Source organism: Rhizobium sp. Root1212 (assembly GCF_001424985.1).
Taxonomy (GTDB): Bacteria; Pseudomonadota; Alphaproteobacteria; order Rhizobiales; family Rhizobiaceae; genus Pararhizobium.
The window spans coordinates 1-54,567 of the sequence record NZ_LMDA01000008.1 but is presented as its reverse complement, the minus strand read 5'-3'; the positions used below and the strand labels follow the sequence as shown (position 1 = coordinate 54,567).

Genomic DNA, 54,567 nt, shown 5'->3' with positions numbered 1-54,567 from the left:
CTTGTCGTATGCCATTGTTTCACCCGAGATAGATGATGGGAAAGACGACCAGCCAGACAATGTCGATGACGTGCCAGAGGGTCGCAACCATCGCCACGTTCGACCTTTCCGCCCGTCGCGCCACCAGCAGCATGACAAAGCCGAGAAAGATCACATGGGCGAGATGAAAGCCGGTGATGATGAAATAAAGCTCGAAAAACGAATTGAACGTGGCATCGCCCGCGAAACGGATTTCCCCCGCATATTCGACGAGCTTGATTGCGACGAAGGCAAAACCCAGGCAAGCCGCCGCGATAAGGGCAACCCTGCGTCCCCGAACCGACGCGGCGCGATCCGCCTCCGCCGCCAACCAGCCGCTGACGATCAGAACCACGGTGTTGATGCTGGCGAGCCGGCCGTTCAGATGCAGCTTGGCGATGGAATAGCTTTCCGGATGCAGGAAGGACATGACCAGGAATGCCCCGATCAGCATCCCGAAAGCGATCAGCTCGCTCCAGACCAGAATCCACAGGATAAGATCGCCGTCCGATCGCTCGTCGGCGCCACTCTCCACGATAGCCGTCATAACGCAGTTTCCTTTTCCCCCTTCCTATTCCGAATGGCGGTGCGGCTTCTTTGCTCCAGCGCAAGGACAGTGCATGCCGATCGGAAGAGAAGGGGACAAAGGAGACAGACCATGACAGATGCTCAACTCGGCCTCGTTGTCACCACGCCGATCATCATCGGCTTTTCCATCGCGCTGAACCGCATGGGTGTCCTGCAGGCCTATAGCACCGCGATCGCGGTGGTGACGTCCTGCATGATTGCGGCGGTTCTGTTCCTGCAGCAGTAGCGACCGACACCGATCCTATCGCAACGTTTCAATCTCTCCGGTGAGATCACCGTTCCGTCCTACCGGAACGACGTTCGGTGGATCGTTACCACGCAATCCGACGCTGCGGGTATCAGCCGCCCGCCGGTCTCGCCCGAATGACCCCTGTCTCCAGGATGATCATATCCATCGGGATATCGTGCAGTTGCGGATAGATCGTAGCAAGCTTCGCAGCCGCCCAACCGACGCCAATGACGAAGGGACAGGGCCGCAGGGCGGCAAGCGTGCGGTCGAAGAAGCCGCCGCCATAGCCAAGACGATAGCCGGCTTGGTCGAAACCGACGACCGGGGCGATGACGATAGCCGGCCTGCAGGGCCGATGGACAGCCGGGACGGGTATGTTCCAGACACCGCGGGCAAGCGGCTCGCCCGCCTGCCAGAGATGGAATTCCAGCGGGCGCCCCTTCTCCACGACGACCGGCAGCGCCGTCCGTCCGCCACGCGCGCAGATCGCCTGCAGGAGCGGGCGAAGATCCGGCTCGCCGCGAAAAGGCCAGTAGCCACTGACAATTCGCCCCGCCACATCGCCGATTTCATCGAGCAAGCGGGTAGCAATGGCCTCGTCCCCGGCGAGGCGCAGCGCAGCCGGCATCGCAAGACGTTCCGCGATGAGCCGCTCCCGCTCGGCCTTTCGCCAGCGGTGAACATCTTTCCAGGTCTGCAGGTCGAGCGGCCCCGGCAGGCCGGCATAGGCAGGGTCGATTTCGTGCATGAAGCACGCGGGCGAGGCGAAGGTGGCGGGAATGTCGTCGTCTACCATGGCACCCCTCCCCTTAGGTCAGCAGGCCGAGAGCCCTCGGTCGAGCCCGGCTAAAAGATCGTCGATATGCTCGAGCCCGACGGAAAGCCGCAGCAGCCCGTCGCCGATACCCGCTTCGGCGCGCGCTTGCGCACCCATGTCCACATGGGTCATGGTGGCGGGATGCGCCACGAGGCTTTCGACGCCGCCGAGAGATTCGGCCAGCGTAAAGCCCCCGACATTGCGCACGAAACGCTGCACGGCCGAGACGCCGCCAGCAAGCTCGAAACTCATCATGGCCCCGAACCCCCGCTGCTGTCTGCTGGCAAGCGCATGGTCAGGATGATAGGTAAGACCGGGATAGTGCACGCGGGAAACGGCGGCATGGCCGCTCAACCGCTCGGCAATCGCCATGGCGTTCTTCTCCTGCCCCGCCATCCGGGCAAAGAGGGTTCTGAGACCGCGCAGCGTCAGCCAGCAATCAAAGGGGGCCGCGATGGCGCCCGTCACGTTGGCCCAGCGTTTCAGCGCCTGCGCCTCCTCCGCGTCGGCGGCGACGACCGCACCGGCGATCACATCGGAATGACCGTTCAGGAATTTCGTAGTCGAATGCAGCACGAAATCGGCGCCAAGGGACAAAGGTTGCTGTAGGGCGGGAGAAAGGAAGGTGTTGTCGACGACAACACGCGCGCCGGCAGCTTTTGCAAGGGTCGCGAGCGCGGCAATATCCACGACCCGCATCAGGGGATTGCTTGGCGTTTCGATCAGCACCAGCGCCGGCCGGGCTCGGAGCATCCCCTTGAACGCCTCCAAATCCGACTGATCCACCAGTTGGAGCCCTATCTGGCCGAGTGCCACGCGCGCCTTCAGCAGGCGCATGGTGCCACCGTAGCAATCATGCGGGGCAAGAACAGTGCTGCCGGCCGGCAGTCTGTTGATGAGAAGATCGACCGCAGCCATGCCGCTCGGCGTCAGCACCGCGCCCGCACCGCCCTCCAGCCGGGCGATCGCCTCACCCAGCACGTCGCGCGTCGGATTGCCGACACGGCCGTAGTCATAGGCGCGCGGCGTATCGAAATCGGCGAATTGATAGGTGCTGGAAAGATAAAGCGGCGGCACCACCGCGCCAAACGCGCTGTCACTGGCCACGCCATGCGCAGCGGCTACGGTTTCCGGTTGCACATTAATCGCCATTCGTTCGGGGCCACTCCCTTTTAAGACCAAGAAAATGAATGGCTTGTCAGTCGCTGACAAATGAAATTTATTGCCGTTTTCCAGCAAAAATCTTGCGGTTATTTTGGAAACCGGAGGCTCCCATGGACATCGCGATTGCCCGCACCTTTCTCGAAGTGGTGAAGACCGGCAGCTTCGTTGCGGCGGCGGAAAGCCTCAATATCTCGCAGACGGCCGTCAGCGCGCGCATCCGCAGTCTGGAAGAACAACTCGATCGTCCCATCTTTGTGCGCAACAAGGCAGGTGCCCGGATGACGCCGGCCGGCGAGCGCTTCTATCGTTTCGCCGCAACGCTGGTGCAGGTGTGGGAGACGGCCCGTGACACCGTGGCGCTTCCGATCGGGCGTGAGGCGCTGGTGACGCTCGGTGCAGAACTCAGCCTCTGGAACCCGCTTCTGAAGCATTGGTTGCTCTGGATGCGACGGGAACGCCCCAATATCGCGGTGCGCACATCCATCGAAACGGCAGAGCGACTAGTGACATTGGTAGAGGAGGGAACGCTCGATGCCGCCGTGCTCTACGGCGCGCAACGCCGGCCGGGTCTTATCGCCGAACTGCTCTTCGAGGAGCGCCTTGTGCTGGCCCGCACAACAACCCTGAACGGACAGGGAGAGCCAATCGGCATCGATTGGGGCGAGGATTTCGCAGCCAGCATTCGCGCGGCCTTCCCCGACGGACCGAACCCGGCGGTGTCCGTCAGCTACGGCCCGCTCGCCCTCGACTACATCCTGGCGGCCGGGGGAAAGGGCTATTTTCGCGAGGGATTTATTCGCCCGTATCTGGACGACGGACGACTGGAGATCGTCTCGAACAGTCCCGCTTTCGCCTACCCCGCCTATCTTGTCTCCTCGGAAAAGACCGATCCCGCCATGCTACCGCACTTTCGAGAGGGTCTTCGCATCGCCGCCGCAGAGCCGTTTTAGGGTTTCGCTAGAACCTGGGCAGGCATAATCGCCCGGTCGATCTCGGTGCTGCGCGAGCCGTAAGGCAAGGTAGCGATACCACCACCTTCTGGGCGGTCTATTTCGTCAACCTCGGAAGGCGGCGCAATGTCCCTCATCATCCAGCGAAGGCAGGATTTCCCTTGGAAAGGGGCGCATCCAAATCCAAGATTTGTCAAATAAGATATGTGCATTTTCAACGCATAAAACCCGCAAAAACGCACATCGGATTATCACAGAATAATGACTGATAAGATTGCCTTATCGGTCATTCCTCGCCTTATATAGAAAAAGCCGGAAATCATCGGTCAAAACGGTGAATTTCATGCCACATGCAGCTCTGCGCCGCTGCAAGGCACGGCGGCCGCTGACGGCATTTCCGTCGCCGTCGCGCGGCAGCTTCAATGCCCCCTCCCCTCCTCGGCCACCTACAGGACCTCAAAGAGAGCGCCTGCGCCCAGCGACGAGGCCGCCAGCGCCACCAACACACACACACACACGCTACGCGTCCGACTGAAAGCAATTTGCCCGCCTGGGCGCTCAGTTCGGCAAGAACGCGGCGGCAGAACGCCGGGCGATCTGTCCGAGACCGAACAGGCACAAGAATTTGTGGAACCACACCCCATGCCTTGGCCTCGCCTCCTCGACCGAGGTCGACGAAGGGTATCCCAAAAGCAGCACGGTCGCAGCAGCGCTACGATGACCCGCCGCGGCCGGCGGTGCCGCGCCCCTGCAGGATCAATCTGACCAAAGCTGCCGGCCTGTAGAAGTCCGTCTAGTTTGGGGCCGCAAGTGGAGATCTGTCGTGCTCAGACCCCTACGGCTAGATGAGATCGAGCCCCGTCTTCTCTAGATCGTTGAATTTACGCGTTGCGACTTGCCATCGCATTGGGAGGTATCTCCCTCTTTTTTCGCAATGGTGGTATGAGGAAGCGATGTGGAGCGCACGACGGAGATGGGACAGAAGGACACTTGCCCTGCTGGCTGCCGGAGGGCTGCTCTCCAGCATGCCGACGGATGCGGTGATCGCCCAGAGCGAATGGAGCGCGCCGCCCTGTGCTTACTCGATAGTCTCCAGGACCGGAACGCTCTGCGTCCGGGCGGCCAGCTTCAATCGCGACATATGTGGCGCGTTAGCCCGTTTCGCCGGCGAGAACGATCTACAGCCAGATTTCTTTGCCCGGCTGATTTGGTCGGAAAGCCGGTTCCGTCCTGATGCGGTCAGCCCGAAGGGCGCTGAAGGAATAGCGCAGTTCATTCCCTCCACCGCAAGAATGCGCGGCCTATCGAACAGTTACGATGCTCTGGAGGCATTGAAAAAATCAGCCGAGTATCTCGATGATCTGCGCGATCGGTTCGGCAACATCGGTCTGGCTGCCGCAGCCTACAATGCCGGCGAAGGCGGACTTCGGACGTTTCTGAGAACCGGAAGCCTGCCGCAGGAGACCCGAAATTACGTGATTGATATCACGTCCCATCCGGTCGAGGACTGGCGCGACAACCCGCCTACAGCCACCGATCTGCGGCTCGACGGGCAGAAGTCCTTCGAAGACGCCTGCATCGCGCTTGCTGACAAGCGGCGCCTCAAGCCCTTGGAATTTGAAGCGGAGGGCGCCTGGGCGCCGTGGGGCGCCCAACTGGCGGGGCATTTTCAGAAGCCGGTGGCAGTCAGATTGTTCCTGTCGACCGTCCGGTCCCTGCCTGCGCCGCTGAATGCGGAAAAACCGCTGATCCAGAAGGAACGCAATCGTGCCTTTGGGGCAAGGCTGCGATATACGGCCCGTATCGGCCGCCCGACCCGGCAGGAAGCCGAGGCAGTATGTCTCGAAGTCCGCAAGAGCGGCGGTGCCTGCGTCGTCTTCAGGAACTGACCGAGACCAGCGGTTCTAATGTTGCAAACCGTCATACCGCTACCTTCGCTGTCTTGGATTGTCGCGGTAGCCGCAGGATGTTCAGCGCTGCCTGCTGGGTTGGCAGGCAATCGAATGCACCCAGCGTTGCGCCGATGGCGTGATCAAGCAGACCGTCTTCCTGATCTCCGCTACCGCGAGCGTCCCCTGCTCTTCGGTGCCCTCTTTGCGCGCCCGTCTTGCCATCCTCCGCCGAGATGGCCGGTGCGACCGCTTTCCGCACCATCCTTAGCAAGCTCTCTAGGTCTTGATCGGGGCACGGCCAGCCGAGTCTTTCGACGTTTCCTGCCCTCCCCTTCCCTGCTGTCAGGCCGTGGCTTTCGGCAGCGTGTCCTCAAACCGCTCGTGCTGTGGACCGTCGAGGACAACTGCGTCTATGTTCTCGCAGGATGTGATTTGAAGTCGGAGCGGGATGTTGTTGCCCGGCTCGATCTGGTTCATGAGCCAGCCGACACAGTGGGCTTCTTGTCCCGGTGGGTCTTCGTGGGCAGCCATGGCGCGGCCGGTGCCCAGCAGCGATCCGGGTTCCGCGATGGTGCTGTCTAGAGAGCGATGCGGTTCCTCGCTGTAGCCGTCCGGGATATCGTGCGGGCTCGTTGAGACCTTCCAGGGACATTTCTCGCACTGCCTGACCCGCTTCAGCTTCCCATCATCCCGAATTCTACCTCTAGCATAGGCTCGATTTAAAGCCAGACGTTAGCTCGTCTAGGTAAATTTAATCGCGGAAGGATATCATTCGCCCCTCCCCGTTCCGGCGCGTAAGTGTGGAGCCCACTAAGCCTCAGAATTCCCACGGAGACGTGAGTTCGAGCCCTGTCATCTCAAAGTCCTTGAGATTACGCGTCGCAAGGCGCCCACCATTCACCCGAGCGATTGCCGCGATCATTCCCTCTGGTGCTGACATGCCCCATCCCTTTCGAGCCGCGAAACGATGGCGCCATTCATGCAGCCCCTGTTCCAATCGGTCGGCGCGCTGATCCGGTCGGATTTTCTGTATACCGAAAGATATCTCGGCGATCGTCACTGTGGGCAGCGCCAATTCTGCGTCGAACCGTACCAGCCAGGCTATGACTGCTTCGCTTGGTTCTTTCTTCAAGGTCTCCGAAACGACGTTGGTCTCGAGAAATATCAAAAGGTCGATACCCTTATGAGGATGACGATTTTCGCGAAAAACGGCTTCCAGATCGATATCCGTGCCGGCAGTTGTACTCAACGAGAATAAAAGCTCGACGCAGGTTCGCGTCCCGCCTCGCGGACCTCATAGGCTTCAAGCGCACGCTCAACGACCTCGGCGATCGACTTGTTCTCACGGCGAGCGAGCCTGTGCGCCAAATCTCGGGCCTTGGAGCATCGGACAGAAAGTTGTGGTGCGGCCATGACGATCTCCTTTCCGGCCGAATATAGGCTCCAATCACAATGCCATCAAAATGGCACAAGATGGTAAGCCATTTACACGAGCCGTCTCCAGCCATTATAACAAATCTCAAGGTCTGTAGCGGCTCTCGCTAATGTCGGTCATCCGGACGGCATCGATTTCGACCTTTATACCTCCGATTCCTATCGCGGCATGATGCTGCTTGCCCAGGTGTATGCCCGGATGGCGGCCGAGGCCGGCATCCGGGTCAATGTCATCACTTCGCCGGCTGAAGGCTATTGGGACACGATCTGGCTGAAGAAGCCAGCCATCGTCTCCTACACCAGCGACGCCCGCCGGCCGAGGCCCTGACACTATCGCTGAACAGCAAGTCGGAATGAAACGAGACGCACTGGAAACGCGACGACTTCGATGCCCTCTTCGTCAAGGCCGGCCAGACCGCCGACAAAGAGCAGCGCAACGAGCTCTACCGCGACGCCCAGCGCGTGATCGCCGAGGAGGGCGCCATGATCCTGCCGGTCTTCACCCCGGTCGTTGCCGGCCTACGCAAGGATTGCAGCGGTTACAAGCCGCATGTCGACGTAAACCGCATCGACTATACCGAACTGAGCTGAGCCGAATAAAACCCATCCGTCCTCCCGGGACAGTTCACATCCACGGGGCGCATCCGCCCCGTGGAAGAGGATAACTGCATGACCATGTCTGCCCTGAAGCCCTTTATCGGCTGTTTCGCCGCGGCGCTGGTCTGCGATATGCGAGATGTCTCGCAGTCCCACCCCGCCCGCATGCCGCCTTGCGGAGAAACTGCCGCCGCTCAACGACGTTCAACCGGAACGCGTGCCGATCCAGACCGCCTGTGAAGTCGAGCTCGCCTCCCCCCGATGCGCTCGCCGATCTGCTGCCTGCCCTTCACATCACCCGCAGCTAGGCCCTTCCCTTTGGCGGACAGGCTATGACGGCTGGGCTCAGAAAGGTAGCGACGCCGTCATCCACCATGCGCCGTGGCTACTGCATGCCACCCTCTCCGCGGACCGACCTCTCGTGCTTCTCTACATCTGGGAGGGCGATCTCGATACCGACGCCGCCTTCATTCCCGATCCGATGATGGCGGACACCGCCCTATTGCCGGTGGGTGCGACATGAGTATTTTCCTTCTTCTCGTCAGTCGGGTGCTGTTTTCGGCCTTGACGCTTTTTCTGGTTTCGGTCCTGATCTTCCTCATCCTCGAGGCACTGCCGGGTAACGTCGCCACCCGCATCCTCGGTCGCGAGGCGACCGCCAAGGCGCTGGAGGTGCTGCGCAGCCAGCTTCATCTCGATCAGCCGGCGCTGGCGCGCTATTTCGAATGCTTGGCGAATTCCTGCGGCCCGCGCATCGCCAACACGCTGCTGCTCTCGCTCTTCGCCTTCGCGATCTATCTCGTACTGGCGCTGGTTCCCGCGATCATACCGGCCGTGCAAGACGATCGACAACATCATCTCGGTCATCACCCTCGTTCTGCTGTCTCTGCCCGATTTCCTGGTGGCGACGATCCTGCTCTTCGTCTTTGCCGTTGCCGTGCCGGTGCTGCCGGCGCTCGCCAACATTTCGGAAAACAGCAGCTGGCAGGAGATGTTGCGCGCCACGGTCCTGCCGGCCGTGAAGCTGGCGAACATGATGGCTGTCTATGCCATCCGCGTCTTGCGCGACAGCCTGATCGAGGTGCTGCGTTCGGACTATGTCAGGCTTGCCGAACTCAAGGGACTTGGCCCCGCGCCGCGCTTTTCCGCCACGCGCTTCCCAATGCCATCGTGCCGGCGCTGAATGTCACCGCGCTGAACCTCGGCTCCCTGACGGGCGGCGGCGTCATTGTCGAGCGCGTCTTCTCCTATCCCGGTTTCGGCACACTGCTGATCGATGCACTGCAGCTGCGCGATATTCCGCTGATCAAGGCCACCGTCATGATCAGTGCCGCCGTCTATGTCACCGCCAATCTGATCGCCGACGTTCTCGCCGTCCTGCTCCAACCGCGTCTAAGGACCAGTCGATGACCATGATGATGTGCAATCCGTCACGGCGTTCGGCCCGGCTCGACCGTTGGCACGCGACGCCCGGCCGCTTTAAGGTCGGCGCCGTCATCCTCGCCGCCCATGTGCTCTTTGCCAACCTCGGCGCAACTGGACGCCTTGCGGCTTTGCCGAAATGGGGGCAGGGCTGCCGCTCTCCGGCATGTCCCTTCAGCATCCGATGGGCCTCGACCAGATCGGCCACGACGTCTTCAGCCGCTTCATGCACCGAGCGCATGTGCTTCTCCTGTCCTTCAGCGGCACGATCCTCGGTTTGCTCTGCGGCTATATCGGCGGCTGGTTCGACGAGATCACCCAGCGCGTCGTCGAGGCTATGATCAGCACTCCCTTCCTGGCACTGGCGCTGGTGCCGGTGCTCATCGTCTTCGTCTTTGGCCTCGTCTATGCACCGCGCATCACCCGCATCGCCCGTGCCGCAGAACTCGACGACCTCGCTCAGCCCCGGCATGCGGGTTGGCGCGCAGCTTCGCGAGATGATCGCCACCCATCGCGCACTGCCGCAGGGCATGACGATGAAGCGTCGCATTGTCGAGCTTTTCGCCCTCGTCGGCCTGCCAGATGTCTGCCACCGCTATCCATACGAGCTTTCCGGCGGACAGCTGCAGCGCGTGACCATTGCGATGGCCGTCGCGTGCAATCCCGATCTTCTGGTGCTTGGCGAGCCCACCACCGGCCTCGATGTCACCACCCAGCGCCAGATCATCCAGCTTCTAGGCGATCTGCGCACGCGCATTGGCATGGCGACGCTGTATGTTACCCACGATCTCGCTTTGCTCGCCCAGATCGCCTATCACATCGGCGCCATGTATGCCGGCCAGCTCGTCGAGGTCGCGCCCTGCGAGCAGGTGCTCTCAACGCCGTCGCATCCCTATTCCCGCGGCCTCATCGCCTCGATCCCGACCATGGATGGCGCGGCGCGGGCGGGGCCTGCGCAGCGTGCTGCGCCCGACCAGCTGTCGTGCGGCTGCAAGTTCGACCCGCGCTGCGATTTCGCAACCCCCACCTAGTTTGCCACCCCGTGTGGCCGCTCTCTACCGCGGCGAGCTGATGCAGCTTGCGGATACCGCGACGCTCTTGGCCTTGCCTCTCCACTCCTGTGGCTAAATGCTCCTGGAGGCAGCAACTGCGCTTAGCAAGGACCACTATGTCTCGCGCCCGCCGGCGATACCGTCATCGAGGCCCGTGCCTGACGTCGGCTGCTGTCCTCTCCAGGCTTCGTACTCTGCCACGTTCCGACCGAAAGGCTGGAGCCCCGGAGCGGATCACCGCGCGCGATGCCGGGGAGACTTGGCGCCACCGGTGCATGACGGATCGGGCGCGGGGAGTTTCCTTACTCGTATTCTCTTCCATTCCTCCCGTGTAAGGCAATGCCCGGAATGGATGACGATGACATCACTGACAGGTGCCCGTCGCTTCGTCGCACGACAAGGCGGCCGACGAGGTCATGCTTGTGGCCTCTTGTCCCTGCCCCGCCCATATGCGCGATGCCGCCCCACCGCGCCCCAATAGTAATCTGTCCCTGCCTTTGCCAAGCAACCAAAGACAAGATGTGAAGAAGCCTTCCCCCACTTGGCAACCTGGTTTTCGGCCTCTCATTTCGGCTATCGAAAGTATCGATGCGCTTTGGACAAAAGTTTCCCGCCGGAAACTCATGACATTATTCCTTTTATTTCAGTGGGTTAGCTCTAAAAATTAGCCAAATTCGTCCTTCTATGCCGACACTTTCGATGGAACTGCGTTCGCCCGTAGCTGAGCGAAAAGCATAGGACCCAGAGAAAATTCACCTCGCCGCGCCTTCGCGGTCAGATCCCGAAGATAGCCCCCGGCCGAGTTGATGTGGCCCGCTCGCTCCAAAATGCAGGCGATGGCGATTGCAGCGCCTGCCGGCCCCATAGCTTCGCACGCCTCCTCGTAAGCCGACGGGCTGACACCCAGCATTGACCGGACCGTGACCGAGGCAGACATCATTTCGCGCCAAGTCGCGATAGATCCGCCCGGACCGAAAGTACCGATTTCCGGGCAGGCGCGCAGTACCATCGACAACGGGAATAGCTCCGGTTCGTCTTTCCGCTCTGCCTGCTTCTCTGGCCCGGATTTTTCTCCCTGCTTCTTTTCGAAGCGAGGTTCAAGTTCATTGCAAGATTCGGTATTTGAATTCTGTATGTGGCATCGGTTTACGATGGCATTGCCATCGGATTTTGCGATTTCCTCGTTTGTTTCCAACATCCTGGAGACTTCCTCGTGCAGAAGGCTCATCTCGTCGAGGCTCGATTCCACATCTCGCAAGGTCGGGCGGCGGGCGAACCGGCCTACAATGTCGATGAAGCATGCTTCCGCGGCGGCCCAATCACCAGGAACATTCTCTTCCATCCCGACAGTGATCAGCTTGCGGACGTCGCGGCGCACAATCGTGAGGCGGTCCTTCGTGATGCGAAAGCGACGTTGTTCCGCAGCTACGTCCTGAGAAAGAGCAGCAAACTCGCTGGCGCGTGCAACCAAGGGCGCGAGGCTGAAGCCGTACGCATCCTCGATGTCGCCTTCCTCGCCTTTTCGTGCGTAACGCTTCCCGTTTGGGCTATCCTTACGGATAATGATGCCGGCCTCCACAAGCGCGCCGAGGCATTTTCGAAGGGTCGTCCCGGCAATTCCATTTGCCCGAGCCGAAAGCTGCGCATTCGAAGGAAAGACGATGAGGTTCTTCTCACTGCTGAGCTCCACAGCAGGGAAAAACGATACTAGCGCATTCAAGATCGCCAAGGCCCGATCCTGGAGGCCGAGGCGCGAACGGGCATCGCTGATGTCGCGAAACACACGCCACTTGTCTACGGAGCCGTCTCCAACGGCTTCCTCAGTCTTAACCTGATGCTTCACCAAGGCGAGCGTCATCGGCCGCCGCCCAAAAGGCGTCGTTATATATCCCGTTTCCATATCCTTCACCTCTCACAAGGCAAAGAAAAGGCTACGCCGGTGCGGCGTTAACTCTTGACTGTGATTCCGGGAAATGCGATTCTCTAAGCGACCAAACTGAGAGAGGCCTTCTGGAACACCGTTTCGGAGGGCTTTTTCTTTGCTCTACGGATCCTTTCCTGTGCTCGAATTATCTAACGCTTCGTTTTCTTGAACGAGGCATAGATATCGGGGAGAACCGACATGAGGTATTCCCCGAATTCAGGGGCGGCCTTCTTGTCGATCACCAATGTTAGCTTTCGCTTGTCTTGGGAGAAAGTCGCTGCCTTGACGCCATCGTCGGCGTGCCAGACCTCCACTTCAACTTTCCCTTTCTTCGTTTTTTTCGGGGCTGCAGCATCAAAGACGCGAACAAAACGCTCATCGGAGGGGAGGGCCTTTACCTCCGCGTCGGACAATACCTGCCGCGCCACGTCGACCGCGGTTTCCTTGCCTAGCCGGGTGGCCAGCTCGACCCAGCGATCCCGGCCCGTTTTTGGCGCTGCCCCGATCGCGCGAATGATATCGGCCGGCAACTGTGTCGCTGCCTGAACCAGACGGGACAAATTACTTTTATCTACAGCCAGTGCAGCCATGATAACAGATCGCTTGAAGCCATTTGCCTCGAGCTGAGCCGCATAGAGAGCGCGTTCAATGAACGACAGATCCTGTCGCGCGCTGTTTTCCTGCCCCTGAGCTAGTACGAGCTCGTCATCGCTCAGTGCCCGAACTGCTGCTTTGATCTGAAACCCAGCCGCTTTGACTGCGCGGAGACGGCGGCGGCCGTAGGCTATCTGGTAGCGGCCTTCGACTGATGGGTGCGGCCGTACGAGAATCGGAACCTGCTGGCCATTCTCCCGGATGTTCCGCGCGAATTCCTCAAATTGCTCCCCATCTTCGTCGAGGCGATCCGTTACCGAAGGTGCATCGATCAGATCCGGGTCGAGGTCGACGAGAGATTGGGACTTCAACAGCTCGATGGAACGAGAAACGGCCCCGATCGCTCCGCGTGGAGCATACTGAGGCGGCGAATGTTCGTGAGACTGAGACCCATTATTGCTTTCCAAGTGCGACTTGGGTCCGGCGAGGTCGGAGAGAAGGTGTTTTCTAGCCATTTTCTGCTCCTTTCTGCGCATCGAACGAGGCCAAATCAATGAGCGTTTCTAGGCCCTTGGATTCGAAGTTTCCGGCCGGAAACTCTTCAGCGCTGTCAGTCCAGAGCAATCCGTTGGTGAGCATCACTTTCGTCCCCATGATGACTGAATTAGTTGCTCGATCTCACCGTTGACGCTGTCGAGCGATTCCATCGCACGGTCGTAAGTGGCGCGGGTGAACTGGTCACGACTCACTTCATAAAGGGTTTGCTTGGTGATGCCTGCGTCCGAGATAGCCGTACTCTTCAGCATCGGGTGATTGAGAACGTGATCGCCAAACATCGTTCGCATAAAGGACACCATTTGGTTCTGCGGCCCATCGCCGGGTTCGTAGCGCGTCACCAGATAACGCATCCAATCGTAATTCATGCTTCCACCGGCATCCGCAACGACGCTCAGAAGCTCGGAGGTCATAAGAAGAAACTGGCACATCGACATGACGTCCAGCATCTGCGGGTGGACCGTCACGAGAACTGCTGTTGCAGCGCAAAGCGCTGAGATGGTGAGAAAGCCCAGTTGTGGAGGGCAATCCACAACGACGACGTCATAGTCATCGGCAACAGACGCGATCGCGTCATCCATGCGTGTGAAGAAGATGTTCTTGCGATCGTTCGAGCCCAGCACTTTCGCAGTGTCATGCTCGAATTCCATAAGCTCAAGATTGCCGGGAACAAGATCCAGGTTGGTGAAGTAGGTTTGCTTAATGACGTCCTTCAGCGGACGGCGCTCGCTGTCATATCGAACCGCTCCATACAGCGTTTCGTTGTCCTTCACGTCAAACTCCGGCTGAAACCCGTGTAGAGCAGACATGCTGGCTTGAGGGTCCAGATCGATCGCGAGAACCCTGTAACCGTTGAGCGCAAGATATTGGGCAAGGTGTGCTGCGGTGGTCGTCTTTCCGGACCCGCCCTTGAAATTGACCGCAGTTATGACCTGGAGATGCTCATGCCCCGTCCGCCGGGGCGAATAACGACGGTCGCCCTTGCCGTTTTCATCAAGGTACTCACGGAGGCCCTGGATCGTTTCAACCGAGTAGGACCGACGATTGTTGTTTCCGATCTCGGGTTGTGGGCCTTTGCCTTCCAGAGAGAGGTGTCGGAGGTAACCATCATTCACGCCAATTAGCTTTGCGGCCTCCGTAGAGGAGAACGACCGAAGTGTCTTGCGAGCTTCAGGCGGATAGAGCTTGACACGATGCTCGTGCAGCGCGCCCGAGAGATCTCGCGCATGAGCGGCTATCAGTTTATGGATAGCTTTTTGAAGCTGGGCGGGATTCTCCACGACGTCCTCTCGTACACACGGTAATTTTCGTAAACACAGTAATTTGCCGTCGATGATCAACCGATTCCACCGGGTTTTGCAAGATATTTTAAATTAACCACTCGTTAACGAGCATTGTACCGATGCACGGGACTTGCGGTGAAATCCGAAGATTCACATTATAAATCTGTAGTTTAAGGCCGATGAGACGAGGGTACCGGCAAAAACTCCGCTAACACTTTTGCTAGCGCCCGATGCCTACCCACCCAGACAAGAAGCGGCCGAACTCGTTGCGCAGGGTAGAATCAGCCGCTAACACTTTTGGCAGTAGATCGAACTTCGCAGCCTCGGCAAATCTCAAAGCGTCACCAACGCATGGGAGATTTGCTCGATGCGAGTCATCGCCGTCAAGAACCCGAAAAGCGAAGCCGCGAAAAACCTCGTCCACGAAATGCACCTGCTTCGCGCTCGCATTTTCAAAGACCGGCTGGCGTGGGATGTTTGTTGCTCATCCGGTCTGGAGACTGACCAGTTCGACGAACTGAAGCCCGTCTACATCCTTTGTCTCGACACGGCCCAAGCGGTGATTGGATGTGCACGCCTCCTACCGGCATCGAACGGTACGATGCTCGAGGAGGTTTTCCCGCAACTTCTCGACGCGGGACGCTTACTCACGCACCACCGGATGATCGAAAGCTCCCGCTTCTGTGTGGATACAAGCGTAGTCGCTGACCGGGAGCAGGGCGGTCTCCATTCCGCCACGCTCGCGATGTTTGCCGGGATCGTGGAGTGGAGCATCCTTAACGGCTACCGGGAAATCGTAACTGCGACAGACGTGGGGCTCGAGCGCATCTTCCGACGCGCGGGTTGGCCGCTGAGCCGTCTCGGGCCACCCTCACAGATCAACGAAACAAGAAGCGTCGCCGGTCTGCTGCCAGCAGACTGGCAGAGCTTCGATCTCCTGCGACCCAGCAGCTACGTTTCGAATTTCAGAATCCCTCAAGAAGAGGAGGCCTGATCATGATCGGGGGCCAGAACCGCTCACTGCCACGTCTCGTCAGTAAGCTGCAAAATGCATTGGGAGACAGCCTTTGCGTGGCACTCGACGATCCGAGCGTCGTAGAGATCATGCTCAATCCGGACGGAAAGCTCTTCATCGAGCGGCTTGGACACGGCATGGCTGCAGCAGGCGAAATGACGCGCTCCGCGGCAGAGACTGTCATAGGCAGTGTTGCCCACGTGCTAAACTCCGAAGTCGATGGCGAGCGCCCGATCGTTTCCGGTGAGCTACCGATCGGAGGCCATCGCTTCGAGGGGCTTCTGCCGCCGGTCGTGTCAGGTCCGTCGTTTACCATCCGCCGTCGTGCCTCGCGCCTTATTCCTCTCGACGACTACGTGTCGAACAAGATCATGACCGAGCAGCAGGCCGAGGTAATTCGTAGCGCTATCGCCTCCAAGCTTAACATACTTGTTGCCGGGGGAACCGGGTCTGGAAAGACGACCCTCACAAACGCGATCCTCGCGGAAATCGTCTCAAGCTCACCGGGCGATCGGCTGGTCATCCTGGAAGACACCGCCGAGATCCAGTGCGCCGCCGAGAACGCTGTCAGCTTGCATACCAGCGACGCGGTGGGCATGTCACGCCTTCTCAAGAGCACGATGCGTCTTCGGCCTGACCGCATCATTGTCGGCGAGGTGCGCGACGGCGCGGCGCTCACCATGCTGAAGGCCTGGAATACGGGCCACCCCGGAGGCGTTGCGACCATTCACTCCAACAACGCTCGTTCCGCCCTTCAGCGTCTCGAGCAGTTGACGGCCGAGGTCAGCCACCAGCCGATGCAAGCAGTTATCGGTGATGCGGTCGACCTCATCATTTCAATCGAGCGCACGGCCAACGGCCGGCGGATCCGCGAGATCCTTCACGTGATCCGCTTTGCGAGCGGCCAGTACCAGACCGAATCATACGCAGAGGATAGCCGCGATGCTGCATAAGAAATCTCTCCTCGCCATTGCTCTGATGATTGCAACAGCAATCGCAGCCGCAACGCCTGCCGTCGCCAGTTCCGGCGGGAGCCTTCCGTGGGAGGGACCGCTCGAGCAGATTCAGGAGTCCATTACCGGCCCCGTTGCCGGGTACATCGCTCTGGCTGCATTTGCGATCGCTGGCGGCATGCTGATCTTCGGTGGCGAACTCAACGATTTTGCCCGCAGGCTGATGTACGTGGTTCTGGTCGCCGGTATCCTGCTCGGCGCGTCGACCATCGTCGGCCTATTTGGTGCGACGGGTGCCTCGATCGGCTTGCCAGCCGGGCAGATCGCCCAGTCCAAGTCGACCGGCGAAGGGGAGGGGGCCCGATGAGCCTCCACCGCAACCGCATCCATCGAGCCCTGTCCCGACCAAACCTATTGATGGGCGCCGATCGGGAACTCGTTCTGATTACGGGGCTTGCCGCGGCGATCCTCATCTTCGTCGTGCTAACGGTCTATTCGGCGCTGTTCGGCATAGCGGTATGGATCGTCATCGTCGGCCTGCTGCGCATGATGGCCAAGTCTGATCCTTTCATGCGGCAAGTCTATGCCCGCCATATTTCCTACCAGCCTCACTACCGGCCAACCGCCGCGCCCTGGCGCAGATACTGAGGAGGACCGGATGGCAGCCCTCAAACGATTCCAAGCGACCGGCCCATCTTTCGCGGATCTCGTTCCCTATGCCGGCCTTGTCGATAACGGCGTTCTGCTCCTGAAGGACGGCAGCCTGATGGCTGGCTGGTATTTTGCCGGCCCGGACGCAGAAAGCGCCACCGACCTCGAACGCAATGAACTATCCCGGCAAATCAATGCGATCCTGTCTCGCCTTGGGACGGGCTGGATGATCCAGGTCGAGGCCATCCGGGTGCCGACGGTAGACTATCCCGCGCCGGGCCAATGCCATTTCCCTGACCCTGTAACACGCGCGATTGATGCCGAGCGCAGGAGCCACTTCGGGCGGGAGCAGGGGCATTTCGAGAGCAAGCATGCGATCATTCTCAGCTATCGACCACTCGAATCGAAGAAGACCGCGCTCAGCAAATACATCTATTCTGACAAGGAGAGCCGGAAGAAGTCCTATGCGGACACGGTCCTTCTCGTGTTTCGCAACGCGATCCGGGAACTCGAACAGTATCTGGCCAACACGCTGTCGATTTCACGCATGCAGACCCGGGAGGTGCGCGAGAGGGGAGGGGAGCGGCTCGCACGCTACGACGACCTCCTGCAGTTCGTTCGATTTTGTATCACAGGAGAGAGCCACCCGGTTCGCTTGCCTGATGTCCCGATGTATCTCGATTGGTTGGCAACGGCCGAACTGGAGCATGGTCTGACGCCGAAGGTCGAGAACCGGTTCCTCGCTGTGGTCGCTATCGACGGCCTGCCGGCGGAAAGCTGGCCCGGCATCCTCAACAATCTCGACTTGATGCCGCTGACCTACCGCTGGTCATCGCGGTTCATCTTCCTCGACGCGGAAGAAGCACGCCAGAAGCTCGAACGGACGCGAAAGAAATGGCAGCAGAAGGTTCGACCTTTCTTCGATCAACTGTTTCAGACCCAGAGCAGATCGGTCGATCAGGATGCCATGACCATGGTCGTCGAGACCGAAGACGCTATCGCCCAAGCATCGTCACAGCTTGTCGCATATGGCTACTACACCCCGGTCGTCATCCTGTTTGATGAGGATCGTGAAGCCTTGCAGGGGAAGGCGGAAGCTATCCGGCGGCTGGTTCAGGCCGAGGGCTTCGGAGCTCGCGTTGAGACCCTGAACGCAACAGATGCCTTCCTTGGCAGCCTGCCGGGTAACTGGTACGCCAACATCCGTGAACCGCTGATCAATACGAGCAATCTGGCGGACCTGGTCCCATTGAATTCGGTATGGTCGGGCAATTCAGTGGCGCCGTGCCCGTTCTATCCGCCGAACTCCCCACCGCTGATGCAGGTGGCCTCGGGCTCAACGCCGTTTCGCCTAAACCTGCATGTCGACGATGTTGGCCACACGCTGATCTTTGGACCGACGGGCTCCGGTAAGTCGACTCTTCTGGCGCTGATCGCCGCGCAATTCCGTCGATACGAATTCGCCCAGATCTTTGCCTTCGACAAGGGCAGCTCGCTCCTCCCACTCACGCTCGCTGCCGGCGGCGATCACTACGAGATCGGCAACGACCAGAACGGGGAGGGGAGAGCGCTGGCTTTCTGCCCGCTGTTGAATCTTTCCACGGATGGGGACCGGGCTTGGGCAACCGAGTGGATCGAGATGCTCGTCGCCCTTCAGGGTGTCACCATCACGCCCGATCACCGCAATGCGATCTCCCGCCAGATCGGATTGATGGCGACCGCGCCTGGAAAGTCGCTTTCGGACTTCGTCAGCGGCGTGCAGATGCGCGAGATCAAGGATGCGCTCCATCATTATACCGTCGATGGCCCAATGGGTCAGCTTCTTGACGCGGAAGAGGACAGCCTGACGCTTCGGGGGTTCCAATGCTTCGAGATCGAACAGCTCATGAAAATGGGCGAGCGCAATCTGGTGCCCGTCCTCACCTATCTCTTCCACCGGATCGAAAAACGGCTCGACGGCTCTCCGAGCCTGATTCTGTTGGACGAGGCGTGGCTGATGCTCGGTCACCCCGTGTTTCGCGACAAGATTCGGGAATGGCTGAAGGTGCTGCGCAAAGCCAATTGCGCCGTCGTTCTAGCGACCCAATCGATCTCCGACGCCGAACGCTCCGGCATTATTGATGTGTTGAAAGAGTCCTGCCCCACAAAAATCTGCCTGCCGAATGGCGCCGCGCGCGAGCCGGGCACACGCGAATTCTACGAGCGGATCGGCTTCAACGAGCGCCAGATCGAGATTGTCTCGAGCGCCATTCCCAAGCGCGAATATTACGTGGCGACGCCGGACGGCCGCAGGCTCTTTGACATGTCGCTTGGACAAGTGGCGCTGAGTTTCGTTGGCGCGTCCGGAAAGGAAGATCTGAAGCGCATTCGTGCGCTGAAGGCGGAACATGGCCAGAACTGGCCTGCCTATTGGCTTGAAACGAGAGGAGTTCACGATGCCACGTCGCACCTCAACATCCGGTAACTGGATTGTCGCAACTATGACCGCGGCAATCGTGCTGTCGCCCGGCGGTACGGTCTACGCAGGTTCCGCCACGGGAGGCGCAACCGAATGGACGCAGTTGCTGAACAACGGCGAGCTGATTTCCCTGGTAGGGCAATCCGGAGAGCAAATCCGGAACCAGATCACGCAAATCACCCAGTTGGCGGAGCAAATCCAGAACCAGCTGAAGATATACGACAACATGCTGCAAAACACCGCTCAGCTTCCCAAGCACATCTGGGGACAAGTCGAAAGCGACCTCAATCAGCTTCGCGACATCATCGAGCAGGGGAAGAGCATTTCGTTCTCCATGGGCAATGCAGACGACGTCCTTCACCAGCGGTTCGAAAGCTATGCGGATCTGAAAACCAACCTGCCCAATGCGGAGACTTTCTCGAGCACGTATCAGGCCTGGTCGGACACGAACCGGGACACGATCGGCAGCACGCTGAAGGCCGCGAGCCTAACAGCGGAGCAGTTCGACACGGAAGAGGGCACGATGAGTTCGCTGCGATCCATGTCGGAGTCGGCCGACGGCCAAATGAAGGCGCTGCAGGTCGGCCACCAGATCGCCGCCCAGCAGGTTTCCCAGATGCAAAAGCTCCGTGGTCTGGTTTCCCAGCAAATGGCGATGATGGGGACATGGCTTCAGACCGAGCAGACGGACAAGGATCTCGCCCAGGCCCGGCGCCAGAAATTCTTCAATGCCGACGTTTCAACGATCCCGAGCGGCCAGATGATGGAGCCACGCTGGTGAGCCGCCCGGTCCTGATCGTCGTGGTGCTGGCCATAGTGGCTGCAGCGGCTTTCGGCGCCACTTTCTATCTCGTCCAGGCCAACGCCCCCGCGACACCCGAGATGGGCGAAGAACAACGCATCACACGTGAAAAATTCTTCGGCACAGCCAAGGAACTACCCCCGATCGAGAACGGCCAGGAGATGCGCCCGCGATGGTGAAGCGAAATCTTGAGCAGGCTCTCATTCTTGGGGGAATAGCCTGCCTGATCCTGGCTACCCCAGCCTTTGCACAGCAGGGTCAGGTTCTGACGGAGCTTGAGAATCAGGTATCTACTGCTGCGAAGGGATGGGAGACCACCATCATGGACGCGGCGAGGTCGCTGTTCTGGATCCTCGCCGGCATTGAGGTCGGCATCGTCGCCGTATGGCTTGCCATACAGGCCGCGTCTCTTGAAAGCTGGTTCGCCGAGCTCGTCCGACGCATCATGTTCATCGGCTTTTTCGCGTTCGTTCTCACCCAGGGTCCGACGCTTGCGAAGGACGTCGTCAACAGTCTTTACCAGATCGGTGCGGACGGCGGCTCCGCTTCACCGGCTGAGGTATTCGACGCCGGTATCCGGGTCGCATCCCAGATGTCCGAGCAGGCTAAATTCGGCGTATTCGAGGACAACGCGCTTGCGATCGCCGCCGTTCTTGCCATGGGCGTTGTCGTCATATGCTTTTCGTTGGTGGCGGCAATCTTCGTCGCGGTGATGGTCGAGATGTATGTCGGACTGCTGGCCGCCATGATCATGCTCGGTCTCGGCGGGACATCATTCACGAAGGACTTTGCGGTCCGCTACCTCATCTACGCCTTTGGCGTCGGTATGAAGCTCATGGCACTGGTGATGATTGCGAAGATCGGATCGGAAGTCCTTCTCGGCTTGGCGCAGGCACCGACGGCAGACTCCGATCAGTTCATCACGACGCTGGCGATCGCCGGCATATCGGTTGTCGTGTTTATCATCGCCATGTACGTCCCCAATATCATGCAGGGGGTAGTTCAAAGCGCGTCGGTTTCTAGCGGTATGGAAGCTATTCGCCACGGTGGGCAGGCTGCCTCGTTTGCGCTTGGTGCAGCGTCGCTAGCCACCGGCGCCGTCGGAGCCGGCGCTGCCGCAGCTCAATCCGCCCGGGCCGCGGGATCCTCCGTGGCGGGCGCTGTGCTGCGTGGTATGGGCGCCGGGATCGGATCTGCCGGGAAGGCAGCCGGCTCGGCCGCCAAGGAAAAGGGGATCGGTTCGCCCGGCGCTTATGCCGGCTCGATCATGGGGCTCGCGAACGCCAAGCTCGATCAGAACCGCATCGGACGAAGCGGTCCGAAAACGCCGCCAGAACGAAACGACAAGAAATCAACAGGAAGGCAATAAGCGATGGGAGCAAACCGGCCGCCCGATAGCCCTTACCTTGCTGCGCGGCAGGAATGGACGGAACGATATGGATCCTACGTCCAGGCCGCGCGCGCATGGCGGATTGTCGGCATTCTTGGATTGTTGATGGCGGTGATCGGCTTCACTTATGCGATGTATCTCAGCACGCAGGTCAAACTCGTGCCCTACATCGTCGAGGTCGACAAGCTCGGCACCTCGGTGACAGCCGGCTTCCCACAGCAGATCGAGTATGCCGATCCCCGCGTCGTTCGCGCGGCCCTCGGCAATTTCGTCATGAGCCTCAAGTCGATCACGCCGGATGCGGTGGTGCAAAAGCAATATATCGACCGGACGTATGCGCTGCTGAGAACCTCCGATCCCTCGACCCAGAAAATCAATGCCTGGTTCCGCGGCAACTCGCCGTTCGAAAAGGCGAAGACATCGACCGTCGCCATCGAGGTCAACAATATCGTCGCGCTCTCCAATCAAACCTATCAGATCGACTGGACCGAGTATGAACGCGACCGCAAGGGCAAGGAAACGGGCACGCGCCGGTTTCGCGGGATCGCGACCGTCGCGCTGACCGCGCCACAGGACGAGGCGATCATCCGCCTCAACCCGATCGGTCTTTATGTCCAGGACTTCGACTGGACCGCACAGCTTTAAGGGCAGGGGAATTCACATGCACAGAACAGGATTGATCGCGGCCGTCGGCTGCATGGGCGGGCTCGTCCTTGCGGACTGCGCGATGGCGCAGAGCATGACGTCGAACGAGGTGAAGGGGACCAACATCTCGCGGAAGTGGCGTGGAACGCTGGGTCTGGTGACGACCGGGCCAGATGGGAAAGTCATCTTTCTGTTCGGTGAGACCCAACCCTCCGTGGTGTGCTCGCCGCTTCAGGTCTGCGACATTGAGCTGCAAGGCGGCGAGATCGTCCGCGATGTGCTTGTCGGGGACACGGTTCGCTGGAAGGTCGAACCGGCGACGTCGGGGGCGACCGGGGGGCAGGCGATCCACCTTATCGTCAAGCCGTCGGAGGCCGGCCTCGTGACCTCTATGGTCGTCACGACCTCGCGGCGGACCTATCATATCCAGCTCAAATCCCATCCCAGCCAGTACATGGCTCGGATCGGTTTCGAGTACCCGGAGGAGGTGTCGACCAAGCTGGCCGACATCAATGCACGCCTCGAGGCCGGCGGCATTCCCGGGACGGCTCCGGACAAACTGAACTTCTCCTATTCGGTCAGTGGTGGCGCCTCATGGCGGCCGAAGCGCGTCTATTCCGACGGCGCCAAGACGTACATCCAGTTTCCCCGGTCCATCTCCGGCCAGGACGCGCCTGTCCTGTTCGTCGTCAGCGGGAGCCAGAACCGCATCGTCAACTATCGCATGAAGAACGACATGATGATTGTCGATTACGCGGTCGACAAGGCCGTGCTCGTCTCGGGCGTTGGCTGGCGGCAGCAGAAAATCACGATCCGGCGCGGAGGCTGACCGTTGAAGAAGACAAGCGCTGCCATCATCATCGCCTCAGTTCTTTCCGGTTGCCAGACCGCGGATGAAACGTTGACCACCAGTTCCACCCCGGTTGCAGTGACCGGCGCCACCGCAAGCGCGATCGCCGGCGACATGGCAAGCCGCCTCGCCGAACAGGTCGGCCCGGCCGCTACCATAACCCTCAAAATGGACAAGGACAGCTCTGAATATGCGGCTGCCCTTGAGGCTGCGCTGAAGGGATGGGGATACACGATCATTGCCGATGGCAGGACCGGCAAGGATGGAAAGCCTGTCGAAGTCGCTTGGTCGATCGACAGTTTTGACGGACAGGTTTTGGCACGGGTCAGCACGCCGGCCATAGCGCTTGGGCGCGCCTACACGGCGACGTCAGCCGGTGCGACGCCGGCCAGTCCGCTCTCGATCATTCAGCGAAACTGAGGGGAGGGGAGAGCATGGTTCAATCGCTCCAGCTCGGCACGACGGGCAATGCTGACGATCAACAGAGCATGCGGCGCCTCAATCGCGTGCCGATCATCGTCGCGATTGTCATCATCGTTCTGTTCTTCGGCGTCGTGATCATCGGCCTGTCCTGGCGTGGCCTCTCCTTCAACGGAGGAAATGAACTCGACAGCACCTACGCTACTCCGGCGACAACGTTTGGCGATCAGCTGAAACGAGGCGTGTCGGACGGGATCATAGGCGAACCGGAGAAACGTGAAGTGTTTCAGCCGACGCCGGCCGTCGTTGGACGCGAGCTCGTGCGGGAGCCAGTTGTGGAGCGCAAGAGCGAGGTCCGGACGGAACGACGATCGCAACTTGAACCCGAAGCCGAGTGGAAGGCTCGGCTGAAGCGGGAACAGGACGAGCAGTTCCTTCGTGAAGCGCAGCGTCAGAAGATAGCCAGCCTCCAGGCACGGGCGACAGCGCTCGATTCCCCACTGAAAGTGGATGTGTCTGAGGTGCAGAAGAGCACTTCGGAAACCAGATCCGACGCCCGCCAACCGCTGAGCTCCACGAGGAACAGCGCATCCGATCTCTATGGCGCCGCAATGAATTCCGGCCTTCTCGGGCACAATGTCGATCAGAACGGCCAGATATCGAAAGAGGATTTCTTCAACAAGGATATCAAGGATCTTGGATATTTGCCGAACCAGGTGGTACCGCAACTCTCGCCATACGAGCTGAAGCGCGGTTCCGTTATTCCGGCAACGCTGATCACAGGCTTGAACTCCGATCTTCCCGGACGGATCTCCGCTCAGGTCAGCCAGAACGTCTATGACAGCGCAACGGGGTACCGGCTTCTGATCCCGCAGGGTGCCAAGCTATTTGGCCGCTACGACGCCAAGATCTCGTTCGGGCAGAAGCGGGTATTGGTCGTGTGGACGGACCTGATCTTTCCGAATGGATCAACGCTTCAGATCGGCGGCATGGCCGGTACTGACGCTGAAGGATACGGCGGTTTTAGGGACAAGGTCGATCGCCACCTCTGGCGCACATTTGGCTCCGCGGCCCTCGTCGCGATCATCGGCACGGGTATCGACATGTCGATGCCGCAGAGCTCGACACTCGCCACGCAAGACACCGCATCGGACGCGGCGCGGCGAAACTTCGCCGAGAGCTTTGGCCGCGTAGCGGATCAAGCGATCTCAAGAAACCTGAACGTTCAGCCGACGATCAGGATTCGTCCCGGCTACCGATTCAACGTCCTTGTTGATCAGGACATAGTCTTTCCCAAAACTTGTCAAAAAACGTCTGGCTATATGACACCGCAAGCGAATTGTTTCACTCCCGGCTAATGCAATCTTGCGTAGGCATTTTCTTTTCTCTACTAGTCAACCTAGGCCCTACGCAAACCTGGGCATCGCCTTGGTTTCGGAGTTCCACGGATCTAAACTAAGGGCGTGCGAGGATGACCGCATAGCGTTCGTGACCTCGTTCGAAGGAGGTGCTGAATGAACCATTGGCTTGAATGCCTGACTGAAAAGGTCTCTCTGGCTCAAGACGAAAAAACGATCCATCTTGCGCTGAAAAAGGTCACCCAGGAGGCCGGTTTCAATCGCTACGCTTATTTGAGCTTGCAATCAGACACCCTTGTTGCCGTCTCGGATTACCCCTCGGAATGGCAGTCGCGGTACTTTGAGAAATCGTATGCATCGCTCGATCCCGTTATCCGGAAGGTCCAGAACCGTCAGGAAAGCTTTTCTTGGTCAAATGCGCCGATCGGAAGACCTGATCGAAAGCAATCGGCGTTTTTCGGCGAGGCAAAAGAATTTGGCATACAATCGGGCATCACAATTCCCTTCAAGTCTGGCCCTTGTCGTCGAGCGGTGCTCACCTTTGCATCGAATGAACCGGACTTTGCAGCCAACCAGAGCGTGAATCCTGTTACTGCGGCGATCGCCGCCGCTACTCTCCATGCCCAGCTAAAGTTCGTGCAAGCGCGTCATACAAGTGCGACCATTATCCCCCTCAAGGCACAAGAACTCACATGCCTTCGGTGGTCCGCCGAAGGGAAGACGATGAAAGACATTGCTGACCTGGAAAACATTTCCTTCTCGACGGTCGCATTCCACTTACGAAACGCAAAGTCCAATCTAGGCGTCTATACCTTGCAGCACGCCACAGCTCTTGCCACCGAGCTTGGCATAATCTGAGGTCAATTTGTCGCTCGGGTCGGCACCTCGGGAATGTAACCGAGGATGTCGAGCAATGTTGAAACGACCGTCTGCTGGGCGTGCACTGCGATCATCGCCGAAACATAAGACCGCTCCACCTCGGAACCAGACACAGGGTCACTGTGCGTATCGACCAGTTCCTCTAGTCGGCGCGCAGCATCACGCAATTGCCGATGTTTTTCGATTTCTTCAATTGCGTGACGCTCAACCTCGTCAGTGGGGCGTCCCTGCATCAAGCCGACAAGGGGTCTCAGGGTGAGCTTAGCGCTGGTCACGGTTCATCACGATCATGGGCGTTTGATTTCCCCTGAGAATACATGGGTTTTGCCACGGGGCAAATTAGCATCTGCCGCCGACGCGCTGCTGATCGGATATTGGAACTGCTGACCAAACTTTCTGCCTACAAACACTCTGGTTGTGGAGTATACTCCGTGGCAAAATACTCTTCAAGGCAGCCCTCTCGCGGGCATGGACATCCGAGAGGTATTTGCTCATAACCTAAAGACAGCACGGCTGTCGAAAGGCTGGTCCCAGGAGGAACTGGCACATCGTGCGGGTATTGACCGCACCTACGTAAGCGCGCTCGAGCGGAGTGTCTACGCAGCCACGATTGACATGGTGCAGCAGTTGGCCGTGGCACTCGGTCAGCAGTCCTGGCAGATGATGCGGCCGCGGGAAAACGACGCTGAGGGCGATTGATTTCAAACGGTTCTGAAGACAAATGAATTTGCGTTACATCGACCAGAGAAGCGAAAGCGGCACCGCCTGAAGCCGCTCGCCGAATGGTGTGACGCGGTCATGGTCGCGCAGAACAAGCCGCTTCTTGTAGTTGGCGCAATCCACGGAAATCATCCGTTTTCACGGTTGCCGACGCCCTTCACCTCAATGCCAACAATGCGGCCGCGCTGACGTTCGACGACGACACCAACTTCGTCGCGCTCTTTCGTGCGGTAGTGTCCGACTAATTTAAAGCCTAGTTCCGACCAATCTTAACAAGAATGATGCCCAAACTTAAACAAAAGCCAGCTCAATCGTACTTGCGGCTGGTTCCAGCGCGTCATCTTCAAGAGCTTGCCGTCGACGAAGTCGCTGTCGCTCCTCCCCAATGTTCTACGGACCATGCAAGGCTAGTCGGACGAAGAGCATCTTTCAGTGCGGCCTGAAAGCTCGACCGTGCTATTTCTGGCCCCCGATCCTCGTAAGATCGATACGAATCCCGGCGTTATAGGGCTCGCCTGACACCTCAGTTGGTTGAACGACAGGCGTTTCCTCCTTTTTCTCGCCGAGCCCGGCCTCCGGCGAGGTTGATTGCTGCAAAATTGCTTCCCCAGAACCTTGCTCTTGAAACACGGTCTCCCCTTCGAACTCTCCGGTTTTCCAAGCATGGACGGCATCATCGAATAGCTGGGGAAAGACTTCCTCGCTCGTCGGGTTTCCGTACCACCGTGCAACGATATGAAGGATCTTGGCGAACTGTGCAGTTCCCATGCGCAAGTTCGAGCAGGGATCAACCAGATCGTCGTTCAGTTTCGACGGGTCCTTTATTCCGATGCCCGCCGGAAACTGCGTTAAACCGACCCGCACGACGGAGTTGCCAACGTTCTCTCGGACGATCTGGATTGCCTCCTCTGAATTCCTCGGCTTCGGAACGAGGATCAGGCGATCCCCGGATTTCACTGTAATAGCCAGCGGATCGTCCGAACCGACCGCGTGTACGAATTGCTCGACGATTGCTGGCTTTAGAGATGGGTCGGCACATTCCTTGATCAGGGCAGCATCCAGCATGCGAGCTCCATACGTCAGGAGTTGAAAGAGATGACGAGAGGCAGATCGAACAGGCGTGCCCACGCCTCGCTGCTAGCGCGTTGAATATCGATGATCGACGTTCCGGATGTCCACCAGCCGTTACCGACAGCAACGATTGCATCGGGGCGATAGAGGGCCGATTGCAGGATGGGCCAGATCAGAAGCTGCTCGTAGCAGATCAGCGGGGCCGCTTTCAGGCTGCCAACCTCCACCACAGGGTTCGCGAAAAAATGGGCACGCGCACCACCATGGCCGCCGCGGAGCACGCGGCGCCATGGTTGCCACATCGAGCCGGGCACAGGCATGCGCTCCCGGTAGAGAACCGCACTGCCCTCTTGCGATATTTTCACAAGAACGTTGTCATATCCGCCGTCATCGACGATCGCCGCGCCGGCGATCACGGTGATATTCGTCGCGCCCAGCTTTGCGTGCCAGAGACGGGCAATCGTCGGCGTCCAGAAACCGAGAGCACTTTCCGGGAGAACGACCGTCGTGCCGGTTGGGCGGCCGAGAGCCACGTCAATCAACGCGTGTTGCCGCTCGCGACCTGCATCACGTCCGAGGGATGCTCCGATTTGAAGGTCGACACCAATCCACGACGCAGGTAAAACCGGTGTCGTCCACCCAGCGGCGGACCATAGCCAAAGGCCTGTCATGGCCATGGCTGCAGCCGGCCGACGGCGCGTCGCCATGATGCCCAAGCCGGCTGCCATCGCCGCGAGCCCCCACCATCCCCAAGCCGGAAACAGAATGCCCGCCGCGGTAATCGGATGCGCCCAGCCCATGATACCGAAGGGCGGTATCGCCATGGTTACGCACGCACCGAGGTAACGAAGTATCTTTTCCCATCCGCCAGGGTCCGTCCAGAGCACCGCATGCACCGTCACGAACGAGGAGGAGGCGACCAACCACAACAACAGGCCCGGCCAGATGTCCGAGGCGTAGAAGGTCGCCACACCTTGCGGCAACCCTCGCGAGGCGGCGAGGAAGTAGGCTGCGGAAACAACCGCTGCCTGCCCGCGCGACCGGGTCAAAGACCAAAATGCGGGAAAGGCAACAGCAGCTGGAAGCAGGAGAGCGTGCCCACTCCAGCCGATCAAACCGGCCACCGCCGAGGCGGTGACGAGAATGCCAGGCCTGAGAAAATCACGGCGCATAGGTCCAAACCTCCTGCGCCAGCCCCAAAACTCCGCTGATCGGCAGCGGCCCGAAATATCGGGAGTCGTAAGAGCCCGGAAAATCCGAATGCAGATATGCCGTGCCCGGTGGGATGGTCCCACCCTTGTACGGCGTCATCTTTCGATCCTGCTTGTCCACAAGAGCAACCGTCGAATTCGGCAGGAATTGTCCATCCACGTGAATGTCCATGCCAACCTCGACAATCTGGCCCGATGTCGCCGTCACGGTTTTAATGAGTGGTGCGACGCGGCCTTCGCAGAGCCCGAAGCGCAGGTAGCCACGTGCGCGCGCCTCACGCATCTCGTCTGTGGCCGGTGGGCAAATGAAGATCAGATCGCCAACCAGGATCGGACGATCGGGTTCGACGATCCGCCACAGACCCAGCGGCTCGCTCGGCGTGAGATTGATCCTGAACCCTGCGCCGCCAAGCAACACGATGAGGCCAAGTGCGAACAGGCTGACGCTGCTGATCCGATAGAACCAGATGGGTCGGTTAAGGCGTCGGAGCATTTTTTCTCGATGGCGCATTTTCATTTCAGGGTCAGCCCCTGCGATCTCGTCTGGCGCAGTGTCTCGGCCTGGTTCAGTGCCGTCACACTGCGCTCATGGGCGGACAGTTGCTGTACGGTCCGCATCGTGTTCCAGGCCTGTTGCACCTCGCTCTTCTGCGTGGCGTTCATGCCTGAAGTGACCCGCTGGAACGCCTCACCGATGGTGCCCTTGGCAGCGAGGGGCAAGAAGGTTCGTTCTCCAAAGCGCTCGGTGACTGCCTTGGCAAAACCTTCCAGCTCAGCCTTCACCATTTTGTCGGCGAGCGCATATTCGAGACCCGAAGGCAGGTCGTTGCGGTCGATGGCCTCACGCACCCGCTCCAGCACGCTTTTCGCATTGGACGAGAGAGCGGGGATCTCCAGCGCGACCTGTTTACGCACCGCCAGTTCCTCGGCGTGATTTCGCCGCTCCGCATCCCTGCGCTGGCGAAGATAGTCGCTGATACTGTCGGCGAGCGGCGTGACGTTCTTCAGCGCCCGATCGCGGTCCACTCTGTCGCTGCGACTCGCGAGCAAACCCGTCTTACCCTTGAGGGCGCCGAATGTTTCAGGCTCGCTGGCAATCCTGGTGATCGTCCTCGCCGCGATCGCCTGATCGCGCAACATCGCGTCAACATCGACGGTTTTGAAGGCGCTTTCCGGCTGCGCGTAGACGTGATGGAAGCGCATCGACACTTCCTCCCACTGCTTCTTGAGCGCGGGGTCGGCGGCAAGCTTGTCCTCCACTGCCTGATCGATCGATTTCGGGAATGTCGTGATGCCGGCCACCATGGGCTTGGCCTCCTTTGCTGCAGTGGAAATTGTGTTGGCCGTCGACGTTGCGAAACCGAGCCTGGCGCCGAGGGCCGCAAGCCGGCCGGCGAGATCGACAAGCTTCGGTTTCTGCCGGACCGTCCATTCGAGACGGTCACGCGCAACAGTTCTGGCGACGTTGACGATGTGAAGCCCGCGCGTTTCGGCAAAGCGGAGTGCCTGGCGGTAGATGCTGCCGCCGGCATAATCGAGCGTCGTTTCTTTCGAATTCCTGCGCGAGAGGATTTCGACCAGACCGCCAGCCTTGGCGAAGGATCGGTGGCCGTAATAGACGCCCAGGTCCTCACGGTGACGCGTCATCGCGACATAGGTCAGATGACGATCGAGCGAAAGCGATGCAAGCACCTTGACCCGATCGGCCGTCGCACCCTGGCTCTTGTGCACCGTGGTGGCATAACCATGATCGACATAGTTATAGAAGCGCTGCTCGACGGTAACTTGGCGCAGGTAATCACCCTCGCCGACGTCTGCAACAAGCCGACCGGGAACGGCTTCCACCACCTTGCCCAGCATGCCGTTCTTGACGCCGATCGAGCCCTCGTTCTTCAGGAAGACAATCTGGTCGCCGACAGCAAAACGTCTGAGACCGTCGGCGGTCTTGAACGCGGAACCCTGCTCGATGATACCACGCTCGATAAGCTTGGCGCGCGCCAGTTCATTCAGAAGGCGTACGTCACGGCGCAGGTGCGCAAGGATCACGGTGGACTTGGCCGGATCGTAATCGCGGCTCCAATCGGCGATAAGGTTGGTGACGGCTTCGGCCTTCAGTTCTGAGCCGATCACCTTGCCATTGGACTGATAGGCTGCCACGGCTTTGCCAACATTGCCGCGTGCCAGATCCAGCGAGGCGTCGCGCATCCATTGCTCACGCTGGCGATAGATCGTTTCGAGCTCCGCATATCCGATGCGATCGGCGATGGCTCGGAAGGCCGCACCCGCCTCGATCGGCTGAAGCTGCTCCGGATCGCCGACGAGGACGAGCTTGGCGCCTGCTCTGGTGACGGTCTCGACGAACAGCGCCATCTGCCGCGACGACACCATGCCGGCCTCGTCCAGCACGAAGACCGTCTTGTCGTCGAGCTGCCCGCGCCCTTGGTTCCAGCGGAGTTCCCAGGACGCCAGTGTGCGCGAGAGGATGCCGGCTTCCTTTTCCAGACCTTCCGCCGCCTTGCCGGCGAGTGCGCCACCGACGACACGGTAACCGGCCGCCTCCCAAGCCTCGCGCGCCGCCTTCATCATCGTTGTCTTGCCAGCCCCGGCGCGGCCGATCACGGCGGCGATCCGCTCACCGCCGGCGACATGTTCGATGGCGGCTTTCTGCTCACCCGACAGCCGTTGGTGTCGGGCGAAAGTCGCCTCGAGCACCGGCTTTCGAACGCCATGCGACGAGCGCTGCGAAAGCCAGATCGCCCTGTTCACCATTTCGGCTTCGAGCCGGATCAGCGCGCGTGTCGTAAACTTTGTTGGTGCTCTGACCCCGGTCACGAAGTCCAACCGCCCCCGGTCAAGCCTGAGGGTCTCGGGGCTCTGCAGGATGCGCACCATTAGGCTTTGGAAGAGACCCACATCATCGATGTAGCGATGCAGGATCTTAGCGAGATCGCGCTTGTCGAAGACACTCTTCTCCCGCGTGATCACGTCGAGCACGAGCTCCGGGTTGCGCTGGATCCTGCGGGCGTTCTCCACCCGCCGCGCCTCCTGCAGCTCACGCCGTTCGAGCGCAGCCTTCTCCTCTGCTCCCTCCGCTTTCCTCTCGATCGCCTTCGTGCCGACGCCGAGATGGATGGTGGGCGCCAGCTCGATGCCCTGCTTCTCGAAGGATCTGCCGTCGACGCGAAGGTCGAGGCCTGCAAGCGTGAGATGCCGGTTCTGGCAGGAGAAGCAGCCGTCACGAAGCGCATTGAAGTCCTCAAGCCCACCGGCCCAAAGTTCGTAGACGATCTTGCCGCTATCGTTGCGAAGCGGTTGGCCATCTGGTCCGGTAACCGCGACCTTTTTCGATCCGAAACCATCCTCAGTCAGCGGTCGCAATGTGGTCATCAAATGGACATGCGGGTTGCCGGGAGCGTCATGAAGGACCCAGTCCGCCACCATGCCCCGAGCTCTGATGTGCTTGGCCACGAAATCCCGCACGAGCTCAATGTTTTGCTCAGGGGAAAGCTCGACCGGAAGGGCAATGGTCACGTCCTTTGCGAGTTGTGCATCGGAGCGTTTCTCGAAATCCTCCACCCTGTTCCAGAACGCACCCGACGCCTCCGACACGGAACGATCGACAATCAATGATCGCAGCCATTCCGGTGCGTCATCGGGAATGACAAACTCCTCATGCAGGAGCCCCTGCTTGCGCGTGTAGTCGATCGTCCGGGCTTCCCGCTCGTAATCCATCTTGGCGCAGTGCCGATACGCCGCCGATAGCACCGCGCTGCGGCCGGAGCCGCGTGAAACGATGCTGACTGAGAAATGCGGGACGGCCACGACCGAAAACGCTCCTGCGATCGAAAAACTCAATATGTTAGTCAGGAGCGGAGGGCCCCGCCAGGGGGCAAAAGAAGGGCGTCGCATCAGCGACGTATAATTGCGCCCTTCGGATCCGTCCTTGCGAACGGTCGGGATGATGCTCAAAAGCGTAGGCTCCGCCTACTCGCATTTCTGTTAGTGGATCGGCACGACGATCTGAACGACTGTGGCTGCGTGACCCACAACAAGCAGCGATAGGGACAATCCAGAGATGAAGAAGCCATCCTCCAAGATCCGCGACGAAATTGCCAAGCTCCAGGAGCAACTCAAGTACGCGGAAGCGAGAGAGGCCGAGCGCATCGGCCGCGTCGCGCTTCGCGCAGGCCTAGGCGAGATCGAGATCGAAGAGACGGAGCTTGAGGCGGCATTGGAGGAATTAGCGAAACGCTTTCGCGGAGGCAAGTCCGGCACGAGCGGACGGATGGGGGCAGGGGAAAGCAGCGCGGGCGGTGGGCAGTCCGAAGCGCTCACGTCCGGCGCGCCTTCGGGCAATGCTGGCGAGGCTTGAGAGGATGAGCAGGAACGCAATATCCGATGCCCGGAAGAAGGACACGCGTGACAAGATCGAGCTTGGGGGCCTGATCGTCAAAGCCGGCCTTCGCTTTGAGAAGCGAGCACTTCTGCTCGGCGCCCTGATCGACCTGCAGAAGCGGCTGAGGTCCGACGACAGTGAGCGAACACGACTGACAGCGATCGGGGCGGAGGCGTTCGGCAATGAAGGCGAATAGGGTCGCTTTTGTCATTCTGCCCGCAGCCATGATGGTAGCGACCGTGTTCGCGATGACCGGGATGGAGACGTGGCTTTCCGGGTTCGGAAAGACCGACGCGGCAAAGCTTGCGTTGGGACGGGTAGGGGTCGCGGCACCATTCATGGCGGCTGCGGCCCTCGGCTTGATTTTTTTGTTAGCAACGGCCGGGTCGCCGAGCATCCCTGCGGCGGGGGTTGGTGCTGCAATCGGAAACGCCGCCGTCATTCTGACGGCTTGCTTGCGGGAAGGCATCCGGCTTGCAGCGCTGTCCTCACATTTGCCAGCGGGAGAATCCGCACTATCCTATCTGGATCCTTCAACCATTATCGGCGCGGCCTCTGCGCTGATGTCCGGCTGCTTCGCATTGCGCGTGGCGATGGTCGGCAATGCCGCCTTCGCCCGGGCAACGCCGAAACGCATCATTGGCAAGCGCGCCCTGCACGGGGAGGCCGACTGGATGAAACTCACCGAAGCGGGGAAGCTATTCCCGGACACTGGTGGAATCGTGGTCGGGGAGAGGTATCGCGTCGACCGCGACGTTGCCGCCGGCGTTTCGTTCCGCACCGATACCAGCGAAACGTGGGGCGCCGGCGGCAAGTCTCCGCTGCTATGCTTCGATGGCTCATTCGGCTCATCGCACGGCATCGTCTTTGCCGGATCGGGTGGGTTCAAAACCACCTCGGTGACGATCCCGACAGCGTTGAAGTGGGGCGGAGCGCTCATCGTGCTTGACCCCTCCAACGAGGTCGCGCCCATGGTAACGAAACATCGTGAAGAGGCGGGCCGGCGGGTCAGAATCCTGGATCCGCGCAAACCCGCGACAGGCTTCAACGCCCTTGACTGGGTCGGCCAGTATGGCGGCACGAAGGAGGAGGACATCGCCTCGGTCGCTTCGTGGATCATGAGCGACAGCGGTCGCGCCAACGGCGTTCGTGACGACGTCTTCCGGGCATCGGGCCTTCAGCTCCTGACGGCGATCATCGCCGATGTCTGCCTGTCCGGCCACACCCCCACGCAAAAGCAGACGCTCCGCCATGTCCGTGAGAATTTATCCGAACCCGAGCCGAAGCTTCGACAGCGTCTGCAGGATATCTACGCCAATTCGGAATCTGATTTCGTGAAGGAGAACGTCGCAGCCTTCGTCAACATGACGCCGGAAACATTCTCGGGTGTCTGTGCCAACGCCATCAAGGAAACGCACTGGCTCTCTTACCAGAACTATGCGGCGCTGGTGTCGGGTTCGACATTCCGGACCGAGGACATAGCCTCGGGTTCGACCGATGTCTTCATCAACATCGACACGAAGACGCTGGAAACCCATGCCGGACTGGCGCGTGTCGTGATCGGCTCGTTCCTGAATGCGATCTACAATCGCGATGGCAACATGGAAGGTCGCGCACTCTTCCTCCTCGATGAGATTGCCCGGCTTGGTTACATGCGCATTCTGGAGACGGCAAGAGACGTGGGTCGCAAGTATGGCATCACGTTGGCAATGATCTATCAGTCGATCGGCCAGCTCCGGGAAACCTTTGGCGGCGGGGACGCATCGAGCAAGTGGTTTGAGAGCGCGAGCTGGATCTCGTTTGCGGCAATCAACGATCCGGAGACCGCCGACTACATCTCGCGGCGCTGCGGCACGACCACCGTGGAGGTCGAGCAGGTCAGTCGCAGTTTTCAGGCCCGCGGTACGTCGCGAACTCGATCGCAGCAGTTGGGTGCTCGGCCGCTGATCCAGCCGCACGAGGTGCTGCGCATGCGAACTGACGAACAGATCGTGTTCACTGCTGGCAACCCGCCACTCAGATGCGGCCGCGCGATCTGGTTTCGACGCGAGGATATGAAAGCATGTGTCCAGCAAAGCCGTTTTGGTCAGACGGGCGCGCAAGACTAGTCGAGGCGCAAGCGGCGAACTTTCGGCTTGCATCGTTCCGGAAACACATCGCGACCGCTATGCGAACAGTCCTCTGGCAGGCACTGTGCGGCACCTGCCAGGCTCAAGGTGGATGCGCCGCAGCAGGCTGATCAGTAGAGCAAACGCGTCCTGATCGTTCCCGGTATCTCGCGTAGCGCCTGGAGGATATCGTCGGCGGCGTGGGACACGTCCTCGACTTCAACGACCACATAGCCTGTATCGCCATGGGTCTGAAGGAATTCGGCAACGATATTCAGACCACGCGATGAGAAGATCTCATTCAGCTGGATGAGCATGCCGGGTCGGTTTTGGTGGACATGGATGAAACGCGTGCCGTTCGGGCGTTCGGGCAACTGAACCTGCGGGAAGTTGACGGCGCCCATCGTTGAGCCGACGTCGGAGTATTCGACCAGCTTTCTGGAAACTTCTCCGCCGATCCGCTCCTGGGCTTCTTCTGTCGAGCCGCCGATATGCGGCGTCAGAATGACATTGCTCAAGCCCTGGAGTGGTGTCTCGAAGCGCTCGTTGTTCGATGCCGGCTCTTTGGGAAATACATCGACCGCAGCGCCTGCGAGATGGCCTTCTTTCAAGACTTTCGCGAGGGCGTCGAGGTCGACCACCGTGCCGCGGGAATTGTTGATAAAGATGGCACCTTTTTTCATGCGACGAAGCTCGGTCTCGGTGATCATGTTGTGCGTCGACGTCGTTTCCGGGACGTGCATCGTCACGTAATCCGAGATTTCGAGAAGCTCGCCAAGGGAAGCCATCGATTCCGAATTGCCGCGCCGCAGTCTGTCGGAAAGATCGAAATAACGCACCACCATGCCCATGCTTTCCGCAAGAGCGCTCAACTGAGAACCGATATTGCCGTAGCCAACGATGCCCAGGGTCTTTCCGCGGACTTCACGGCTGCCGATAGCAGATTTATCCCAACCGCCTTGATGCGCCGATGCCGAGCGAGGGAATATCTGCCGGGTCAGCATGATGATCTCGCCGATAACAAGTTCGGCTACCGAGCGCGTATTCGAATAAGGCGCGTTGAATACCGGAATCCCGCGGCGGCGTGCCGCTTCCAGATCGACCTGGTTCGTGCCGACGGAAAAGCAGCCCACGGCAATCAGCTTCTTTGCGAACTCGAAAATCTCGTCCGTCAGCTGTGTTCGGGAACGAATACCGATGATATGCGCCTCAGCGATGTAGGCCTTGAGATCCTTATCATCGAGTGCCTTCGGCAGATGCACCAGGTTTGTGTATCCGCACGACGAAAAGTAGTCCACGGCACTCTGACTGATACCTTCAAGGAGAAGCACGGAGATTCGGTCGCGTGAAAGAGAAAGCTGGGGAGACATGGATGACTTTCGTTTCCCGGATTTAAAGAGATCACTGTCGTTTGCTGGCTGTCGTAGCTCATCGCAACACTGCTTTGCGACCATCCGGCAAACAGTGCAAGCATAAATCCGATACTCGCTGCTTCATCGTGCTACGCACGAAGCTGGTGCTTGACATCCCACTCGCCGCACTCAGCAAGAACAGTCACACGTGGCGCAAACCTGCCTTCTGACGGTCCTTTCGGGAGGATCGTCACCCGGATGCGGGGCGATCACTTTGGACTTCTTTCGCCTCGGCGAATTGAGCCGTGTCCCGAGGGTAGCCTGCCCAGATTGTCCTTCCCTGTTCCATCACGGAAATGAATCGATGGAGCCAGAACGATTCAAAACACTCGTTGGACGTAGAATGCACGAAGCAGGATCATGCGGGCATGGTCACCCAGCGCTATCACCTTTACATCGAGAGAGCGGACCCCGCTAAAAATATGGCACGCTTCTACGCGATGTCCATTGAGCCGAACCTGTTTGGAGATGCATGCTTGACGCGACGATGGGGTCGGATCGGAACGACAGGACAGATGATGGTCCATCACTTCGAATCCGAAAATGATGCCGTTATCCTGTTCCTTGACCTTCTCCGCAAAAAACGGCGACGGGGATACTCGGCTGCCTTGCGAAATCCCAGCGCAAACCGCTAGGGGGAACGCGTTCATTGATGCCGGAGTTCTGCATGAAAGATCGAAGTGGCGTACCCGGGACTCGAAAGTTTCAGCGTCTCATACACTTGGGCTCGTATTCAGCTATTCTTGCCATAGCATTGGGCGGTCCGCCGACGCTTATCAAAGCCTCGGCGGGCGACGTCGAAGCCAGAACATTGCAGACATTCCGGAATTGCGCTGTCGGCAGCCGCAAGGCATGCGTTGTTGACGGCGATACAATCTGGATGAACGGCCAGAAGGTCCGCATCGCCGATATCGACACGCCTGAAATCAATGAACCGAAATGCGCTTCTGAACTTGCGCTTGGAACCCGAGCCACAGAAAGATTGCTCGAGTTGATCAACAGCGGACCTTTCGAAGTTCACGCGTGGCCGCAAAGGGACGAAGACAGGTACGGTCGAAAACTCCGCGTGCTGGTTCGAAATGGGCGCAGTCTCGGCAATATCCTCGTTTCCGAGGGGCTCGCGCGAACCTGGACCGGTCGCAGAGAACCCTGGTGCTGAGTTTGCCCTTGCGCCGGCAATGATACTTTTGCGAGGGACGAAGCCGGCGGCCGGGGAGTTCAAGGCAAGGATAGTTCTGACGACATCGGGCCGCGGCGGGAGCCCGAGACGGATCATTCCCAATGTCGATGAAATGAGGGGACCTGCGGCAGCTTGCCGCGAAATGCGGGGACGGGCAGACGCCCCTCAGAAAGGAGGCTCGACCTCTGCGTTGCCGTCCAGGTCGGCGGTCGTGATGGCCAGTTCCGCCTGGGCGATTTCGAGTTCGACCTGGATCTGGCGGCGCTCGGCGGCATTGCTTGCATTGCGCAGCTCCGCTCGAAGTTCTTCGATCTGGATTTCGAGAGGTTAGGTTATCTTCGTCTCCTTGACGTTTGTGAACGATGACCAGCCGGCCCCGAGAAGGGGATGGCGGGATCGCGCCAGCGACCGGCGGCGCCGGGGTGTGGGGGAGCCGATTTACGCAGGCTTCCCATCGGGCGGCCGGAGTAAATTGGGGGAACCGCTCATCCTTGGGGCCGCGATGCCCGCTTGGATCGCACATTCTGAGCAGCTTCCCGCTCACCGTATGCCACCCAAAAGGCCGGACCTGGCTCGATGCCGGGTCCGGCTTTGATGTTCGGAGAGGAGAAGGCCCCGCCGGTGGCGGAGCCTCGTGATGTCAATCAGTCCCGATTCGGGCGGGACCAGATGAGCTGAAGGCCTTCTTCGCCTTCCACCTCGGCAAGCGTTGCGTAGATGGGGGCCGGGAAGCTCGGGTCGTCGAGCTTGACCGAGAGGTAGTCGCGGCCCTGCTCGGAGGTCTTCTGCCAAGCCGCGCCGAGCTCAACGCTTCCGGCGTAGACGCGGAACTGCGGGCCTTTGTCGGAGGGGTTCTCGACCCGGGCGATGCGCGCCTTGACGTTGAGGGCGAGGGTGCGAATGGAGCCGGTGAAGCCGTTCTTTTCGGAAGTGAAGGTGCCGATGGTTGCCATTGTCGTATTCCTTTCGTGGTTCGGGCCGCGCCCATCGCGGCCTCGATGTCTGTCGACAAGACCGGTGACGATCGGACCGCACCTGATAAGGCCGCAATGAAATGGAGGGCGACAAGTCGCAGATTTGTTAGTGGGAGAGGAGGAGGGCGCAGCCCTCCGGGGTAAGAAATCTGCCCCTTGTCGTTGCGGTAAGACGATCGAGGCGCAGCCGGTCTCCGGTCAGACATACCACATCGAGCCCGCAGATGGGTTGCCGGAAACTCTGACTTGAAGGAATATGGCATTGGCGTTCCGCCGCATTTTTCCGGCGGAACGAATGGCCTACCGCGCTATTGCCTTCCTGTGCCGTCGTCGCTTCATGTTTAAACTGGAGAGATGGCCTGCGCACGAACATTGGCCGGCTTGCCCACAATGCCCCATACGATATCGTTGCAGCTCGAATCGCCACCTGGAGGATCAATGCGCCAGCAGACCAAGCCGTTCATTGTCGAACGAAAGCCATGCCGGAAACCAAAACCCGACGCTTCAAAACCGTCGATCTGGGGAAGGCTGGATGCTGACATCGCACAAGGTCTCCAGGATCAGCAGGATGGGGACCAGCGCATTGTGGATCACGCGGCCGCCACCGTTGGCGCCGGCCGCGCTTGAGCATCAGGCCGCAGACTTCAACTCGCATCCGGCTGCACTCCACTTATGAACGGTCCAGTTTTTGGGGATCAGAGCAGTTCGACACCGCGCCACTGGTCGACGGGATTCTACGCAGCACTTCGGGGCGTAATGCGCATCGTTGCCGCTCGTGCTTTTCTCATCCGACATCCTTGCTTCCCCGCAGACCGTTGCGCCGCATCAAGCGGTGATAGTATTCCTCGACCATTCGCGAGGCTTCTCGGGCGGTATCGCAGTAGCCCTGATGTGGCAAGATTCTGTCCCTGAGATGCGGCCCTTGGCCGCTCCATTGCCATTTCCCGTTCATGGGGCCACCTATCTCCAGGCGGATGCGGCCAATAAATTCCTCGCGATCTATCCCGACGAAATCCTGCCGCGGCTTGCCGTGCAGTCCTTTCTCGCCAGGCCATGTTGGTTGCCAATGATACAAGGGTTTATAGGAGGCTCCTTCGCGGCGGCCCTTGGCGTTCATTGCTCAGAAATTTTCAGGCCACCAACCGGCGCGCTGGCAGTGGACCTCAAAGGACAAGAGCGCTTTCTCAGGCGTTTCAGCTTTCACGCTGACCGGAGAAGAAGCCTCGCCCATCGAAACGAGTGAGCAGATGAAGGTCTGCGCCCTTTTGTCGTGCAGCAGGAAGCAATTACCCATCATGCCGCCGCTGGGGAAATCGAAAAAAGTAGTCGCAAAGGCTTCGAGATCCGCGGACCGTCCGCAGGTNAAACCGGGAGTCTGGTCTTGCGGCCGGCCGCCACTGGGATCCAGCGGCTTATGTCTTCGCACGTGGTTAAACTCTATCGCGCGCATCGTCGTTCTCCTTTCTTCTGCTGGGCTTCCATCCTCGGGAGAAGCCATTCCCCATCATCTGTTCCGCGAAAGCCAGTTGCTCGCGGGTTTGCTTCAAATCGGCGAGAAGGGTGCGGATCGACGCGCGCACGTCTCCATTGTGCCAAGCAAGCACCTCACCGACCTCATCGACAGTTTCGGCCTGTTCAACCTCGCGCGCTTCGGCGCGCGTCATTTGCGGGCACACGTGTTGGTTTCTCCTGTCTGCACAGCAGTTGCGGTTTCTAAATTGTCTTACAGATTAGCCCTGCGGCCTTAAGCGGCTATGTCCGCGACCTCTCCGAACTGGCAGATAACCTTCGGCTCAGTCATATCGCCGCTCTCTTCGTCGACCATCACCGAGTACGCGGCAACGCCGACATGACGCGGCGCTATGGTTGTCGCGATCTTTTCAGCGCTGGCCGCGCTTGACGCCTGTCGCATCTCACCGGGAGCGATGCCGCCGCGCACCTTCTTGAACTGAAGGATGATAAATTTTTGCGCTATCGCCATGGGGGAATGCCTTTCCGCTTGTTCTCATAATGTTCTCATTTGGGGCGCCGAGAGTCAACAAAGAGAATCGGAAAGTTTTCCTAATGTGAGCCGAACACCACCGGCCACCAGATTACCGCAGCACCTGCGTTCAGCAGGCCGGCGACCATAACAGACCATAAGGTCGGACGGATGAGAGCTACGATCGCAGACGCTATTGCTAGCGCAGAAATTGCTTTTACGAGGAAGGTGGCGCCGTCGATCATAGCGGGTTAAGCGGCTCCGGTTTCCCGGCAAAACGAGACGAGTTCACGTCCCGGTTCACCCGGTGAAACTGCAGCTGCCGGTTCAGGTTATGCTTCAACAGCTCCCTGGCTCGATCTTTCGTCGTTTTCGGGTCAAGCCACTCGTCGTAGACTTCCGGCGCCAGAATGATCGGCATGCGGCCATGAAGCTGGGTGACAGCTCCTTCAGCCGGCCCGGTGATAATCGTGCAACTGCGCAGATCGAGGAGACCGTTATAGGCCCATAGGCCGGCGAACGAGAACGGCTGATGATCCGGCAGGAAGATATGCCAGGGATCTTTCTTGCCGTCATCGGAAGGCGTCCATTCATAAAAGCCATCGGCTGCAACTAGGCAGCGCTTTGCCTTGAACGAATCGCGGAAGGCCGGGGCTGTGTCGGCGGTCTCGATCCGCGCGTTGAAGGTGGCAATCTTGGGGGTCTCTTTGGCCCAATGAGGGACGAGAGACCAGCGGCCTTCGTCGAGAATTTGTTCGCCATTCTCGCCGTGATGGACGAACAGCACGTTCTGCGTCGGCGCGATGTTGTAGCGCGGCTCTCCCAAATTCCTGAAAATATCTTTGTCAAGCGTCAGCCTGTACAGGCGCACGATTTCCGACCACGGCAGGATGAAGGTAAAGCGACCGCACATAATGCGCTCCAGCGTCAGCGCCGGGATTGGCGCAGTGCCTCCAGCTTATCCGNCGCACGATTTCCGACCACGGCAGGATGAAGGTAAAGCGACCGCACATAATGCGCTCCAGCGTCAGCGCCGGGATTGGCGCAGTGCCTCCAGCTTATCCGCAATATCTTGGTTTTCAACCGCTGCCAGCACCTGGTTATCAGCGGCCTCGACGACGGCTGCCATGACCTCCGAAAGGTTCCAGCCGGCGCGACACGCATCCCCGACCAGGTCGGCCAACGGGCCGTCTAGGTCGCGGTGGAGGTCAAGAAATCGATCGTCGTATTTTCCGGAGTAGGCTGGAGGGGGATTAGGTTCATACCGGCATCTCCTTTAGATTCAGAATCTTCGGTTGCCGTACTTGTTTTTGCTTGAGCGCGTCACGCGGCGCACCTCCACGCCCTTTGAAGCAGCGCGCCGCAATGCTCGTAAGAATCAGTTCTAGTCGCGGATGCTGATCAACTCGCGAATTAACTCAGAGGGGACGGCTATTAAGTGCGAATATTTCCGCCGACCGCCGCTAGAAGGCGCCCGAGTAGCGTTTCATCGACAAGGTCGCCACTCTCCAACCGGTTAATTTCCAGCTGGGTCAGACCAGATACGAGGCTTAGCTGCTTAACAGAATAGCCCGTTGCCTTCCGCATTTCCGCGATGGGACTTTTGATATTGATTGTCACGCATTTTTCTCCGTTTGTTGCAATGCAATATAGGATTTCCGCAGGGCAATCCAAGAGACGACACAACTAGCCTCGTAACCCGGTAATCCCGACTGAGGTCCGGCAGCATGGAGACGTGCTAAAAAGGCCAGAACGCTTCCCGCATTGAAGTTATTGCTTTTTGGGCAGACGTATCGCCCACAGGCCATGACGTACACGCGGTCATGAACGGAAATTCGGTAGGAATTCAACGCCACGGGTATCCGACAGCACGAATTGGGCGCGTGACTAACAAGTGGAACTGGCGGTGCCATGCCCGCATTCTCGTTGGATAAAGGAGTACCGCCATGACAAAAACCGATGACAGCAAGACCAGTTCCCCAACTCCGGAGGTCGAAGACCCTCACCCCGGCAGCATTTCCGATGGCACGCATCCAGCAGCAAAGGAAACCAAGCAACCGAAAGCCACAAAAGGTGGGGCGGAGCGCGTCTCACCTTCAGGTGCCAAGCAAAATTTGAAGGAGGGCAGAAAGCGGTAAATTCGGAAGGGCAAAAACATCTCCGGCGGTGAGCAGAAGCTCGAAGGCCCGTCCTGGCCCTTCGTTTCAGGAACGCGGGGGCAGGAGAACGCGACGCGTCTGTCGTTGCTCTTGCAGGTCGAGGCGGTAGCATGGTGGTCGCAAAGCCTATGGCGTCCTCAGGCATCGTACTTCGGGGTGCCGACAATGGCCGGAGTGACCCTCCCGAGCTCCATTCCGGCGGCGCCAATTATGCCCCGATTTTCAACCAGGGACATGTTGCAAAACTTTATGGCTCGACCTCAATTATGCGACCGGCAATGGTTGGCCTTGGAGGGGGCAGTGAGACAATTTAATTCCTTGACGACGTGGCTGTTTTTGACCGGCCACACGCTGAAGACCGCTGCTACGGCTCTTGGGATTACCGAGCAACAGGTTATCGAATATCAGAACGGCCCAACTCCTCTCCACATTGAACTCGCATGCGCCGCTCTCTACCATCGTATCGATCCTTGGGGCAAAACGAGAGCGGGGAAGAACGGCAACCGGGCACTGAATCAGCTTCACAGAGCGAAGATCGCGAAGCTAGCGGCGCAAACCTTCAAGCCTGAAGGTTAGAGTTCTCCGTATCAGGAATGCAACTGCTTTTCATTCTTTTGATGGCACTTGGCGTCTCCGATGGGGGTATGCTCACTCGATAGTCTGCCTTCGCGTGCAGTGATATAAGAGTCTGCTTAATTTCAATATTCGGGAGGATGTCATGCGCAAGACCACAGTCTTAGGCTGCTTTCTGCTGCTCTCGGCCTCGTGCTTCAGCGCTTGGGCGATGGACCTGCCCAAGGGCGCCAAGAAGATTTCGATGGAGGAGTTCAAGGCCTTCGCTGATGGCAAGCCAGTCATAGTAGAGATATTTGATATGGGCACTCCTATTACCGCCAACCTTACATGGAGCTGGGCAAAAAAAACCATCACCGGCAAAGCGAACGTGAACGGCAAGGAGATCAATGTGAAGACGAAACTGACCTTCGAAGGCGATAAAGCGTGCTCCGCCGGCAAAGGTGAAAAAACTACCTGCCATATGATCTACATTGACGGGAATAAGTTCTACGAGGTGCGAGACGACATGCAGGTACACGCGGTTTCCACAGTCGGAGGCTAACGGCATTTGGACTGCCTAACCCGACCCCGAGGCTAGGCGCTTAGAGCGCATATTAAAAGGAGGCCAATCACGCGAAAACAGTCCGCTGATTGCTTGATTCCTATCCTCGTCAACGGGGGAATTAATGAGCAAGGATGCTATTTACTCCGGGCCGCCGAAACTACCGGGCGGCTAAGCAGGTGGAGGCGGTTAGAGAATGCGTCTTGCAGGTCGCTATAGAACGGCTCGAAACGATTTGTCTGCTATCGACGCCAACGCTAAGCTTGCAAAGATCAGGCCTTTGATTTCATCGGTAGCTGCAACTTCTCCGGCGTCACCGGTAAGTTGAGAAGCATTGTATCCAACGGGAAGACGCGGATCACCTCCCGGCGATACGAACGGCCACAAGATTGCTGATTTCGCGATCAATCTGGATGGTGCGCTGACAATGCACAAGCGCTACTTCGTTCTCTGAAATCTGGTCGAGCTCGGGTAGCTTTGTCACGTCGCCGAAATCTCTATATCACATCTCCTAGTCCGCAACCTCATCTTTCACATCCAGCGGGCCGAGCTGCTTTATGATCAGCGCACGCGCATGCTCGAATAGCTTGCTGTCGTCATCCCCCTGGCTTTGCTCGATGATCTTCAGCGCCTCGGCGTAGATTTCCCGCTCGGCGTGGCTGCTGACCGCGCCGATGCGATGGAGATGCTTCATAAGTGCGGTAAACGTGGCAGAGACCGAAAGCGCCACAGCGCTGGCCGAAAGCAAAGTCGGATCACTCGGCATGTTAGGTACCTCCCAAGGGTTTGCGCTTCGCATCCAGCACGATTTTCAGCGTACGGATCGTGCTTGCTGCGTCGAGTAGTGCATCCTTCGCCTGATCGAGCGGGAGCCATTTCGCGCGCGCCGATGCCGTCTGAAGGTAGACAACGACGTCCCGGCCAAGGCTGTTCTCTTTAACCCCGATCTGCCCCCGTAAATCTCTTATCGTATCAACGGCCCTGTCGAGCAGGCGACTAACCTCTGACGTTGTCAGCAGGTGCACTTCGTTGGCGGCTCGCATCAACTCAGAGATGAAATCGGTTGCGCTGCTCATTGGCGTCGGTTATCCCAGCCCCGGTTCGTGCGGCAGAATGCGCGAAATTCTTTGACGGTTCAATTGTGCACGCATAATGAGGGCAGGGAAGGCGGTGACACCAAATCAGTTCGACTAGGCTCTCCGGTCACCGCAGCGACTTCGTCTGGTTCGTCGTCAAGTAGAATCGTTCTGCGTAGCAGGCGAGCGTACGCGAAGCGTTTGGCCGCCCCCAATGCTGCACGATCATGAGCGATTGAAGTCGTTCGACTTGAGGAATGCCCGGCCACTTTGGCGGCGTCGTCCGTTGCTACACCACCAGCATGCGCCTCGGATGTGCCGCTGGCCCTCAGATCGCGCGCGCACACAGTCTTAGGTATACCTACCGCCTCGCGATCCCGAGACCACATCTCCGAAAAGACAACGGGATGATAGGGGACGCCAGTCTTTTCAAAGATAATGACAGGTCCCTGCGCCCGTTCCCCGGCTAATATTCCAATTCCTCTATGGCCATAGATGCTTTTGACAGTGGGTATGTCACGGTCGCTTTGCACCGAAAAACTGAGGGACGATGGGTCTGAGGTCAAACGGCGCGTTTTGTGATCGTGCCGAGCGACAATGAACGACCGAAATGAAGGCGCGAAGCTGTCGGTTTGGTACGCCCCCCCTGGAGAATGCCTCTTCGTTAACGCACGGTGTTGGGCCTAAAGTCCTACACGGCATCTTTCTGGAGAACCACGCGTTTAATCCGCGAACGAGATGTATGGGGCGGTCTGGCACCGCCTCAGGAAAGGTTCGAGATGACAGACTTGGCGCGCGCCGGTTCTTCGGAAAAGCTTTCAGACGGTGAGCCAGCGGGAGGACGAACAGAGGGTTCGGCGCTCCGTAAGTTGGGACCAGGTCTTATCACAGGTGCGGCCGACGATGATCCGAGCGGTATCGCCACCTATTCCCAAGCGGGTGCGCAGTTCGGCTTCAATATGCTCTGGGCGATGCTATTGACCTATCCGCTGATGTCGGCAATCCAGCTCGTTAGCGCGAGGATTGGGCGTGTGACCGGATGTGGCCTCGCTACCAACCTGGGTACAATCTGGCCAAAAAAGTTCGTCGTCGGATTGGTTGTCCTCCTGTTCATTGCCAACACAATCAATATTGGTGCCAATCTCGCGGCGATGGGTGCGTCGTTCGAGCTTGCGACGGGACTGCCCAGTCTCCCGGCGACCATTGCTTTCGCGGTCCTTTCGCTAGCCCTTCAATTGTTTGTGCCTTACGACCGCTACGCTAGCTATCTCAAGTGGCTGACCATGGTCCTGCTGTCCTATGTTGCTGTCGTCTTCGTCGTAGAGATCGATTGGTACGCCGTCGTCAAAGGCTTCGTGTTTCCCTACTTCCCGCTGACAAAAAACAGCTTCACGGTTATAGTAGCGATCCTCGGCACAACGATCAGCCCCTATCTGTTCTTCTGGCAATCGAGCCAGGAGGTCGAAGAGATCGAGCGAAAGGAAGACGCCAAGCCACTCAAGAAAGCACCCTGGCAAGCTGCGCGAGAGTTCGTGCGCATCCGCCTTGATACCTTCACCGGAATGGCGATCTCTAATGTTGTTGCAATCGCGATCATGATGAGCACCGCGGCGACGCTTCACGCAAGCGGTAAAACTGAAATTGGATCGGCTGCCGACGTCGCTGAGGCGCTTAAGCCTATCGCTGGAAATTTCGCCTTCCTCCTGTTTAGCCTTGGTATCATTGGTACCGGATTGCTATCTATTCCAGTCCTTGCGGGTTCAGCCGCGTATGCGTTTGGAGAGAGTCAGGACTGGAAGTGCGGTCTCGACCATAAACCGTGGGAAGCGATCGGTTTCTATGCCGTGGTTGTCGCCGCAACTCTCCTTGGATTAGGCTTGGAATTCGCGCCGATCGACCCGATCAAAGCTCTCTTCTGGAGTGCAGTGGTCAACGGATTCGTCGCAGTTCCAATCATGGCTGGAATGATGATGGTTGTCTCCCGAACCTCCGCGATGAAGCAGTTCACCGCGTCGAAGTCGCTCCTGCTAGTGGGATGGGCGGCTACGGGCGTGATGGCAGTCGCAGCTTTAGCTATGGTCGTGGCGTAGTGCTCCGGCGGGGGTCAGTTCATAGTGAAGGCCGAGCAACTGCCGGAGGAGGTCGAGGCGAGACTACCCGCCGAGTGTCATAAACTGAAGCTGCTTTCGATGGGTTAATGGGTAAACGAAGGCGTGTTCTGCTCTAGACGCGGTGCTCACAAGTGCCATGCAGCTGCGGACCGGTTCACCAGCGACCACCGATGCACCTTGGCCTCATCAACTCCGATGACCTGCCACTGAAGTTTCATCCGGCTGCGATTAGAGGCTCGGCGGTTTTTGATATGCTAAATGGCGTGGTGGGAGCAACCGGGGCGGCTTGCCGGCAGATACCGCCAGAGATGGGTTCGGTAACACCGATACAATCAAAAACATACCAAATGCCATTGGGACACAGTTCAACGATCAACTGTATGGCGGCAATCACGCCAATACATTGTCCGGTGGGACGGGAAACGACCTAATCAATGGCGGCCTGGGCAACGATATTTTGATCGGTGGCGCGGGGAACGACGCGTTCGTCTTTAACAGTGTCCTTGGTGCTACCAACATCGATACGATCAGTGACTTTGTTGTGGTGAATGACACAATCCGCTTGGAGAATTCTATCTTTACGGCCGTCGGCGCTGCTGGCACGCTTGTAGCTCCAGCTTTTCGGGCCAATACAACCGGGCTCGCTGGCGATTCAAGCGACCGCATTATTTATGAAACTGATACCGGCAAGTTGTATTACCACGCCAACGGCAGCGCGGCCGGGGGAGGCATGCATTTCGCTACGGTGACGGCTGGGCTCGCGATCACCAACGCCGATTTCTTGATAATCTAGCCGCCCGCCGCCAGTCTAACGCGACCACGCTGGTTCACTTCGGCGTGGTTGTCCCATCCCAATGGTCGGCCGCTAGATGCTCCCCGCATCTCCACTCGGTTAAGCTGCGGCCGCGCTCTTTTCCGAACTTTCCTCACCTCGATCTTGAATTTCAGAATTCCCGAAACTAGCTTTTCATCGGTCATCCCAAAGACTGCGGAAGGGAGGAGAAAAGCGACCGAGACACGATGAGCCGCTTGGCCCCGCGGATCTGGAAATTTGCCAAGGTGTTTTCGACGTTATTTGCGAGGAACAGAGCATTTCCCGCGACGCGGGGGAGGGGCCCAACGTGGCGGCGCTTATCATCGAACTTTACCGGCAGGGTGTTCGTGACGTTCAGACTTTACGCACTTTAATCGGCACGGTCGGGAGGGCGTGAAGCTGGCATCGCTCTGTGTGACAGGCATGGCGCGCAAGATACTTATTTAGGTTATCTGCTTCCTCGCAACCGCCGACAATGATCTGGTCGACGTCGTCATAGAGCAGCTCGATCTCCTGCAGCAAGGCGATGATGTCGTTGATCCCGGTCGTCGCAAACTTACGGGCGTTCTTGTCGGTCCAGTTGATGAGGGTCCTGAAGCCTGGCTTGAGAGTTTGAGGGCGGCAGCTTGCAGGGTCGAACGGTGCTATAAGTCTGTATTGTGGTTTGAGCAGCAAAGGAACAGAAAACCTAAATGAGGCTTGTGGTGCCGGCACACGGACCACTGCTCGTGATCGTCGATCCATACTGACCCTGCGGGTGCGTTCGGTAGTGTGCACCTAAGACGATTGATCGGCGGCCGATGGCTCTGCACTTCCACCGCCGGAAATAGATCAAAAGGATGCCCCGATAGTCCTTGAGCAATCTGGCAAAAGCGCATCGCCAGGACTAAGCTGTACGGGTTCGTGTTTTGGAGCGGTGCCATGGAGTTGGTCGAATACCTCCTGCACAATCTTGGGGGCTTTTTTTACAACACTTACTATCTGAATGGTGGGGCAATGGCGCTTAGTTTCGCCATTTCCATTGGCTTGGTTCTGACGGTTTTCGCGGTGGAACTCGCCTATGTGGGGTTCGGCAATTCCGGGTTCCGTCGGGTTTTCTTCGAACGCAGCAAATCCACAATCACCGACATCGTCTATTTCGTCCTTCAGACGACGGGAATGATTACGCTATTCGCGGCGCTCGCATCATTTGGTCTGTCTTTTGCCATCACCCGCGCGGCTCGGGATGCCCCCCACCTCGACCTTGCTGGGACGCTGCCAGGCTGGTCACAGGTTTTCTTGTTCCTAGTGCTGACAGACTTCTTGAACTACTGGCAGCATCGTTTGATGCACCGGTTGCCCGTACTATGGCGGCTGCACGAATTTCACCACGCGGCCGAAGAGTTCAACGCGCTGACTGCCCTGCGGGAGCATCCGCTGGAGAAGGCCATAAACATGGCCATCATGGTCGTTCCGGCATTGCTTATCGGCCTGCCCACGGCCGAATTCGCCCTCGTGATGATCACCTTTGGCGCCATCGGTCTGGTCAAGCGCAGTGCCATTCCCTGGCATGGCTGGTTTGGCAAATACGTGATCCAGTCACCACGCGACCACTTCATCCATCACTCCCGGGTGCCGGAACATCACGACAAGAATTTCGCCAATTATTTCCCGATGTGGGATCATTTGTTCGGCACTTATTACGACGGCGATGTGGACGGTGCAACGCTCGGCCTGGACCGCGACTACTTCAACCAAACCGATCCGTTCCGCGAAAGCATCGCCACCGAAATCCGTTTCTTCCAACGCGCGGGGCAAGCTGTTAAGGCCACCTGCGGCATGAGCCCCATAAGTGCAAAACCTGCCTCGCTGCGGGGCAGCCGGGCCCGGAGGAGAACCGTCAGGAAAGCCTGAAGCGGGGGGGAAATCGGAGAATACGCCCANCATCGCCACCGAAATCCGTTTCTTCCAACGCGCGGGGCAAGCTGTTAAGGCCACCTGCGGCATGAGCCCCATAAGTGCAAAACCTGCCTCGCTGCGGGCGCAGCCGGGCCCGGAGGAGCACCGTCGGGAAAGCCTGAAGCGGGGGTAAATCGGAGAATATGCCCAGATGGCGCGTTGTTCCGAAAGTGTCAAAAACCCCGACTGAGTAAACTTGGAGGCACGCCGGAATCAAAGACGGCAGGCCCTCAAGAAGAAGCGCCTGACGATCGAATCGGTACGGCACATACGATCCGCCCGTCTTCGTTTGTGATCTCGAAAACTTCCTCGTTTGAAGGATCACCCGAAATCGCCTTATCGATGAGAATTTCGCGGGCAGCACGCCGCGCCTCAGCTTTCGCCTCATCGACCGACGGAAAATCCAAACCGTCTTCATCCAGCTCGACAGCGGAGCCCTTTCGGACATGAAAAAAGTATCTTGGCATAGCTCGCGCGACCTTTGGGCGGATAATCACCGGGCTGGAATTTTGTTCCTGCCGATCTGTCGCCCGCGCCGAGAATGATTGGCCCCCGGCGCGAAGGTTTAGGCGCGGGGGCTACTGCTATTCCGTACCCCTAAAATGATACGATTGCTCATAGAGTGGTGCTGGGTGACATTGCCCCGGCACAACTTGCTTCTCTTCCCGTTTTCAGCAAAACCGCAATATCCTCCCGGCGCAGAGCGCCAGCCTCAGCCCCCGCCCAGCCGAGGGTTTTTCTTTCGATCTGCAGGCCAGTATCGGGCCTTGCCTTTTAGATTCAGCGTTCGTTTCGTCCATGGCAGCGACCATTCATCATCGGCACCATCATTGCGGGTGTATTTGCCGTGGTCGGAAATTCCTGCCTCCATCGTCATCAGTCCAGCGGCGCAAAGCCCGGTAGATCGGGCACACGCAGCGTAGTGGATCGCGGCTTACGAACAAAAACGCGCAAGATCAGCGGCTAACCGTCCCAGCCTTTAGACCGGCAGTATTCTTCGGCTTCTTTGATGGCGGTAGTTTTGTCGGGAAACGGGCCAAGCGTCTCGATCTTGCCACGAAAGGAAACAAGCACGGTCTTCGTAAGCGGATCATGAATCACGGTCATGTCAGCTTCGTATCTGGATGGAGCGCTGGCCATTTTTCGCCTTTAGGCTTCGTAACACACAAACTATGCCGCGGGTTACGAAGCGGGCCGCCAGCCGGATCATAAATCCTATTCTTTTTTCAGTAACTTGAGAGCAGAGAACTAGGGGAATTCGAAGGCCGTGAGGATTAAGGTGGCCTTGGCCGCATGGGACGACCAAGGCTGCTCGATGAAACAACGCATGCAATATCGACCTGAAGTAGATACGCCAGCGCTTAGCGCACGCAATGAACCATCTCCCGTAACGAAAGTTCGGGCCCCGGAAGAATATGACTATGTTGCCGATAATGATTATCTGCGCCACGCTCACCGTCATTGAGGGTGACACCGTGAAATGCGGCGGCCAAAACTCCGGCTGCTCGGCGAGGCGATTGTCGATGTCCGCGGAACGGATACGCCCGAATTGCGAACATGGAAGTGCGAGAAGGAGCGACGGCTGGCGAGGCTCGCCTGGGCTCGGCTGAAGCATTGCTAGTCGGCGAGGAACTTCGCATCGTTGCGGAAGGTTTCGACAGGACACCGGATAAACGCTCACTGGTGAACATCTACCTTCGGATGGCCTCGAGGTTGGCGCGATTCTCCTGAAGGAAGGTTTTGCTCGCGCGTGGCGACCTATTCACAAGGTCAACTGATGCGATTGACCGATGGCCTAAAATCCGATCCCGACTTTCGTCCACGTCAGCGACCACTCTTGCCCGCCCTGGGCCTAGCGTCCGAGGCTGAAGAGCATCGTGCCAATCTCTGGCCGACGGCGCCAGCTCGAAACAGTGAAGGTCGGCCCGGGTGTTCCTTCGGAAATGAAAAGGCGCTTTGCGTCGCGATAGACGCCTTCCGAGATCGGTGTACGCTGCACCTTGCCGGTGTAAACCTGATCGCTTCCGTCGCGACGATATTCAATCTCCTCGCCTTCGGGCGGGCTTATCGAATGCCACTTCGACATTGGCTCTACTCCCCTAAACAATCCTGATACTAAAATTGCCGAGAGGCCGTTTTAAGACAAGTAGGGAGAAGTTGTACTGCTGCTCTGACGGCGGAAGCCGCCGGCTCCTCGTTCAAATCTAGAGACGGCGGCCTCCAAGTCTATTTCGCCAGCGGGTCGGCTGGCAGACGCCCTTCATGATGAATTGGGTTATCTTCGCCACTTCCTTCAACGGGATTATATTCATTTCCGCTCTGCCCTGTACGCATCGGCGGGATCTCCTGATCCTCAGTGCCGTCTTGCGGCGCTTCGGAATGAAGACCGGTCGTATCTGCAACAGCGGTGTCAGTTGAGATTTGCGGCTCGGCCTCACCGAGTTCTTTTTCTGCCTGAAACCAGTGATCTTCGTTTCGGCCGTGCAGACCTCCCTCCGATTCCCAAATTGAATATGCACGCTCACGAATTCGCTGCTCACGGTTTGTCATCGCGTCCTCCTTGGTCGAAAAGGACAGAACCTAAGAGCGGAGTGAATGTTCCGCGCGCCTACTGCTCTGGAGGAGTTGTCGGAAACGGGCTCAGAGAGACGGCGGCCGGCTTCGTTTTGGTCCGTCGATCTTTTGGAGAATCGCGCTATCCTGTCTGCCATGGTTAGCCCACCTCAGCCCTCGTTCCGTCGAGGGCTTTCTTTTGATCGGCCAGTCGCGGCCTTTTCACAAGGTCAATTGGTGTGATCGCGCGGCAAGGCTCAACTGCGGAACGGCCCCCTCGGGAGAGTGCATTGTCAAAACCTAAACTGTGTCGGAAAGGCCGGATCGGTGGGCGCGACGGATGGCGGCGTTGAGGATGCGGAGCGCTTCCGCCGTCTGTCACTCGCTTCAGCGCCTCGAACCGAGCTTTCGACCATCGAGCGCATTGCGCCGTTGTCGTTAGCGGCGACGGCGACGGCCCGACGATGTCCGGCGTCGATGGAATAGCCGTTTCCGCCACCCATTTCCGGTGCGACCACCGGCGGTTGGACGATGCCGACGGCCTTGATCGTGGCCAGCATCAGCGCATCGGCCTGCGGCGAAGACTTCTACTGGCGCATCCGGTCGGGATTGCCCTTCAGAGCGCGGGGTCAACCTTCATGATCTGCATTCCCGCTGACCGCTCCTCGAAGGCACAGGTACGGTCGCGATCACCGGGAAGGCGAAGACGGAGCGGCGGCAGCTTGCTAGCCGACCCCCAAGCGGGTTGAACGACGGAGAGCCGGACCTGGTCCAGGACGCCATCACAAAAAGCGGGATTGGAGTGCTTTCGATGTTGCGATGTCTCGGCGCGATTTTTTCGACATTTGGTTGCTGCCGCAGTCCCCAAATGAAAAAGAAGGGAGGACGCAATCCGGCGTCTATAAGGCCATTTTGCTGCTCAGCTTCCGCAAGATAGCGAAAATCAGATAAGGAGACTTATGGAACTTTCTCGCCAACGATCGTGAACGGAACATTCATACCGACGCCCTTTGCCGAGGTTGATCTGCCGAGACAATGGATGAACCTAAGGTATCCATGCAGACTTCGCAGGCATTTGTTCGCGAAATTTCTGCCAAGGTGATTGACGATGGAAAGTCTGTCATCGGTGTCGTTGCCAGTGTCGGCGCGTCTTGGGCAGTGGAGATAGTTACGTTGTGATCGACCCCGCCTGCCTCGCTCTTTCCGAAAATGACCGTACCTGGAAGGCGCATCTTGACACCAACAAGATCTCTCGAAGTCTCCGAAGTTCTACTACGATAAGCTAAACATCAGAAAGACAAAACTGCCGGAGTAGGAACCCTAGAGCCGGTTCGCGTGATTGCGGCACCTGCTGGGGCGGCTGACAAGACGAGACGATGTTTGCTTAGGAGAAGGTTGCTGTGGAACAGTTCACCTCCGGTCGGGTTACCCAATTCTCGGCAATAAAAGGAGAACACTGTGGATCACAGCAATCATGTCCGCCTCACCGCGGCCGAACTCACACCTGCAATTATTGAAGGCGCGACCGTGTACGGCGCCGATGACGACACGGTCGGCAAGGTCGATCATGTACATGGCGCAGGCGCCTCCAGCCAGGCAATTATCGACGTCGGCGGGTTTCTTGGGATCGGCGCAAAGCCTGTAGCAGTTCCGCTTACGGAACTCGAGTTCATGAGAGACGAGGATGGCGACATTCATGCCCTTGTTGATTTCCACTGAGAGCTGACCCGGCGCAGCCAGATATTTCCATTGAGAATTGACCCATGTTTCAACCGTCCCTCGCATGTTTTCAGCGGGGGCTCTGGA

The 54,567-nt window shown here is 58.7% G+C and carries 62 protein-coding genes and 4 pseudogenes (1 of these 66 only partly in view); 36 read left to right on the top strand and 30 right to left on the bottom strand.

The window, feature by feature from the left end; translation table 11 throughout:
- Positions 1–15: the 5' end (the start) of a cytochrome C oxidase subunit IV family protein gene (locus ASC86_RS10585; RefSeq protein ID WP_056320277.1), read on the bottom strand. Its footprint begins 276 nt before the window's first position; only the first 15 of its 291 coding nucleotides appear in the window; its start codon is at positions 13–15; the stop codon falls past the left edge of the window.
- Between the two features lie 4 nt (positions 16–19).
- Complete coding sequence (locus ASC86_RS10580; RefSeq protein ID WP_056320274.1) at positions 20–565, bottom strand: cytochrome c oxidase subunit 3; 546 nt, start codon at positions 563–565, stop codon at positions 20–22.
- A 111-nt stretch (positions 566–676) separates the two neighbouring features.
- Between ASC86_RS10580 and ASC86_RS26235 the strand changes: the two genes are divergently transcribed.
- Positions 677–832 carry a hypothetical protein gene (locus tag ASC86_RS26235; RefSeq protein ID WP_200943800.1) on the top strand — a complete coding sequence of 52 codons (156 nt, stop codon included), beginning with the start codon at positions 677–679 and terminating at the stop codon, positions 830–832.
- Between the two features lie 112 nt (positions 833–944).
- Here ASC86_RS26235 and ASC86_RS10575 read toward each other — a convergent pair whose 3' ends face one another.
- Both ASC86_RS10575 and metB read right to left on the bottom strand, forming a co-directional pair.
- Positions 945–1,631, bottom strand: coding sequence for a 5-formyltetrahydrofolate cyclo-ligase (locus ASC86_RS10575; RefSeq protein ID WP_056320271.1), 687 nt, complete (start codon positions 1,629–1,631; stop codon positions 945–947).
- Positions 1,632–1,649: 18 nt separating this feature from the next.
- Positions 1,650–2,804 carry a cystathionine gamma-synthase gene (gene metB / locus ASC86_RS10570; protein ID WP_056320268.1) on the bottom strand — a complete coding sequence of 385 codons (1,155 nt, stop codon included), beginning with the start codon at positions 2,802–2,804 and terminating at the stop codon, positions 1,650–1,652.
- Positions 2,805–2,926: 122 nt separating this feature from the next.
- Between metB and ASC86_RS10565 the strand changes: the two genes are divergently transcribed.
- Positions 2,927–3,766, top strand: coding sequence for a LysR family transcriptional regulator (locus ASC86_RS10565; protein WP_056320265.1), 840 nt, complete (start codon positions 2,927–2,929; stop codon positions 3,764–3,766).
- A 1,025-nt stretch (positions 3,767–4,791) separates the two neighbouring features.
- Complete coding sequence (locus ASC86_RS10560; RefSeq protein ID WP_244477584.1) at positions 4,792–5,655, top strand: lytic transglycosylase domain-containing protein; 864 nt, start codon at positions 4,792–4,794, stop codon at positions 5,653–5,655.
- Between the two features lie 820 nt (positions 5,656–6,475).
- Here ASC86_RS10560 and ASC86_RS10550 read toward each other — a convergent pair.
- Positions 6,476–6,826, bottom strand: coding sequence for a type II toxin-antitoxin system VapC family toxin (locus ASC86_RS10550; RefSeq protein ID WP_056320256.1), 351 nt, complete (start codon positions 6,824–6,826; stop codon positions 6,476–6,478).
- Positions 6,827–7,071 (bottom strand): annotated as a pseudogene (locus ASC86_RS25110) (plasmid stabilization protein); the annotation flags it as partial.
- 190 nt (positions 7,072–7,261) lie between these two features.
- On the opposite strand from ASC86_RS25110, the gene ASC86_RS26595 reads away from it, so the two are divergent.
- The 6 genes and pseudogenes from ASC86_RS26595 to ASC86_RS10535 all read left to right on the top strand — a co-directional run bounded on the left by ASC86_RS26595 (position 7,262) and on the right by ASC86_RS10535 (position 10,142).
- On the top strand, positions 7,262–7,420 hold the full coding sequence (locus ASC86_RS26595; protein ID WP_244477583.1) for a hypothetical protein: 159 nt from the start codon (positions 7,262–7,264) through the stop codon (positions 7,418–7,420).
- 341 nt (positions 7,421–7,761) lie between these two features.
- Positions 7,762–7,929, top strand: coding sequence for a hypothetical protein (locus tag ASC86_RS26590; RefSeq protein ID WP_244477582.1), 168 nt, complete (start codon positions 7,762–7,764; stop codon positions 7,927–7,929).
- A gap of 279 nt (positions 7,930–8,208) precedes the next feature.
- A pseudogene (locus ASC86_RS26585) lies at positions 8,209–8,367 on the top strand (ABC transporter permease); the annotation flags it as partial.
- A gap of 13 nt (positions 8,368–8,380) precedes the next feature.
- Positions 8,381–8,872, top strand: coding sequence for an ABC transporter permease subunit (locus ASC86_RS27015; protein WP_348270767.1), 492 nt, complete (start codon positions 8,381–8,383; stop codon positions 8,870–8,872).
- A pseudogene (locus ASC86_RS26575) lies at positions 8,851–9,099 on the top strand (ABC transporter permease subunit); the annotation flags it as partial. The gene ASC86_RS27015 and the pseudogene ASC86_RS26575, both read left to right, overlap by 22 nt.
- Positions 9,100–9,518: 419 nt before the next feature.
- Positions 9,519–10,142: an ABC transporter ATP-binding protein gene (locus tag ASC86_RS10535; protein WP_156386994.1), complete on the top strand. Its 624-nt coding sequence runs from the start codon at positions 9,519–9,521 to the stop codon at positions 10,140–10,142.
- Positions 10,143–10,845: 703 nt separating this feature from the next.
- On the opposite strand, the gene repC is transcribed toward ASC86_RS10535, so the two are convergent.
- The 4 genes from repC to repA form a co-directional block, all read right to left on the bottom strand.
- The gene (repC, locus tag ASC86_RS10530; protein ID WP_056320251.1) at positions 10,846–12,063 is read right to left on the bottom strand and encodes a plasmid replication protein RepC; all 1,218 of its coding nucleotides are present in this window, start codon (positions 12,061–12,063) and stop codon (positions 10,846–10,848) included.
- A 173-nt stretch (positions 12,064–12,236) separates the two neighbouring features.
- Positions 12,237–13,196: a plasmid partitioning protein RepB gene (gene repB / locus ASC86_RS10525; protein WP_056320247.1), complete on the bottom strand. Its 960-nt coding sequence runs from the start codon at positions 13,194–13,196 to the stop codon at positions 12,237–12,239.
- A complete protein-coding gene (locus tag ASC86_RS26890; protein ID WP_280136976.1) occupies positions 13,189–13,323 on the bottom strand; it encodes a hypothetical protein in 135 nt (44 codons plus the stop codon). The genes repB and ASC86_RS26890 overlap by 8 nt, the downstream gene beginning before the upstream one ends.
- Positions 13,320–14,516 carry a plasmid partitioning protein RepA gene (gene repA / locus ASC86_RS10520; RefSeq protein WP_056320244.1) on the bottom strand — a complete coding sequence of 399 codons (1,197 nt, stop codon included), beginning with the start codon at positions 14,514–14,516 and terminating at the stop codon, positions 13,320–13,322. The genes ASC86_RS26890 and repA overlap by 4 nt, the downstream gene beginning before the upstream one ends.
- Before the next feature lie 370 nt (positions 14,517–14,886).
- Here repA and traI point away from each other — a divergent pair, with 370 nt between their 5' ends.
- The 13 genes from traI to ASC86_RS10455 all read left to right on the top strand — a co-directional run bounded on the left by traI (position 14,887) and on the right by ASC86_RS10455 (position 25,919).
- Positions 14,887–15,513, top strand: coding sequence for an acyl-homoserine-lactone synthase TraI (traI, locus tag ASC86_RS10515; RefSeq protein WP_056320242.1), 627 nt, complete (start codon positions 14,887–14,889; stop codon positions 15,511–15,513).
- A gap of 2 nt (positions 15,514–15,515) precedes the next feature.
- Positions 15,516–16,487, top strand: a complete 972-nt coding sequence (gene trbB / locus ASC86_RS10510) for a P-type conjugative transfer ATPase TrbB (protein ID WP_056320239.1) — start codon at positions 15,516–15,518, stop codon at positions 16,485–16,487.
- Positions 16,477–16,854 (top strand): TrbC/VirB2 family protein, encoded by a 378-nt coding sequence (locus tag ASC86_RS10505; RefSeq protein WP_056320237.1) that lies wholly within the window; start codon positions 16,477–16,479, stop codon positions 16,852–16,854. Before trbB ends, ASC86_RS10505 begins: the two co-directional genes overlap by 11 nt.
- A complete protein-coding gene (locus tag ASC86_RS10500; protein WP_056320233.1) occupies positions 16,851–17,135 on the top strand; it encodes a conjugal transfer protein TrbD in 285 nt (94 codons plus the stop codon). The genes ASC86_RS10505 and ASC86_RS10500 overlap by 4 nt, the downstream gene beginning before the upstream one ends.
- Before the next feature lie 10 nt (positions 17,136–17,145).
- Positions 17,146–19,602 carry a conjugal transfer protein TrbE gene (locus ASC86_RS10495; RefSeq protein ID WP_056320230.1) on the top strand — a complete coding sequence of 819 codons (2,457 nt, stop codon included), beginning with the start codon at positions 17,146–17,148 and terminating at the stop codon, positions 19,600–19,602.
- A gap of 16 nt (positions 19,603–19,618) precedes the next feature.
- Positions 19,619–20,377: a P-type conjugative transfer protein TrbJ gene (gene trbJ, locus ASC86_RS10490; RefSeq protein ID WP_244477581.1), complete on the top strand. Its 759-nt coding sequence runs from the start codon at positions 19,619–19,621 to the stop codon at positions 20,375–20,377.
- The gene (trbK, locus tag ASC86_RS26230) at positions 20,374–20,577 is read left to right on the top strand and encodes an entry exclusion protein TrbK (protein WP_056320225.1); all 204 of its coding nucleotides are present in this window, start codon (positions 20,374–20,376) and stop codon (positions 20,575–20,577) included. The genes trbJ and trbK overlap by 4 nt, the downstream gene beginning before the upstream one ends.
- Entirely contained in the window at positions 20,571–21,767 is a 1,197-nt protein-coding gene (trbL, locus tag ASC86_RS10480; RefSeq protein ID WP_056320223.1) for a P-type conjugative transfer protein TrbL, read from the top strand. Before trbK ends, trbL begins: the two co-directional genes overlap by 7 nt.
- 3 nt (positions 21,768–21,770) lie before the next feature.
- Positions 21,771–22,433 carry a conjugal transfer protein TrbF gene (locus ASC86_RS10475; RefSeq protein WP_056320220.1) on the top strand — a complete coding sequence of 221 codons (663 nt, stop codon included), beginning with the start codon at positions 21,771–21,773 and terminating at the stop codon, positions 22,431–22,433.
- A gap of 16 nt (positions 22,434–22,449) precedes the next feature.
- Entirely contained in the window at positions 22,450–23,262 is an 813-nt protein-coding gene (trbG, locus tag ASC86_RS10470; RefSeq protein ID WP_056320218.1) for a P-type conjugative transfer protein TrbG, read from the top strand.
- Positions 23,263–23,265: 3 nt separating this feature from the next.
- A complete protein-coding gene (trbH, locus tag ASC86_RS10465; protein WP_056320216.1) occupies positions 23,266–23,703 on the top strand; it encodes a conjugal transfer protein TrbH in 438 nt (145 codons plus the stop codon).
- A gap of 14 nt (positions 23,704–23,717) precedes the next feature.
- Positions 23,718–25,061, top strand: a complete 1,344-nt coding sequence (gene trbI / locus ASC86_RS10460; protein ID WP_056320213.1) for an IncP-type conjugal transfer protein TrbI — start codon at positions 23,718–23,720, stop codon at positions 25,059–25,061.
- Between the two features lie 156 nt (positions 25,062–25,217).
- Positions 25,218–25,919 carry an autoinducer binding domain-containing protein gene (locus tag ASC86_RS10455; protein WP_056320211.1) on the top strand — a complete coding sequence of 234 codons (702 nt, stop codon included), beginning with the start codon at positions 25,218–25,220 and terminating at the stop codon, positions 25,917–25,919.
- Positions 25,920–25,921: 2 nt separating this feature from the next.
- Here ASC86_RS10455 and ASC86_RS10450 read toward each other — a convergent pair whose 3' ends face one another.
- On the bottom strand, positions 25,922–26,215 hold the full coding sequence (locus tag ASC86_RS10450) for a transcriptional repressor TraM (RefSeq protein ID WP_056320208.1): 294 nt from the start codon (positions 26,213–26,215) through the stop codon (positions 25,922–25,924).
- Between the two features lie 193 nt (positions 26,216–26,408).
- On the opposite strand from ASC86_RS10450, the gene ASC86_RS10445 reads away from it, so the two are divergent.
- Positions 26,409–26,639, top strand: a complete 231-nt coding sequence (locus ASC86_RS10445; protein ID WP_056320204.1) for a helix-turn-helix transcriptional regulator — start codon at positions 26,409–26,411, stop codon at positions 26,637–26,639.
- 477 nt (positions 26,640–27,116) lie between these two features.
- Here the strand turns inward: ASC86_RS10445 and ASC86_RS10440 are convergent, their stop codons facing one another.
- Genes ASC86_RS10440 through traA form a run of 4 tightly spaced genes read right to left on the bottom strand, consistent with a single transcriptional unit; the run spans position 27,117 to position 32,764 of the window.
- Positions 27,117–27,725 (bottom strand): TraH family protein, encoded by a 609-nt coding sequence (locus ASC86_RS10440; protein ID WP_056320202.1) that lies wholly within the window; start codon positions 27,723–27,725, stop codon positions 27,117–27,119.
- Positions 27,726–27,739: 14 nt separating this feature from the next.
- Complete coding sequence (locus tag ASC86_RS10435; protein WP_056320199.1) at positions 27,740–28,903, bottom strand: conjugal transfer protein TraB; 1,164 nt, start codon at positions 28,901–28,903, stop codon at positions 27,740–27,742.
- Positions 28,893–29,459, bottom strand: a complete 567-nt coding sequence (gene traF / locus ASC86_RS10430; RefSeq protein WP_348270764.1) for a conjugative transfer signal peptidase TraF — start codon at positions 29,457–29,459, stop codon at positions 28,893–28,895. The genes ASC86_RS10435 and traF overlap by 11 nt, the downstream gene beginning before the upstream one ends.
- The gene (gene traA, locus ASC86_RS10425; RefSeq protein ID WP_056320195.1) at positions 29,456–32,764 is read right to left on the bottom strand and encodes a Ti-type conjugative transfer relaxase TraA; all 3,309 of its coding nucleotides are present in this window, start codon (positions 32,762–32,764) and stop codon (positions 29,456–29,458) included. Before traA ends, traF begins: the two co-directional genes overlap by 4 nt.
- A gap of 253 nt (positions 32,765–33,017) precedes the next feature.
- Between traA and traC the strand changes: the two genes are divergently transcribed.
- The 3 genes from traC to traG are packed head-to-tail and all read left to right on the top strand — an operon-like array spanning position 33,018 to position 35,446.
- On the top strand, positions 33,018–33,314 hold the full coding sequence (traC, locus tag ASC86_RS10420) for a conjugal transfer protein TraC (protein WP_056320192.1): 297 nt from the start codon (positions 33,018–33,020) through the stop codon (positions 33,312–33,314).
- Between the two features lie 4 nt (positions 33,315–33,318).
- Positions 33,319–33,534, top strand: coding sequence for a type IV conjugative transfer system coupling protein TraD (locus ASC86_RS10415; RefSeq protein WP_056320484.1), 216 nt, complete (start codon positions 33,319–33,321; stop codon positions 33,532–33,534).
- A complete protein-coding gene (traG, locus tag ASC86_RS10410; RefSeq protein ID WP_056320191.1) occupies positions 33,521–35,446 on the top strand; it encodes a Ti-type conjugative transfer system protein TraG in 1,926 nt (641 codons plus the stop codon). The genes ASC86_RS10415 and traG overlap by 14 nt, the downstream gene beginning before the upstream one ends.
- A gap of 131 nt (positions 35,447–35,577) precedes the next feature.
- On the opposite strand, the gene serA is transcribed toward traG, so the two are convergent.
- The gene (serA, locus tag ASC86_RS10405; protein ID WP_056320188.1) at positions 35,578–36,816 is read right to left on the bottom strand and encodes a phosphoglycerate dehydrogenase; all 1,239 of its coding nucleotides are present in this window, start codon (positions 36,814–36,816) and stop codon (positions 35,578–35,580) included.
- A gap of 410 nt (positions 36,817–37,226) precedes the next feature.
- Between serA and ASC86_RS10400 the strand changes: the two genes are divergently transcribed.
- Both ASC86_RS10400 and ASC86_RS10395 read left to right on the top strand, forming a co-directional pair.
- Positions 37,227–37,493: a WGR domain-containing protein gene (locus tag ASC86_RS10400; RefSeq protein WP_056320481.1), complete on the top strand. Its 267-nt coding sequence runs from the start codon at positions 37,227–37,229 to the stop codon at positions 37,491–37,493.
- A gap of 32 nt (positions 37,494–37,525) precedes the next feature.
- On the top strand, positions 37,526–38,017 hold the full coding sequence (locus tag ASC86_RS10395) for a thermonuclease family protein (protein ID WP_082510062.1): 492 nt from the start codon (positions 37,526–37,528) through the stop codon (positions 38,015–38,017).
- Between the two features lie 665 nt (positions 38,018–38,682).
- On the opposite strand, the gene ASC86_RS10385 is transcribed toward ASC86_RS10395, so the two are convergent.
- From ASC86_RS10385 to ASC86_RS10375, 3 genes are all read right to left on the bottom strand, one after another.
- Complete coding sequence (locus ASC86_RS10385) at positions 38,683–38,991, bottom strand: DUF736 domain-containing protein (RefSeq protein ID WP_056320183.1); 309 nt, start codon at positions 38,989–38,991, stop codon at positions 38,683–38,685.
- A 362-nt stretch (positions 38,992–39,353) separates the two neighbouring features.
- A complete protein-coding gene (locus ASC86_RS25715) occupies positions 39,354–39,554 on the bottom strand; it encodes a hypothetical protein (RefSeq protein ID WP_156386992.1) in 201 nt (66 codons plus the stop codon).
- Between the two features lie 242 nt (positions 39,555–39,796).
- Positions 39,797–40,129, bottom strand: a complete 333-nt coding sequence (locus ASC86_RS10375) for a hypothetical protein (RefSeq protein WP_056320177.1) — start codon at positions 40,127–40,129, stop codon at positions 39,797–39,799.
- A gap of 247 nt (positions 40,130–40,376) precedes the next feature.
- Here ASC86_RS10375 and ASC86_RS27010 point away from each other — a divergent pair.
- Positions 40,377–40,760 (top strand): hypothetical protein (locus ASC86_RS27010; protein ID WP_210170356.1); only part of this gene is annotated, 384 nt, incomplete at its 5' end.
- Here ASC86_RS27010 and ASC86_RS10360 read toward each other — a convergent pair.
- The 3 genes from ASC86_RS10360 to ASC86_RS10350 form a co-directional block, all read right to left on the bottom strand.
- Positions 40,757–40,993, bottom strand: a complete 237-nt coding sequence (locus tag ASC86_RS10360) for a hypothetical protein (protein ID WP_056320167.1) — start codon at positions 40,991–40,993, stop codon at positions 40,757–40,759. The genes ASC86_RS27010 and ASC86_RS10360 overlap by 4 nt on opposite strands.
- Positions 40,994–41,234: 241 nt before the next feature.
- Positions 41,235–41,906, bottom strand: a complete 672-nt coding sequence (locus ASC86_RS10355) for an SOS response-associated peptidase (RefSeq protein WP_056320164.1) — start codon at positions 41,904–41,906, stop codon at positions 41,235–41,237.
- A 521-nt stretch (positions 41,907–42,427) separates the two neighbouring features.
- Positions 42,428–42,613, bottom strand: a complete 186-nt coding sequence (locus ASC86_RS10350; protein ID WP_056320162.1) for a helix-turn-helix domain-containing protein — start codon at positions 42,611–42,613, stop codon at positions 42,428–42,430.
- A 326-nt stretch (positions 42,614–42,939) separates the two neighbouring features.
- On the opposite strand from ASC86_RS10350, the gene ASC86_RS25710 reads away from it, so the two are divergent.
- The 3 genes from ASC86_RS25710 to ASC86_RS10340 all read left to right on the top strand — a co-directional run bounded on the left by ASC86_RS25710 (position 42,940) and on the right by ASC86_RS10340 (position 44,269).
- Positions 42,940–43,131: a hypothetical protein gene (locus ASC86_RS25710; RefSeq protein ID WP_156386990.1), complete on the top strand. Its 192-nt coding sequence runs from the start codon at positions 42,940–42,942 to the stop codon at positions 43,129–43,131.
- 321 nt (positions 43,132–43,452) lie between these two features.
- The gene (locus ASC86_RS25705; protein ID WP_156386989.1) at positions 43,453–43,728 is read left to right on the top strand and encodes a hypothetical protein; all 276 of its coding nucleotides are present in this window, start codon (positions 43,453–43,455) and stop codon (positions 43,726–43,728) included.
- 142 nt (positions 43,729–43,870) lie between these two features.
- The gene (locus ASC86_RS10340) at positions 43,871–44,269 is read left to right on the top strand and encodes a hypothetical protein (RefSeq protein WP_056320156.1); all 399 of its coding nucleotides are present in this window, start codon (positions 43,871–43,873) and stop codon (positions 44,267–44,269) included.
- Between the two features lie 511 nt (positions 44,270–44,780).
- Here ASC86_RS10340 and ASC86_RS10335 read toward each other — a convergent pair.
- On the bottom strand, positions 44,781–45,035 hold the full coding sequence (locus tag ASC86_RS10335; protein ID WP_056320152.1) for a hypothetical protein: 255 nt from the start codon (positions 45,033–45,035) through the stop codon (positions 44,781–44,783).
- Between the two features lies 1 nt (position 45,036).
- A complete protein-coding gene (locus ASC86_RS10330) occupies positions 45,037–45,345 on the bottom strand; it encodes a hypothetical protein (protein ID WP_056320148.1) in 309 nt (102 codons plus the stop codon).
- A 779-nt stretch (positions 45,346–46,124) separates the two neighbouring features.
- Here ASC86_RS10330 and ASC86_RS10325 point away from each other — a divergent pair.
- On the top strand, positions 46,125–47,435 hold the full coding sequence (locus tag ASC86_RS10325) for an Nramp family divalent metal transporter (protein ID WP_082510046.1): 1,311 nt from the start codon (positions 46,125–46,127) through the stop codon (positions 47,433–47,435).
- Positions 47,436–47,742: 307 nt separating this feature from the next.
- Complete coding sequence (locus ASC86_RS10320) at positions 47,743–48,249, top strand: hypothetical protein (protein WP_056320146.1); 507 nt, start codon at positions 47,743–47,745, stop codon at positions 48,247–48,249.
- Between the two features lie 375 nt (positions 48,250–48,624).
- On the opposite strand, the gene ASC86_RS25700 is transcribed toward ASC86_RS10320, so the two are convergent.
- On the bottom strand, positions 48,625–48,984 hold the full coding sequence (locus ASC86_RS25700) for a hypothetical protein (RefSeq protein WP_156386988.1): 360 nt from the start codon (positions 48,982–48,984) through the stop codon (positions 48,625–48,627).
- 207 nt (positions 48,985–49,191) lie between these two features.
- On the opposite strand from ASC86_RS25700, the gene ASC86_RS10310 reads away from it, so the two are divergent.
- On the top strand, positions 49,192–50,163 hold the full coding sequence (locus ASC86_RS10310; protein WP_056320142.1) for a sterol desaturase family protein: 972 nt from the start codon (positions 49,192–49,194) through the stop codon (positions 50,161–50,163).
- Positions 50,164–50,438: 275 nt separating this feature from the next.
- On the opposite strand, the gene ASC86_RS25695 is transcribed toward ASC86_RS10310, so the two are convergent.
- The 5 genes and pseudogenes from ASC86_RS25695 to ASC86_RS25080 form a co-directional block, all read right to left on the bottom strand.
- Positions 50,439–50,675, bottom strand: coding sequence for a hypothetical protein (locus ASC86_RS25695; RefSeq protein ID WP_156386987.1), 237 nt, complete (start codon positions 50,673–50,675; stop codon positions 50,439–50,441).
- 496 nt (positions 50,676–51,171) lie between these two features.
- Positions 51,172–51,315, bottom strand: coding sequence for a hypothetical protein (locus ASC86_RS25690; RefSeq protein ID WP_156386986.1), 144 nt, complete (start codon positions 51,313–51,315; stop codon positions 51,172–51,174).
- Positions 51,316–52,060: 745 nt separating this feature from the next.
- Positions 52,061–52,294: a hypothetical protein gene (locus ASC86_RS10305; protein ID WP_056320139.1), complete on the bottom strand. Its 234-nt coding sequence runs from the start codon at positions 52,292–52,294 to the stop codon at positions 52,061–52,063.
- 140 nt (positions 52,295–52,434) lie between these two features.
- Positions 52,435–52,758 carry a DUF2934 domain-containing protein gene (locus tag ASC86_RS10300; protein WP_082510043.1) on the bottom strand — a complete coding sequence of 108 codons (324 nt, stop codon included), beginning with the start codon at positions 52,756–52,758 and terminating at the stop codon, positions 52,435–52,437.
- Positions 52,759–53,165: 407 nt separating this feature from the next.
- Positions 53,166–53,410, bottom strand: a pseudogene (locus ASC86_RS25080) (ParB N-terminal domain-containing protein); the annotation flags it as partial.
- An 809-nt stretch (positions 53,411–54,219) separates the two neighbouring features.
- Here ASC86_RS25080 and ASC86_RS25075 point away from each other — a divergent pair.
- The gene (locus ASC86_RS25075) at positions 54,220–54,480 is read left to right on the top strand and encodes a PRC-barrel domain-containing protein (RefSeq protein WP_082510041.1); all 261 of its coding nucleotides are present in this window, start codon (positions 54,220–54,222) and stop codon (positions 54,478–54,480) included.
- Positions 54,481–54,567: the final 87 nt, after the last annotated feature.

Excerpts from the sequence above, each read along its gene's own strand:
- ASC86_RS10580 (WP_056320274.1), bottom strand. The coding sequence starts at position 565 with ATGACGGCTATCGTGGAGAGTGGCGCCGACGAGCGATCGGACGGCGAT.
- ASC86_RS26235 (WP_200943800.1), top strand. The coding sequence starts at position 677 with ATGACAGATGCTCAACTCGGCCTCGTTGTCACCACGCCGATCATCATC.
- ASC86_RS10575 (WP_056320271.1), bottom strand. The coding sequence starts at position 1,631 with ATGGTAGACGACGACATTCCCGCCACCTTCGCCTCGCCCGCGTGCTTC.
- metB (WP_056320268.1), bottom strand. The coding sequence starts at position 2,804 with ATGGCGATTAATGTGCAACCGGAAACCGTAGCCGCTGCGCATGGCGTG.
- ASC86_RS10565 (WP_056320265.1), top strand. The coding sequence starts at position 2,927 with ATGGACATCGCGATTGCCCGCACCTTTCTCGAAGTGGTGAAGACCGGC.
- ASC86_RS10560 (WP_244477584.1), top strand. The coding sequence starts at position 4,792 with ATGCCGACGGATGCGGTGATCGCCCAGAGCGAATGGAGCGCGCCGCCC.
- ASC86_RS26595 (WP_244477583.1), top strand. The coding sequence starts at position 7,262 with ATGATGCTGCTTGCCCAGGTGTATGCCCGGATGGCGGCCGAGGCCGGC.
- ASC86_RS26590 (WP_244477582.1), top strand. The coding sequence starts at position 7,762 with ATGACCATGTCTGCCCTGAAGCCCTTTATCGGCTGTTTCGCCGCGGCG.
- ASC86_RS10535 (WP_156386994.1), top strand. The coding sequence starts at position 9,519 with ATGCACCGCGCATCACCCGCATCGCCCGTGCCGCAGAACTCGACGACC.
- repC (WP_056320251.1), bottom strand. The coding sequence starts at position 12,063 with ATGGAAACGGGATATATAACGACGCCTTTTGGGCGGCGGCCGATGACG.
- repB (WP_056320247.1), bottom strand. The coding sequence starts at position 13,196 with ATGGCTAGAAAACACCTTCTCTCCGACCTCGCCGGACCCAAGTCGCAC.
- traI (WP_056320242.1), top strand. The coding sequence starts at position 14,887 with ATGCGAGTCATCGCCGTCAAGAACCCGAAAAGCGAAGCCGCGAAAAAC.
- trbB (WP_056320239.1), top strand. The coding sequence starts at position 15,516 with ATGATCGGGGGCCAGAACCGCTCACTGCCACGTCTCGTCAGTAAGCTG.
- ASC86_RS10505 (WP_056320237.1), top strand. The coding sequence starts at position 16,477 with ATGCTGCATAAGAAATCTCTCCTCGCCATTGCTCTGATGATTGCAACA.
- ASC86_RS10500 (WP_056320233.1), top strand. The coding sequence starts at position 16,851 with ATGAGCCTCCACCGCAACCGCATCCATCGAGCCCTGTCCCGACCAAAC.
- ASC86_RS10495 (WP_056320230.1), top strand. The coding sequence starts at position 17,146 with ATGGCAGCCCTCAAACGATTCCAAGCGACCGGCCCATCTTTCGCGGAT.
- trbJ (WP_244477581.1), top strand. The coding sequence starts at position 19,619 with ATGACCGCGGCAATCGTGCTGTCGCCCGGCGGTACGGTCTACGCAGGT.
- trbL (WP_056320223.1), top strand. The coding sequence starts at position 20,571 with ATGGTGAAGCGAAATCTTGAGCAGGCTCTCATTCTTGGGGGAATAGCC.
- ASC86_RS10475 (WP_056320220.1), top strand. The coding sequence starts at position 21,771 with ATGGGAGCAAACCGGCCGCCCGATAGCCCTTACCTTGCTGCGCGGCAG.
- trbG (WP_056320218.1), top strand. The coding sequence starts at position 22,450 with ATGCACAGAACAGGATTGATCGCGGCCGTCGGCTGCATGGGCGGGCTC.
- trbI (WP_056320213.1), top strand. The coding sequence starts at position 23,718 with ATGGTTCAATCGCTCCAGCTCGGCACGACGGGCAATGCTGACGATCAA.
- ASC86_RS10455 (WP_056320211.1), top strand. The coding sequence starts at position 25,218 with ATGAACCATTGGCTTGAATGCCTGACTGAAAAGGTCTCTCTGGCTCAA.
- ASC86_RS10445 (WP_056320204.1), top strand. The coding sequence starts at position 26,409 with ATGGACATCCGAGAGGTATTTGCTCATAACCTAAAGACAGCACGGCTG.
- ASC86_RS10440 (WP_056320202.1), bottom strand. The coding sequence starts at position 27,725 with ATGCTGGATGCTGCCCTGATCAAGGAATGTGCCGACCCATCTCTAAAG.
- ASC86_RS10435 (WP_056320199.1), bottom strand. The coding sequence starts at position 28,903 with ATGCGCCGTGATTTTCTCAGGCCTGGCATTCTCGTCACCGCCTCGGCG.
- traF (WP_348270764.1), bottom strand. The coding sequence starts at position 29,459 with ATGAAAATGCGCCATCGAGAAAAAATGCTCCGACGCCTTAACCGACCC.
- traC (WP_056320192.1), top strand. The coding sequence starts at position 33,018 with ATGAAGAAGCCATCCTCCAAGATCCGCGACGAAATTGCCAAGCTCCAG.
- ASC86_RS10415 (WP_056320484.1), top strand. The coding sequence starts at position 33,319 with ATGAGCAGGAACGCAATATCCGATGCCCGGAAGAAGGACACGCGTGAC.
- traG (WP_056320191.1), top strand. The coding sequence starts at position 33,521 with ATGAAGGCGAATAGGGTCGCTTTTGTCATTCTGCCCGCAGCCATGATG.
- serA (WP_056320188.1), bottom strand. The coding sequence starts at position 36,816 with ATGTCTCCCCAGCTTTCTCTTTCACGCGACCGAATCTCCGTGCTTCTC.
- ASC86_RS10400 (WP_056320481.1), top strand. The coding sequence starts at position 37,227 with ATGGTCACCCAGCGCTATCACCTTTACATCGAGAGAGCGGACCCCGCT.
- ASC86_RS10395 (WP_082510062.1), top strand. The coding sequence starts at position 37,526 with ATGAAAGATCGAAGTGGCGTACCCGGGACTCGAAAGTTTCAGCGTCTC.
- ASC86_RS10385 (WP_056320183.1), bottom strand. The coding sequence starts at position 38,991 with ATGGCAACCATCGGCACCTTCACTTCCGAAAAGAACGGCTTCACCGGC.
- ASC86_RS25715 (WP_156386992.1), bottom strand. The coding sequence starts at position 39,554 with ATGTCAGCATCCAGCCTTCCCCAGATCGACGGTTTTGAAGCGTCGGGT.
- ASC86_RS10375 (WP_056320177.1), bottom strand. The coding sequence starts at position 40,129 with ATGAACGCCAAGGGCCGCCGCGAAGGAGCCTCCTATAAACCCTTGTAT.
- ASC86_RS10360 (WP_056320167.1), bottom strand. The coding sequence starts at position 40,993 with ATGGCGATAGCGCAAAAATTTATCATCCTTCAGTTCAAGAAGGTGCGC.
- ASC86_RS10355 (WP_056320164.1), bottom strand. The coding sequence starts at position 41,906 with ATGTGCGGTCGCTTTACCTTCATCCTGCCGTGGTCGGAAATCGTGCGC.
- ASC86_RS25710 (WP_156386990.1), top strand. The coding sequence starts at position 42,940 with ATGACAAAAACCGATGACAGCAAGACCAGTTCCCCAACTCCGGAGGTC.
- ASC86_RS10340 (WP_056320156.1), top strand. The coding sequence starts at position 43,871 with ATGCGCAAGACCACAGTCTTAGGCTGCTTTCTGCTGCTCTCGGCCTCG.
- ASC86_RS10335 (WP_056320152.1), bottom strand. The coding sequence starts at position 45,035 with ATGCCGAGTGATCCGACTTTGCTTTCGGCCAGCGCTGTGGCGCTTTCG.
- ASC86_RS10330 (WP_056320148.1), bottom strand. The coding sequence starts at position 45,345 with ATGAGCAGCGCAACCGATTTCATCTCTGAGTTGATGCGAGCCGCCAAC.
- ASC86_RS10325 (WP_082510046.1), top strand. The coding sequence starts at position 46,125 with ATGACAGACTTGGCGCGCGCCGGTTCTTCGGAAAAGCTTTCAGACGGT.
- ASC86_RS10310 (WP_056320142.1), top strand. The coding sequence starts at position 49,192 with ATGGAGTTGGTCGAATACCTCCTGCACAATCTTGGGGGCTTTTTTTAC.
- ASC86_RS25695 (WP_156386987.1), bottom strand. The coding sequence starts at position 50,675 with ATGCCAAGATACTTTTTTCATGTCCGAAAGGGCTCCGCTGTCGAGCTG.
- ASC86_RS25690 (WP_156386986.1), bottom strand. The coding sequence starts at position 51,315 with ATGACCGTGATTCATGATCCGCTTACGAAGACCGTGCTTGTTTCCTTT.
- ASC86_RS10305 (WP_056320139.1), bottom strand. The coding sequence starts at position 52,294 with ATGTCGAAGTGGCATTCGATAAGCCCGCCCGAAGGCGAGGAGATTGAA.
- ASC86_RS10300 (WP_082510043.1), bottom strand. The coding sequence starts at position 52,758 with ATGACAAACCGTGAGCAGCGAATTCGTGAGCGTGCATATTCAATTTGG.